The following is a 56,234-nucleotide window of genomic DNA, read 5'->3' as shown; positions in this document are numbered from 1 at the left end:
TGCCAGCCTTCTCCGCTTGGCCGGCTGCGCTCGCCCGACCAGCTCCGCCGGCCAAGCTACTCGTGGCGGAGCGGCCTACCGCGCACTAACTTTACCCTTGGACCACCTCGTGGGGGCCGACCAATACGCGTGGATGTTAGAGACCACATATACCGCTCATTTTCAACGGTTCATGGTTTGAGAGATTGCAACGAAGGACAACTATCATTGATGTGTAACGAGATCAATTTCAGAAGTGGATACAAGGCTCTGGTTTCGAGACGCGGCATGCAGGGAGGGTCCGAGTGATGCCACGTCCCGCATTTCTGACCAGAATGATGGCCGTAGTAGCGGCATCGCGACGGCCCCAGGATCCCGTCGATCATCTGCCCTCGCCGTGTCACGTCGTCCGGCTCCGGCCTGTCCTGACGCTTGAGGATCAGCGGAAAATGTGGGATCGGCCGCAGGCATGGTGCCGGTCCAACATCGATCATTTGGACGAACAGGCTTGGTCGTGTCGGATCGATCGTGGACCAGATCATCAGCAGATGGTCCCGGTGTTCACGTTCTCGCATCACAATTTTGCGAATGAGTTTCAACTCAATTTCGACGATGTAATCGAACTTTTCTAAATGCCAACATTGATAGTTGGTGACTTGGGTGAAGGCCGGCGTAGTCACTCATCATGCCGGCCTTGCCCCGAGGTTGACGCGAGGTTAACCATGATAGCGTAGCCGTGGAGGCTGTGCCCGCTCTCGCATGGGCCGGCTGAGGACGAAACCATGCGCGTGCTGCTAATCGAAGACGACGCGACCGTCGCCCAGAGCATCGAACTGATGCTCAAGTCCGAGAACTTCAACACCTAGACCACGGACTTCGGTGAGGAGGGTGTCGATCTCGGCAAGCTCTACGACTACGATATCATCCTGCTCGACCTGAACCTGCCCGACATGTCGGGCTACGAGGTTCTGCGCTCCCTGCGGGTCGCCAAGGTCAAGACCCCAATCCTGATCCTCTCCGGCATGGCTGGGATCGAAGACAAGGTGAAGGGCCTCGGCTTCGGCGCCGACGACTACCTGACCAAGCCCTTCCACAAGGACGAGCTCGTCGCCCGCATCCACGCGATCGTGCGCCGCTCGAAGGGCCATGCCCAGTCGGTGATCACCACCGGCGACCTCGTGGTCAACCTCGACCAGAAGACCGTGAGCATCGCCGGCAATCGCGTCAATCTGACAGGCAAGGAGTACCAGATGCTGGAACTCCTCTCGCTCCGGAAGGGCACCACGCTCACCAAGGAGATGTTCCTCAACCATCTCTACGGCGGCATGGACGAGCCGGAACTCAAGATCATCGACGTGTTCATCTGCAAGATGCGCCGGAAGCTGGCGAACGCCAGCCACGGTCGCAACTACATCGAGACCGTTTGGGGCCGCGGCTACGTGCTGCGCGAAGAGGCGCCCGCGATGCGGGCGCAGACGGGTTGAAGCCTGTCCGGATGCGGATCCCGTTCGAGCGGGACGCCTCGACTGGAATGGAGAAACTTTGCCGTTCGGATCCGGAGTGGCGTCACGCTGCGCGGAGAACCTCGATCTCCGCGATCGTCTCGGCAGCAAGCGCCCGCAGAGCGTCAAGCGCCGCATCATAGCTCCCGGCCGTCTGACAAATCGCCTCGACTTCGCTGCACACCCGAGCCAAGTCTGAGAACCCGATCATCCCCGCCGCCGACCTCATGGCATGCGCGTCCTGCGCGAGCCCGTGCCGATCGATGGGTCCGGCAGATCGGCCGAAGCGCTGCTCAAGCTCGGCGCCGAGCGTGGCGAGCAGGTCCTTCATCCGCTCGCGACCGACGATCGCACGCATCTGGTTGAACGCCGTCCGGTCCATGCTCCGGGGTAACGCGCTCGACGGAGGTTCGACGCTCGCCCAGCGGTCGATCATGTCGAGCAGAGCCGTTCGATTGAACGGCTTGCCGATGTGATCGTTCATGCCAGCAGCGTGGAACTCATCGACTTGTTCAGGCAGCACACTCGCCGTCAGTGCGATGATCGGCAGACGCGCCGCGGGATGATCGAGGGCGCGGATCCGACGCGTCGCAGCCATCCCGTCCATCACCGGCATCTGCGCATCCATCAGCACGAGATCGTACCGCTTCGCCTGAACCGCATCGACGGCCTCCAGGCCATTGCTCACGATATCGATGGTGTGGCCGACTGCCTCCAGTATGGCTCGGATGAGGTCCTGGTTGAGCGGCACATCCTCGGCGACGAGAAGACGACGACCAAGCCGATCCACCTTCGTCAGCGACTGTGCCTCAGCATGGCCTCCACTCGCGGCGAGTGAGAACGGCAGCGAGAACCAGAAGAGCGATCCCTGGCCGTCGACACTCTCGACACCGATGGTGCCCCCCATCAACTCTACGAGGCTCTTGCAGATTGCGAGCCCGAGGCCCGTACCGCCGTGCTGGCGCTGAGCCGAGCCGTCGAGTTGGCGGAAGCGCTGAAAGAGCAGATGCTGCCGGTTCTTCGGAATGCCAGGGCCGGTGTCGCGGACGCAGAAGCGCAGCCGTGCGCGGCCCGCGTCGGCGCCCTCCGCCTCGATGCCCAGGTCGACCCAGCCGACATGCGTGAACTTGATTGCGTTCCCGATCAGGTTCAGCAGGATCTGCCTCAGCCGGTCCTCATCCCCGATCACGCTGTCTGGCAGGGCGGGAGCGAGCGTCACGCCAAGACTGAGGCCCTTGGCCTCGGCCGAGCCGCGCATGATGTCGACGACACCATCGATGAGGACAGTGAGCGAGAAAGCACGCGGCTTGATCTCGAACTGCCCGGCCTCGATCTTCGAGTAGTCGAGCACGTCGTTGACGATCGTCAGAAGGGCGGTTCCGGCGGACCGGATGCGGAAACCATGCTGCCGTGCGGCGGGATCAAGGTTCGGCTCGCCAAGCAGAAGATCGGCGTATCCGATCACGCCGTGGAGCGGCGTGCGGATCTCGTGGCTCATCGTTGCCAGGAACTCGCCTTTGGCCTGCTCGCCGGCCTCGGCCCTGACCTGCGCCGCCTCTGCCCGATCGCGGGCCTCGGCCAGTTCAGTGGTGCGGTCCGCCACGCGCTGCTCAAGCTCCACATTCAGGGCAGCCAGGGCTTGATCCCGCTCGCCCAGGCGCCTCAGGAGAGCCGTCAGGGCGCCGGTCAGTTCTGAAATCTCGGTGTAGCCGCGCGGTGTGGGCAGCCGGGCATCCGTCGAGGAGTTGTCGACGCGATTGGCGCTGGCTGCCAGCGCGCGAAGTGGGCCAGCCAGCCGCTCGGCCGCAAGCCAACCGAATAGCGCCCACAGCACGGCGAAGGCAGCGCTCCCGGCAGCCAGCGACTGAATGAAGATGCGCGTGGGCATCAGGGCGACGGCGACCGGCTGGCGAACCACCACGGTCCAGGGCAGTGTCGGGTGATCGACTGATCGGGGTGACCGGCTTGTGCTAACGAAGTACTCGATCCCGTCGGGCCATGAATGACGGCCAGTGACCAGTTCCGCGTCGGTGGCCAGTCCAGGAAGCGCAGGCAGATCCTCCCGCAGACGCTTGCCCTCGCGATCACCTGGGCCCAGCACGACAGTGCCGTCACTGGCCAGGATCAGCACAGAAACGCTGGGATCCCGAGCCAAGGCAGGAGCGATGGCGGCCCGGCTCATCTCGCGCATCCAGGACAGGCTGAGATGGGCGCCGACAACACCCACAGCGCTGCCCGAGCCGTCGCGAAGAGGGGCAGCGACGTCCACGAAGCGCTTCGGTTCGCCGTAGGGCAGTTCCGGGAGCTTGCTGGCGAGCAGGGCTGCCTCGTGCACGTCGAGGATGGAGAGCCCTGCCTGTCCCTTCTGGAACCAGGGGCGGGCAGCAACGCTCACACCCTCCAGCATGCGACTCGTGCTGGCCGTGACAGTTCCGTCCCGGTCAGCGAAGCCGATCCAGGCGTAGGCTGGGTAGGTCGTACGCAGGGCCTCGATCCAGGTCCGCCGTGCTTCCGGACTTGTTGCAGTGGTGCTGGCAACACTTGTCAGCACCGCCATGTCGTTCAGACGCTCCGCGACGTTAGCGTCGATAAGTTGGCGCAACTGGCCGGCGAGATCGGCCATGCGCGCCTCGACCCGGATCTGGGCACGGGTTGCGGTGAAGTGGGACACCGCCACCGAGCCGATAAGCGTGGGCACGAGGGCGCTGCCTGCGAAAACGAGTGTGAGGAGTGTTCGCAGGCGCATGAGGTTTTCTGGATCCCGAGGTCGAACCGGGTTATAAACGATCTGCCTTTTCGGGCGTCCTTACGATCTCGTGTGCTACCAAGCGCTCCCTCGTGAACGACACACCATGGCCTGGAGCAGCGCGGCGGCGTCGCGCGCAACGTCGATCGGGACGGTGTGGAGGAAGTCTGGAGCGTCGAGCGGGTCCTCTCGCACCAGGAGATGGCGGAGGTTCTCGGCGCGGACATGGTGTTCGAACTCCGCTCGCTGCTGGCGGGTCGGGTCGGCCCGAACCTGCGCAACGTGATCGCGCACGGCCTTGCCGACAAGAACACGCTGAACTCCGAGGCAGGCTTCTATCTCTGGTGGGTGCTCGTCCGCCTCGTCGCTCTGACGACGGATGGAATGACGGCCTAGGTTGGCCGGCGCCGAGCCGCCGACGCGAGCGGCTGATATGGCGTCCGGGGTCGGGAGACGGCACGTCGGACCGGCGTCGGGGCCGCGCCGTGCAACGCGTCCATGCAGCAATGCTCGCCTCTCAAGATCAGGAGACGATCATCGCCGCAGCGTAACGACGATCTGGAGGATGAACTCCAGATCGTCGCCGATGTGGATCCCGCGAGGATCACTCCGCGTAGATCCGCGCCCCAAAATACAGGGGCGCAGCGATACCGCTCATGCGCATGGGCTGGGGGTGGGCCAGTTCGAACGTCTCGACAAAGCGCAGTGCGTCGTCCTTCTCCCGGAAGTGGAGGATCATCACATTTTCGCCCAGGCTCCGACCCCACGCATTAAGGGAATAGCCGGTGCACTGGAGTGCGTGGCTCACGATCGGATCATGAAGGAGCGTCGCAGCAGATCCGTCCAGGTCTTCAAAATGCACGTCGTACCAATAACTCATAATAATCGGGTCCAGCCGGCAAAATTGCCGATGAACTGACCCTACATGGCCGATGGGTCAGCCGCATTATTCTCGTGAGCATTCGTCGACGGTCCGAACATCATTCTCCGGATCGTCGCCGATGTTAAACCTGCTAAGATCAGTTCCACCAGCGCTTCGTGCGGCCAGATCTACCCGCCAGCGTTCCGCGGCGACCGAGGCTCTTGGGGATGTCCTTGATCTCGTTTCGGCGCTCGCGTGTGGAGTGGCCGTGGGCGGCTTACGTCCAGTCTGCCGCAACAGCGCGAAGTTTAGGGCTTCTGCGACCGTGACGGGCCTGCTGTAGAGGAAACCCTGCACCTCAGTGCAGCCCTCCTGCCGCACCTGATCCAGTTGCTCCTGCGTCTCGACACCTTCGGCCGTTATAGTCGCGCCTAACTGAACGCCGATGCCGACGATCGCGCGCACAATCGCGGCTGTATTGGGATCGGCGATGTCATGGACGAACGAGCGGTCGATCTTGATCTTGTCGAACGGGAACCGGCGCAGATAGCTCAGTGACGAGAAGCCGGTGCCGAAGTCGTCCAGCGCGATGCGAACGCCGAGGTTCTTCAGCCGGTGCAGGATGCCGATGGACGCCGCGCTGTCCTGCATCAGCACGCTCTCAGTGATCTCAAGCTCCAGGCGTTGCGGAGGCAACCCCGACGCGACCAGCGCTCCCAGGACGACCTGTTCCAAGCCCGGTTGCTGAAACTGCACGGCTGAGACGTTCACCGCGACGCGCAGGTCGTTCTGCCAGGACGCGGCCTCGTGACAGGCTTCTCGGATGGCCCATTCGCCGAGTGCGATGATCAGGCCGGTCTCTTCCGCGAGTGGAATGAACTCAGCCGGCGAGATCGCCCCCCGCGTAGGGTGCTGCCAGCGTAACAACGCCTCGAAGCCGCCGACTATCTCGTCCGCGATCCCAAGAACCGGCTGATAGTGCAGCACGAAGCCACCGCGTCGGACGGCGTCGCGGAGATCACGTTCGAGTTGGCTGCGCTTGGCCGCTTCCGCATCAAGGTTCGGATCGTAGAAGCTGTAGCCATTCCGGCCCACGGCCTTGGCGCGGTAGAGCGCGGTGTCGGCGTGCTTGAACAGGGTGTCGGCCTCAGGGCTGATCCCGGTTCCAAGCGCGATGCCGATGCTCACGCTGACTGTCGCTGCATGCCCATCGAGATCGACGGGACGCTCCACGGCCTCGATCACACGCTGCGCAAACAGGCTGATGTTCTGAGGCGTTTCAAGGCCCGCAACGATCATGGCGAACTCATCGCCGCCGAGGCGTGCGACCGTATCTCCGGCGCGACCAAGGACCTGAAGGCGATGGGCGATTATACGCAACAGCGCGTCTCCGGCCGGATGGCCGAGCGTGTCGTTCACGGCCTTGAAGCGATCGAGGTCGCAGGCGAGAAGCGCGAAGGAGGCGCCGGAGCGTTTCGCGCTCGCAAGCGCCTGTTCGAGCCTCTCGCGAAACAGCCTGCGGTTCGCCAGCCCGGTCAGACCGTCATGCATCGCCATGTAGGCGATCTGCTGCTCAGCCTCCTTGCGCCGAGTAATGTCGATGTGAGTGCCGACGATCCGCATCGCACGCCCGGTTCCGTCGCGGCTGACCACCTTGCCACGGGCAAGGGTCCAGACGTACCCGCCGGTCTTGCTGCGCATGCGGTACTCGCATTCGTAGGTCGGCGTCAGACCCTTGATGTGGTCGATCATGAGACGGCGGGCCCGCTCATCATCGTCCGGATGGATGAAGTCGTCCCAGACGCGGATGTGCGGCTCGATTTCCCCTGGCCCGAAGCCCAACATCGAGAACCAGTGGTCGGAGAACTGGATCGCGCCTGTGGTGAGATCCCAGTCCCACAATCCGTCGCTGCCGCTATTGAGCGCCAGAGACAGACGCTCCTCGCTGAGTCGTAGCCCTTCCTCGGCGGCCTTGCGGTCGGTCACGTTCCGCAACGCCGCCACGTAGCCACTCGGCTTGCCGCTCGGGTCGCGCGTGAGCTTGAACGATGCCTCGATCCATACCCAATGCCCGGACTTGGACCGATAGCGCTGCATCGTGACGACCTGATCGGTTCGACCCTCGGTCAGACCGGCCAGGACGGTCCGATATCGATCGACATCATCAGGATGGACGAAATCGATCGGGCGCGTGCCGACGAGTTCCTCCGGCTCGTAGCCGAAGACGCTTCGAACCGCGGGTGAGATGTAGCGGCGCGTTGTATCCAGGTCGCACCAGACGATCACGTCGGTGGTGTTCTCCGCCAGCAGACGGTAGCGCTCCTCGCTCTCCTGCACGGTGTGCTCGTTCGCGCGGCGCTGCGTGACATCGGTGTAGGTGCGCACCGCGCCGCCGTCCGGCAGCGGCACCGTTCTGATCTCTAGGATGGTGCCGTTCGGGCGTTCCCGCTCATAGGTATGGGCCCCGCACTCCAAGCCGCTATCGGCCACCCAGGCACGCATAGCCTGCGACGACTTGCCGAACTCCTCTTGAGCAAGCTGATACTGGCGCACAGCCTCGAAGGTCGGCCGCGCGCGCATCATCTGGAGCGGCAAGTCTAGGAGGGCGACGGCGCGCGCGTTGCAAACCTGCACGACGCCGTGCGCGTCGATCATCATCAGCCCCTGGTCCATCGTGTCGAGCACGGTGTCGAGCAGCGCCGACTTCACACGCAGCGCTTCCTCGCCAGAGCGTCGCCGGGTCACATCGGTGTAGGTGCGCACGACCCCACCGTCTGGTAGCGGAACGCCGCGCACTTCGAGCCATGCGCCATCCGGCCGCCTCCGCTCGTGGGTGATCGGCGCGCGCTCCAGTCCGCCGGTTTGGATCCAGCACCGCAGACGATCGGATGCTCCGTCGAATTCACCGCGTGCGAGTTGACGGCGGCGGATCGGATCGAAGGGGGCGCCGTCGTGGAGCAGATCGTCGGGCAGGTCGAGCAGATCGTGAGCGCGGCGGTTGTGGATGCGCACGCGCTCGTCGGGTCCAAGCATCAGTAGGCCCTGGTCCATCGCTTCCAGGGTCGTGCGCAGCAACTCGCCCGCGGTGCGAAGCTCGCGCTCTGAGCGGGCGAGATCGGTCACATCGAGACATATGCCGTGCAGCGACACGACGTGACCACCCTGGTCACGCTCGGCGAGACCATGCACACGCACATGCCGGAGATCGCCGTCCGGGCGCAGCACACGCGACCCGTGCTCGTAGCCACCACGCGGCAGGTCACTGCGACCGGCCATCGCAGCCTCGATGTGTGCCCTTACGATCGCCTGATCGTCTGGGTGGTAGTAACCGAGATGGGTCTCAAGTTCGAGCGGATCGAGACGGGCATTGCGGCCGAAGATCGTGGCGATCCCTGCCGACCACGCGATCGTGCGTTGGGCCACGTCTATGCGCCAATGGCCGAGGCAGGCCATTTCCTCGGCCAGCACCTGGAACTCCTGCGCCGCCCTCAGCCGCTCCTCAATGCTCAGGCGCTCGCCTCTCTCGAACTCGTAGCCGAGTTGCGACCCGTGCAAGCGTAGGTGGACCGTCGCCATGCGTGCGAGGTCGCATAGCTGGCGCTTCTGCCGCTCGTCGAAGCCAGAGCGCGGAACGGTGTCGAAGAGGCGGATGATGCCGACGATCTCACCGGAGCGGGATACTAATGGCACACCGGCATGGAAGCGGACGCGCGGTTCTTCTGTGACGAGTGACGCCGTTGCAAAGCGCGTATCGAGCATCAGGTTCGGCACGACGAGCGCCGCGTCCGCGCTCGCCTGCATTGCGTCATTGTGGAACGCGTCTGCACGGTCGATCTGGTCAGCGGACAGGCCGTGGCACGCCACTAGTTTGAACCGCTGGTCAGCGGCCGTCGAAATCATCACGATCGGTATGCCGAAGAGGTCGGCGGCGATGCGGCAAACCGGGTCGAGGTGCGCTTTGAGATCCGCTCCGAGGATGGCCAGACCGCCGAGATCGCTCTGGCGTGCCGCTCCGCCCATTCTCTGGAACATGCTCAGCCAACCTTGTCGCACACCTGCCGGATCACTTTGGAGGCTAACCGGAGCGTTAGAGATATCGCCGACGAGCCCTGCAAATTTCTTTAACAACGGATGGCCACCGCAGAGGGCGTTACGCTCCGACCCTGAGTGTGTTTGTAACGACAATCGAGATGATCGTTCCGGAGTGGCGCTTCAAGGACATGCTAACGCGCGGTCCTCAGCCCTGCGGAGGGAAGCTCGGCGGACATTGGGGCGTGGTTGACCTGACCGGCTGGCTTTGGACCGGTAGCGGGCGGACTGATGCGGGCGCTGGACGTGTGCAACGCGCGCTTCGGCCGGGGCAGCGTGGTTCCGGCGCGGGCAGGGGTGGTGCAGCGGCGCGCCTGGAACACGAAGTTCGACATACGTACCCCGCGCTACACGACGCAGGTCGCCGAACTGCCGGTGGCGCATGCGTGACGCGGCGCCTGCTATGATGGAGACATGTGCAACCTCTACAGCCTAGTGCGCCCGCAAGCCGAGATCCGGACCGTGTTCGGGGTCGAGCGCGATGAGGTCGGCAATCTGCCCGCTCTTCCCGCGATCTTCCCCGATCAGATGGCGCCGGTGGTGTTGGCTGCGGATGGACAGCGCAGGCTCACAATGATGCGCTGGGGGATCCCCGGCCCGAAGGCGTTCGGTGAACACCCCGTCACGAACGTCCGGAACGTCGCCAGCCCACACTGGCGCCCATGGCTGAAGCCGGAGTTCCGCTGCCTTGTCCCGGCAACCTCGTTCTCGGAGTACGCCGACACCAAGCCGCGCAAAACGCCGGTCTGGTTCGCACTCGATCAGGATCGGCCGCTGTTCGCGTTCGCGGGCATCTGGCGACCCTGGACCGGGGTGCGGGGGACGAAAGCCGAGAACCCGGAGCGAGCCGAGGCTGAGCACCGGCTGTTCTCGTTCCTTACGACGGAGGCGAACGGCGTTGTCGGATCCGTTCATCCAAAGGCGATGCCTGTTCTGCTGACCAACTCCGACGAGTGGTCGACGTGGCTCACGGCCTCGACCGCAGACGCACTGAACCTGCAACGGCCGCTACCAGACAATGGCCTTCGTGAGATCGCGCGCGGGGACAGGCGGGACGGCACCTGATGCACCGTCCCCACCCGGAATCGGGACTCAGGCAGCTTCGGCCAGAGGCGCCGGCGCATCCATGGCGCGCAGATACACGTCGAGCAGCGTCTCCTGCTCGTCGCGCTCGTCCTTGTCCTGCTTGCGGAGCTTCAGGATCTCCTTGAGCACCTTTACGTCGAGCCCCTCGCCCTTGGCCTCGGCGAAGACCTCCTTCTTGGTCTCCATCAGGTCCTTGATCTCCTGGTCGATGCGCTCGACCCGCTCGATGATGGAGCGGATGCGGTCGCCCGCGACGCCAACGGTGTCGGTGATTTCGGTCATGAGCGGATCCCTGGATTGAGCGGCGCGACCGTGCCGAGGCAGGGTAAGCGTGACGTTAAGCTTAGACGGCTTCTCAGGAGGTCCCCGCGCTCGGCGCGAACCGCCGCGCCACTTCGCGGCGCGCTCTTCTCAACTTCGAACCGGACGAGCTTTTCGAGGCATAACGACGAGGACCAACGGGACGAGTTGCTCGCTTCGCGCGGCGACGAGCGGGAGCAGCGCAGGTCCTGTGGTTCGATGTCACGAAGCACCACATGCATCCAGAACTTGAACGTCCGTTGCGTGCCTGGGCGGCGCCTGCGGCGCCCGACTCTAGGAAATCCGGGCCCTGAGAGGAGACGACGGAACCGGGGGCTAATGAGTCCGGCGTCCCTGAAGTACACATCTTGGGTTGAGACGTAGATCGCCAAGAAGACATCGTCCCGAGGTCGCCGCGAGCGCAGACCGAGCGGGGTGACAGCCCCGCTCGAAGCGGAGCGAAGTGGTGAGAGGTCCTGCCGCGGCGCAGTTCGCGCCGCCACAGGATTGATCCCGAAACGGTCGGCTACCTGTTCATCAGGGCGGGGTCGCGGGGCCGCACCCCGCCACTGTGCGCGCTCGTCCTCTTCGGGCACGGGCACTGCCCGCACCCAAAGGCAACGGCGCGCCTTCGGTTCAGAACTCGTCTGACAAGTCAATAATCTATAGATATGTCTTGCCTTGCTTTTCTGTGATAAGCCGTTCACTTCACCGCGGCGGACGACACATAATTCCGTCCACCTATTACACTAAAGAGACATGCAACGGACGGAAATTACTACGCTGCCCCAACAAGAGGTCGGCGGCGAAATCACCTGCGGCCTCCTCATCAGCCCACCCGGCGGGGGCAAATCGACCGAGTTCATCAACGAGATCGTTGGTACCGTCGCTCGGTACCTGCTCGTGGCTCCACGCATCGAACTGATCGAAGAGCACGTCGAACGACTTCAGGTGAAGGTAGCGGCCACTGGGTGCCAGACCCTGATGATCGTCGTGATCCACTCCGGTCAGTCCGGTACGGGCGGCTTCGTCGCTCGTCGTCTCCGTGATGCGCTCAACGACGTCGACGACGCCCATGTCGTGGTTGTGGCAACGCACTCGGCGGTCATGGATCAGGAGCCGGGTGTCGTTGATGGCTGGCACGTGCGCTGGGACGAGATCCCCGAGGCCGCTGTAACCTCGCACGAGATTGGGCTCGGTATGTCCTGGCGGTCTCTGGACGCCCAGTTTGGCTTGGTCTCGGGTAACGAAACCGGTTGGTCCCGGTTGGTCCTCCGCCGGGACGCGGAGCCGGTGAGCCTGGGAAAGGTTCTGCGGGATGTCGGCGCGCAACACCTCAGCGAGATGTGTCGCCTCGCTGCCTCTCCTGGGCGCGCCGTCGAGGTCGATCTCGCGAACTGGGAAGACGCCGCCCTGCGCCCGGTGACTTGGCGCTCGATCTGGTCGTTCGCGAACCTGTACGGGTGCGCGAGCTTGCGGGTCGCCGCGGCCGGGTTCGAGGGCAGTCTCGCCGACCATGCCGCCCGTCGCTCAGGCACGATCCGCATTCAGAAGATCCCGGTTGGCGGTCCGCGAACGGGTCAGCCCCAGATCACCATTTCCTACTTCACGAAGCACCCCGGCTCGACGACGTGGTGGCAACAGAAGGAGGGGCGCCGCTGCCTCGTGGCAATCTCGCGCTTCCTGGAGCGGACCGGGTTCGCGGGCTACTGGGCGGGGAACGAGGCGATCGTTCCGTACTTCGCCGGCCGCGTCGGGGGTGAGGAGGTCAAGCCCAAGCTGGCCGGGTCCAACCGTCTGCGGGACTTCACGAGTTGCGCGATGCTCTACTCGGCCAAGGCGGTGCCGGACGACGCAGCCATCATCCGCGCATTTGGGCTTAAGAGCACCGACATCCAGGCGGCTCGCGAAGGCGAGGATCTGCTTCAGTTCGCGACCCGTGGCGCGATCCGCGCGCGAGACTACGCCGGACCCTACAGTGTCTTCGTCTACGACGAGGCACAGGCGGCGTGTTTGGCCGTCCGGCTAATCAACGCGGGCTACACCGACGTGATCACCGCGCCGGTTCCCGAGGCTGGAATTCTGGACGTGGAGCGCCCGAAGCCGGCCAAGCCAGGGCCGAAGCCCGCCGCTACGCGCCTGACTGTGGAGCAGCAGCAGCAGGCCAAGCTCGATAAGGACGCCGAGCGCAAGCGCAAGAAGCGTGAGGCCGAACGTGACGCCAAGATCGCGGCCGGAATATACAAGTCCCGCGGGCGTCCGAAGCGTCGGGCATGAACGGGGCCATCACCGCCCACTGCTCATCTGAGAGCCAGAACAGATCCGCCATCGCCGCCTCCACGCTGTAAAAGGCGGCCCTGAATCACAAAAAAAGCACAAACCATGCAACGCCTTGGTTCGATTCACATCCTAGGATCGCGTGTGTACTCTTGCGATTCATCACCGAAGAACAGCACACGCGATGCGTCTCTTTTTTTGGGATCGTGCGCAATTTTTGCGCCGACTACGGATGTCTAGCTGAAACGGAGGACGGATAGGCATTCGGTGTAAGCAGTTTCTCAATCGGCCGATCTTTTTTAAAGGAAGGCTCAAGCTGAGGAGTCCAATCCGGTGGTTCACACCACATCTGACCAAGGGTCGGCTTAAGATAATCTCGCCACCGATCAGGGCTGCGAGAAATTTCTGTTGCGATATGTTTGATCCGTCGAGGACTGACATCCTTAACAAGATTCATTGTTTCCGTAAAATATTTGAGGGCGGCTTCCGACACCTTTCTTGAAAACCCATCTTTCATCAGGATCTTCTCGCAGATAACAAGATAGCACGTATAGTCAAATATCTGATGATGCGAGAACGACATAACGAAGGGGTTACATCTACTGTTAAACGCGTTCAGATGATGGCCAAATCTTGGATCGTCCAAAAGTTTCTCTGAATACAGATCAGTATTCATAAGAAATACGAAGGAGCAATTCACATTGAACGGTGGTATGCTCGTCTTTTCGAGCCGAGTCCTATGACTCAGTATCCGCTCTGTAGGTTTCGGATCTGTCGCAATCTTGAGAACGTTGAGCATGTTAACATTGCGCAACATATGATCGGACTCGTCGAATGCATTTACATCCGACGCCTTATTGTTTTCCTCAATGTGCTCGATGAGAGCCGCCGCCGATGCTACGCGTTCTGGCCGCCAAATTCTGCCGTGCCGCTCAAAGGCTGCCTCGAAAATGTAGTTCTTTCCAACTCCAGGCGGTCCAGAAACCACCGCGTGCTTACGCTTTCCGCTGGCGACTTGATCTGCAATGTCTCTCAGAACGTCCATACCTTGAAAAACATCGTTGTGCTTCATTCTTTCTCTGCAATCGTCGCTAATCTTACCCACGTGAGTTCTCCAAAAGAAATTAGTAAGCTTGAAAAGGAAGCGGGGCGCCCCGCGATCGTCACACTTGGCGTATCGCCAAGTCCGCTAACTGTCTTCCCCGTTTGGGAGACGACAGGATACCGCTCAATCACCTTGATGACTGAGGTCGACCTTGTGGGCAAAGTGCCCGAGATCCCTCGCTAGCCTTAGCCAGTACGAGGTTCTTGTGGGTCTCGTGAAACCCGGGATGGCGCGAGCATGCCTTGGCGATGCCGGCGTCCGCGTCTGGCCAGACCACATCCTTGCACCCTTATGACCGGCGTTAGCCAGACTGTCAACAGGGCTTACAATGTTAGCCGATCGGTGCTACCTAGATCCAATCGGACGGCACCGTGGGAGAACCGCCGTGGAAAACGAACGAGCACATGCCCGCACGACCATCGGTGGGTTGCGAAGGGCAAACGAGGTAATGCGACAGGCTCTTGGATCCACTGATCTACCCGCATCCTGGATACAGGTGATGCTCAGCGTGGCTGAAGAGCCAGGGCAGCAGCTTTCGCAGATCGAACAGGAAAGCGGACTCGTCACGTCAAGCGCCCAAAGAATTTTGATGGCACTGGGTAAAAAGGACCGATCAGGCAAGCCAGGACTTGGATTGGTAGAAGACGTTCCAGATCCCGGGCATGCCACTCGCAAATTATATTTCTTATCAGTTAGCGGTCGAGAATTGATGACAAAAGTTTTGACTGAACTTACGGGTTTTACTCAGAACGCCTATCCGGTGCAAACCGGCAGCGAGTTCCTACGGCGTGTCGAAGCTAAAGAAGCATCGCGCCGGCAGGTCGTAGACTTGAAATGTTATACGCCGCAGCAAATTGCGACTGGAAAAAGATCTCTAAAACGAAAGCATATCAATGTCGGCTCGCATATTGTCGCCTTTCCAATGCGGCCGACACTTCCGTTTTTGGACGAAATTGTTGAGTGGGTGGACATGAATGAAGGGCAGATATACAAGTTGCCGGGCACTTGTAAACCGCAGGGCATGGTGATCGTCGAATTTGCAGATCACCGGGGTCCATTCGCCTTTAAGCTTCGATGGGTATAATTGATATCGCGTCTCGTAAAGTTGCAATTATCGGCCTTGTAGTTTCAGGATCTGAGCGCATCCGGAAAATCGGACCCCCGTTTACTGCCTAATTTTCTATCTGGTTTCGTTTTTTTGTTCTAAGAAGCTCGTTTCTTCAATGAAGCGAGGTAGCTCGACCGTGACAAAGAAACCTCTTCACCGCTCAAATCAGGGTTGTGGGATCAACTCGACGTTGAGCAAGGTCGGTTATACCCCTACGGTCCGAGAAAGTCCGGGATCTGTGAACGACGGCGATGGGCAGCACTGCCAATTTTGGGTTCCTAGAGGTGTACGTGACCCTGACCCACCGAACTGGTCCGCGCTGAGCACAAGTTTTTCGGGCATCCTGAACCCTGAAGGAGGGTGGATGCCATGCCTCGCAAACGCTTCACGAACGAACAGATCGCCTTCGCCCTGCGGCAGGCAGAGAACGGCGCGACGGTGGACGAGGTCTGCCGGAAGATGGGCGTCACTGAGCCGACGTTTTACCGCTGGAAGAAGCAGTTCGCCGGCATGGGCGTGCCGGAGATCCGACGGCTCAAGCAGTTGGAGGACGAGAATAGCAAGTTGAAGCGGCTGGTCGCCGATCTGACGCTGGACCGCTCCATGCTGCAGGACGTCCTCAAGCGAAAGTGGTGAGGCCTGCCGCTCGCCGCGAGGTCGCTGGTCACCTGCAGGTGGCTTACGACATCAGCGAGCGTCGGGCCTGTCAGGCTACCGGCTTCGGCCGTTCGTCCCAGCGCTACAAGAAGCGCTCAGACCCTCAGGTCGCGCTGCGGATGCGGTTGAAGGAACTGGCCGCCGCACGTGTGCGCTACGGCTATCGGCGGTTGCACATCCTGCTGCGACGGGAGGGCTGGGATGTGAACCATAAGCGCACCTGCCGGATCTACCGGGACGAAGGGCTGTCGATCCGGTCCAAGCTGCCCAAACGCAAGCGGGCGTGGCGCTATCGTCAGGGGCGACCGGCGATCGGCGGACCCAACGAGGTCTGGGCCATGGATTTCATGTCCGACCGCCTCTTCGATGGTCGTCCGTTCCGGATCCTGACGGTCGTCGATTGCCATACGCGAGAGGCGCTCTCACTCACGCCGTGAGCCAACTTCCGCGCCTTCCAGGTGACCGAGGCTCTGGACGCTTTGGTCCGGCTGCGAGGTCGGCCCAAGAGCCTGCGGGTCGACAATGGACCGGAGTTCGCCGGGCGCATGCTCGACCAGTGGGCCTATCTGAACGGGGTCGAGATCGACTTCTCACGACCGGGCAAGCCGACCGACAACGCCTATATCGAGTCGTTCAATGGCCGCCTACGGGCGGAGTGCTTGAACGCCTCGTGGTTCCTGTCGCTGGCTGATGCCCGTGATCGCATCGAGGACTGGAGGTGCCACTACAACGATGACCGACCTCATACGGCCCTGGGCGGCTTGACGCCCCGAGCCTTTGCCAAACAAGCTGTCACTGCCCGAGAACTTGCATAGGCCGTGGACCACAAACGGGGTCAACTCCAGCCAACCGTGCACTAACTTTACCCGCGGACCACCTCGTGGGGGCCGATCATCCGATTCCTTCGGTCCTGGCTGATCCTCTCAATCAGCCCGGTCCAAAGCCAGCCGGTCAGGTCATCTACTGCGCAGGCCAAACTCTGATACACAAGCTAGCTATCGCAGTTTCTCAGCGACCACCTCCGGCTTCAGGTGAGTGTACCTCATAAGCATCTTAGTATCCCGGTGGCCACTGATCAGCGCTACCTCGGGCATGCTCAGGCCCATCTCAAAGAACCTGCTGACAGCCTCATGTCTAAGATCGTGGTAGCGGAAGTCAGGAAGGCCAGCTCGGCCCATAATCCGCCGCCAAGCCATCTTCACGGCATCCTCGGTCGTGGGGAATACCACGTCCTGAACCATCCCCTCCTCCGGCCTTCGCCCTTGAAGGATCGCGATTGCCCTGGGAGTGAGCGGGATAGTCCTCGGATGACCGTTTTTGGTGTCAGGGATGTGCAGAGTGCGAGTGGCCTCATTTAGGTGGGCCCAGCGCATCCTTAGGACCTCTCCGCGGCGCATGGCGGTCTCGAGGCCCAGCTCGATCATATCGGCCACATGAGGATTCCTAGAGCGCTTAGAGGCTTGCCTGAGCTTCTCCCACTCGCCCGCTCTGAGGCGCCTTGACCGTGCATCAGACACCCTTGGTTTCTCCACTAGAGAGAATGGGTTCTGAGGCAGTGGGATGTCCCAGGAGCGCCGGGCCACCTCCAAGGCATGCCGATAGATTGCGAACTCCCGGTTCACGCTGGCAGGCTTCAAGGTCCCGAGGCGGTAGTCCCTATGCTGGCCTACCCTAGCCAGCGTCAGACCGCTGAGCGCGACCTTGGCTATGGGGTGCTTCAGGAGGGTCCGAATCGCCCAGGTCTCGCGGACAGCCCCACGCTTCTTTGGTGTCACCTCATTCATGTACCGCGTCAGGACGTCTCCCACGGTAATCGTGTCAAGGACCTTCAGGCCTACCGGCAGACCCCGGCGGTCAGCCTCGGCTTCGACCTGACGGATCCAGGCCTGAGCGTCAGTTTTGATTTTGAAGGATCGGTAGAGGGCAGGGAAGCCCTTACGACGAACTTGGACGTGCCAGCGGTCGTTGCGCTTCCTGATCGATGCCATCGGTCTCAGCCTCGCTGTGGCAGGCGTGTGGCAGCGAGTTCCACGAGGCGACTTCTTACGACTTCAGGATGGCCACGGCATGATCCGGCGAATCGCCCTAAGTCATTCAATATGATGACTAAAGCGGTCGTGGCGATGAACCTCGAGAGCACCGAGGAAGAGCTGATGCACACGGTCTTCCCGCACCCGACGCTCTCCGAGATGATGCACGAGAGCGTGCTCGACGCGTACGGGAAGGTGATCCACACCTGACGCGGGCCGAGCCGCCGCATCGAGCTATCGCGAGGCCGCGACCCTGAACGGGTCCGGCCTCGCGCGCTTCGGATCAGCGCGTTGGCGCCGCCGTGCCCTTGCCGGCAGCGCCGGGGGTGGAGCCCGCGCCGGCATCGTTGGCGCCCGTGCTGTTCGTCGTGCCGGAGCGACTCTTGTCCCCCGTCGAGGGGCCGCTGCCGGCCGCACCGGGGGACGAGCCGGCGCCGGCATCGTTGGCGCCCGTGCTGTTCGTGGTGCCGGACCGGGTGGTGCCCGAGCCGCCTTCCGCCGCGACGGCGACGGATCCGAGGGCGAGGATGCTGGCGAGAGCGAGTGCGGTGGCCTTCATGGGGCGTATTCTCCCTGAACGATGTCGTGATCGACGCTCAGGCTAACGCCACGTCGAGATGCGACGTTCCGGCACAGCGTGCGGGCGCGGCGTCGTCGATCCGCTCTCGACCGGCGCGCGGTCCGTGACGAGCCGCGGGGTGAGGCGCGATCCGGCGGCGGGGGAAGCGCGACGGGCCGCTCAGGACTGCGCAGAGGGGGCGGCACTCATCCGCAGGTAGCGCTTCCGGAACTCGGGGATGGTGTAGGCGCGCCCGCCCGGATCCGTGAGCCTCACCTGCGTATAGCCCTGCTCGTCCCACCGCATCGCGAGCACGACGGCGCTGCCGGGATGGCAGCGGGCGGCCGATGCGGAACCGGCGGGTCCGATGGCCGTGATGGCGAATCGTTCGGTCATGGTGCGTGCCCCTTTTCGCGTCAGGTGCACGGCAAACAACGCGGACGTCGTCGTTCCGGATCGCGGGCCGCCGCCGCTTCGGCGAACATCTGGCCCGCATCGTCTCGCGGAAATGGCAGAAGGCCCGCCAGCCGCTGGGCTGACGGGCCTCCGAAAGCAGGGTCCACACATCTCGGTCCGCTTGGGGAGCTGACGGCCCGCCTGGACTCGGACCAGTCGGGGCGCTCGACCGCATGCGGCCCGCGATGCCACTATCCCTGCGGGTGGTGATCCGGTGGCGTGTCCTGGTCCGCGTCGGCGGCACGAGACGGTGATGTGCTGTTGCCGTGTCGGCTCATCGCTCAACCTCCTCTCTCACGCCAGCGCCCGTGGGCGTCGGTCGGACCATGCTAGGCCCGGGCGGCCGGAGCTGGCAAGGGGCTCCGCACCGAAAGGCGTTTCCGCGGAAGGGGCCTGCCCGCGCGCCCGTGTCAGGCCCGGCCCGTCGGGGCGCGGAACAGATAATAGCCCGGCGCCCGCATCGCCGCGTCGGCTTCCTCGGGCCGGAACCCGGGCGGGGGCCGCTCGCACATCACGGTGCCGCCGAACTCCCAGATCGCGCCGTCGATGAAGGCGGGGACCGGCCGGTCCTGGCGGACGGCGCAGCGCAGGGCGGGGCGCCGGCGGCGGCGGAAGACGTTGAAATCGGAATAGGCTGCGGGCCAGTGCATCGCTCTCCGGTCCTCGTGCGGGACGCAGATCTAGCGCAAGCCCCAGGCCGGCCCGCAATCACCTTTGGTTGAGAGATCGCCGGTCCGGCGGCGTCAGGCGGCCGCGCCGTAGATCCGGTCGGCCCGGCCCTCGAAGGCGTCGGTGAACTTGCGGAAGGCGCGATCGAACATCGTGCCCATCAGGAGGCCGAGAGTCCGGCTCTTGAACTCGTAGGTGATGAAGAAGTCCACGTCGCAGCCGCCGGTCGCGCTCTCGCGGAAGGTCCAGCGGTTCTCGAGGTGCCGGAACGGCCCGTCGATATACTCGGCCACGATCTTCAGCGCCGGCCGGTCGAGGCTGACCCGCGTGGTGAAGCGCTCGCGGATCGCCTTGTAGCCGACGCCCATCTCGGCCACGAGCACCTCGCGGCCGTCGCCGTCGGGCTGGCGCCGGATCACCCGCAGGGTTTCGCAGAGCGGCAGGAAATGCGGGTACTGCTCCACGTCGGCGACGAGGTCGTACATCTGCTGCGGCGTGTGGCGCACCGCGCGGGTCACCCGGAATGAGGGCATGTGTCAGGCCGTGAGCGTCTGAGCCGGGGCGTGGCGGGCGTTGCGGGCGGCCTGGAGCCGGGCGAAATCCTCGCCGGCATGGTGCGACGAGCGGGTCAGCGGCGTCGCCGAGACCAGCAGGAAGCCCTTGGCGTAGGCGGTGGTTTCGAAGGTCTTGAACTCGTCGGGCGGGACGAAGCGTACGACCTCGTGGTGCTTCTTGGTCGGCTGCAGATACTGGCCGATGGTGAGGAAATCGACGTCGGCCGAGCGCAGGTCGTCCATCAGCTGCACCACCTCGTTCCGGTCCTCGCCGAGGCCGACCATGATGCCGGACTTGGTGAAGATCGTCGGATCGAGCTCCTTCACCCGCTGGAGCAGGCGCACGGAATGGAAGTAGCGCGCGCCCGGGCGGACGGTGAGGTACTTGCCCGGCACCGTCTCGAGGTTGTGGTTGAACACGTCGGGCTTGGCCGCCACCACGACCTCGAGCGCCCCGTCCTTGCGCAGGAAGTCGGGCGTCAGGATCTCGATCGTGGTGGAGGGGCTCGCCGTCCGGATCTCCGCGATGGTGCGGGCGAAGTGCTCGGCGCCGCCGTCCCTCAGGTCGTCGCGGTCGACCGAGGTGATCACCACGTGCTGCAGGCCGAGCTTGGCCACAGAATCGGCGATCTTGGCCGGCTCGTCGCCGTCGAGGGCCTGGGGCAGCCCGGTGCGCACGTTGCAGAAGGCGCAGGCGCGCGTGCAGGTGTCGCCCATGATCATGAAAGTGGCGTGCCGCTTCTCCCAGCACTCGCCGATATTCGGGCAGCCGGCCTCCTCGCAGACCGTGACGAGGCCGTGCTCGCGCACGATCGCCCGCGTCTCCGCCCAGGCAGCCGAGCCCGGAGCCTTCACGCGGATCCAGTCGGGCTTGCGCGCCTGCACGGGCTGATCCGGCCGGTGCGCCTTCTCGGGATGGCGCGGACGCGGGGCGGTCGCGGGGCGGGGATCGTTCCGGAGGATGTCGAGGACGACGGCCATGCCTTGATAACGGTCCTCACCGCGCGGGGACGCCCGCGGAGGGCGGGACTGTCAGGAGAAGCCCTGACTTAAGGCCTCCGCCGGGCCTCCGCAAATCGACGCGACCCCCCGCCGCGCCCCCGGCGTGGACATCCCGGCGCGGACGTCACGCGCGGTCGCCTCTGGCGATCCCTCTTACGCTCCCCCGGCGATCTCATCGGGCGATCGCGGGACCGGACGCCCTGTCACGTCGGCCGGCCTATGATAGACCGGCCCACCCGATCCGAGGCCCGCGACCGGTGCCGGCCCCGGCCGGCGAACCCGTTTCCTCTCACCCGTGTGCCCATGCGTTTCGAGATCGAGCGGAAATTCCTGGTGTCAGGCGAGGGCTGGCGCGCCGCGGCGACCGGCCGGCGCCTCCTGCGGGACGGCCTCGTCGGCCAGTTCGGCCGCGGCAAGGTGCGGGTCCGGCTGGAGGAGCGGCGTGCCTGGATCACCGTGAAGGGCGCCCGCGACGGCATCGCCCGGCCGGAATTCGAGTACGAGATCCCGGGCCCGGACGGCGAGGCGATGCTGCGGCACGTCTGCGTCGGCTGCATCATCGAGAAGACGCGCCATTGCGTGCCGTTCGGCGGCCTGACCTGGGAAGTCGACGTCTTCGGCGGCGTGCTCGCGGGCGTGATCATCGCCGAGATCGAGCTGTCGGATCCGGACCAGGATTTCGCGCGGCCGGACTGGCTCGGCCCGGAAGTGACGGGCGACGTGCGCTTCCGCCAATCGACGCTGCTCCACCTCTGCAACCAGGCCGGCGGCGCCGTGACGATGGCCGATATCCTGGCGCTCCCGGAGGGCCTGCCGCTCCCGGAGGGCCTGCCGCTCCCGGAGGCCCCGACGGATCCCGCGGCGCTCGCCATGCGCGCCGGGCCTGCCGCCGGTTCCCGCGGCGGGCTGAGCGCCGGTTAGGGCGCGACACACCACCTTCAAGAATGGTCGATACGGCCAAGCTTCGGTAGGGTTAAGGCATCCCGAGAGACCGAAGCTGGAGCGATGATGGTTGCGGCGCTGAGACGAGCGGTGCGATTGCGGCGGACGATGCGTGAGCGCGATCTGCGTGTGGAGAGCAGCGGCAGCGCCCGGGCGGTGCCGCCAGCGCCCGCACGCACCCCATCTCTGCCGGAGCGCGGCCTGACGGCCCGCGAGCTGATCCGAATGGCCCAGGCGGCCCGACGCAGCCGGCAGGAGTGACGGAATACGGGGCGGGGCTGCCCCCCGGCCGCAGAGATCCGGCACCCGCCCGGCACACGCCCTCATCCGCGGACGGCCCATCCGGATCTCCGAAGCGGCCGGGCGCCGAGACGGTCGGGCCGGCATCCGAGCCTGCTGCGCCGACTGGTCTCCCGCAGGACCGTCTGATCCGAGAGTGCCGCATTGCTCCCTTCGGGGAAGGCCTTCTGCTCTGTGTCACCGCACGATGCGGTGGATGGGCGCATCCGCAGGCGTCTCACCGGATCGGTCCTGCACCCCTCGGCTGCCGCCCGGCGCGAAATGCGGGCCGGGTGGTCGGTCGCATCAAGGGGAAGGGCGTGCCGCTCAGCCGTGCCGCTGCTGCGAGCCGAGCGCGGCGACGGTGCAGATGTCAGTGGCGGGACCGTCGGGCAGCACCTCGGCGGGCGGGGTCACGGGGATTCCGGTCGCGGCGACCGCGATCGGGGCGGCGGCGTAAGCGCTGGCCGTCGGCGGGAGTGCCGCGGCGGGCCGCGCGTCCGCGTACATCTCGGGTGCCGGGTCCGGCGCGCCGCGCTTGCGCTTCTCGTAGAAGGCGTTGCCGCCGGCCACCGCCACGTAGTGCATGTTGTCGTAGGGATACTTGCGCCCGGCCGTGTGGAAGTACATCGCCCGGCCGACCTTCGGATGGCGCTCGCCCGCCAGCACCGCGTCCGTCACCTCGGCGACCTTCTCCAGATCCTTGTCGCGCATCGGCTTCGTCAGGACGCCGGCGGCGAACTGATTCGGCTGGCCGACCACGGAGCAGATCCCGCCCGGGAAGGCCGCGGCCTCCAGGCGGTTCATCACCACGGTGCCGACGGCGAGGAGGCCCTCGGAATCGCTGCGGTTCGATTCGAAGTACATGGCACGGCCGAGACAGTCGCGCTCGGCGTCGCTGACCACCATCGGGGGCTTGCGGCCGGGGATCGAGCCCGTGACGGTCGGCGAGGTGGTGTTGCAGGCGCCGAGGCCGCCGCAGGCGAGGATCAGTCCCAGACGGGATACGGTCGTCGTCGCTGTGCGCACCGGCATGCGGCCTGCTCCCTCTCGTCCCCAGGCCCTCGCCGCCGCCTCGCCGCGCGGGGCGGATCGGTGCGAGGGCGCGCGCCACTGTTGCGGCGTCGTTTCCACGAAAGCTTGAGCGGAAATGAGGCGGCGATGAGGCGCCAACGGCCCAGGTTCGTCCGCGCGCCGCCTGCGCCCCCCTGACCACGCCGGGCTCGGCGCTCGGCCGGCGCGGGCTCCCGGCTGCGCGGACGCGGCTCGCCACCGCGTGCGCCCCGAAGCGCCCCCGGCTCCGGGCACCACGCGAGGCAGGGCCCGGAGCGTCACCCGGCGCGCCGGCGGCGCGTCTCGACAGCTTGGGCCGCCACGAGGACGAGCCGCGGCCCGATCAGGGCGGCGCTGCGGACGGGCGTGCGATGGGTGCCGAGTACGCCGTCGCGCTTGCCGACGGCGGTGCAGGGCCGGGCCCCCGCAGCGACGGCGGCATCCTCTGCGCCGGCCGGGGCCCGAGGACAAGGAGCGCCGCCGCGGGGGCGCGCCGGCTCACGGGGCGATCAGGCGGGCGAAGGTCGCCAGGTCGATGTTGCCGCCGCTGATCACGATGCCGACGCGCTTGTCCCGGACGTCCACGAGGCCGTGCAGGATGGCCGCCGCCGCGAGGCAGCCGGTCGGCTCGGCCACGAGCTTCATGCGCTCGGCCAGGAACCGCATGGTTTCGACGAGCTGCGCGTCGGACACCGTGAGCACGTCGGCGACGCGCTCGCGGATGATCGGGAAGGTGTGGGCGCCGAGATGGGTGGTCTGCGCCCCGTCCGCGATGGTCTGGGGCACCGGGATCCGCACGATCCGCCCCTCGCGGAAGGAGCGCTGGCCGTCGTTGCCGGCCTCGGGCTCGACGCCGATCACCCGGCAGCCCGGCGCCAGCTCCGCGGCGGCCAGCGCGCAGCCCGCGAGCTGGCCGCCGCCGCCGAGGCAGGCGACGAGGAGGTCGAGCGGGCCGCTCTCCTCGAACAGCTCGAGGGCGAGCGTGCCCTGGCCGGCGATCACGTCCGGATGATCGTAGGGCGGGATCAGGCTCAGGCCGCGCTCGGCGGCGATCCCGCGCCCGAGGGCCTCACGGTCCTCGCTGTAGCGGTCGTATGTGACGACCTCCGCACCGTAGCCCTGCGTCGCCGCGACCTTCATGGCCGGGGCGTCACGGGGCATCACGATGGTGGCCGGGACGCCGAGGATCCGGCTCGCCAGCGCCATCGCCTGGGCGTGGTTGCCCGAGGAATAGCACAGCACGCCGCGCGCGCGGGCCGGCTCGGGCAGGGCCGCGATGGCGTTGTAGGCGCCGCGGAACTTGAACGCGCCCGCCCGCTGCAGGTTCTCGCATTTGAAGAACAGGCGCCCGCCCGTGCGCGCGTCGGCGGTGCGCGCGGTGAGCACCGGCGTGCGGTGGGCGACGCCGCGGATGCGTTCGGCCGCGCGCGCCACGTCGGCATAGCTCGGAAGGCGCGGGGCCGGCTCCGGCGCTGTCTCGCTCATCGGGCTCTCCTCCGGCGGTCGCTGCCGCCTCGTTGGCCGGCCTCATACACCGATTCCGGTCGGCCGGCCCACCGCGCGGGCGAGGCCACCTCAGGTGACATTGTATGGATAGCTCCGTCCGATTGCATGACAATGTCTTGTCCGGAGGCAGATCCCGGACGGGACGTCTAAATTTTCCGCATGTCTTGTCGCGCGCCGCGGCGAAATCAGATGCCGGCGCCCAGTAGCGCGGAAGTACAGTCCTGCGCGAGGGGGCGCGCTGATCTGGCACGCGCCGTGCTCCTGTCCGTGCTCGACCCTCCAAGGTTGAGCGGAGGGTCCGTTGGACGGGACGCTCGTGAGCGGCGAAGACCTGACGCAGCCGGCGATGCTGACGGTGTGGCCGAACCTGATCGACGCCAAGGCCGTCGAGCCGCGCGAGCTCGCGAGCCTCGGAGAGGCGCTCGCCCTGGCGCGCAAGGCCCTGCGCGACGGCTCGGGGACGCCCTGGATCCTGACGGAGAGCGGCACCATCCTGACCCCGGCCTATCTCCGGGCGGTGCTGGCCGGGGAGGGGATCGGCTGAGCGGCCCCGCGCGCTAGCTGAGGGGGCAACCGCCAGAGCCGGAGCCGCCATGACGCAGATCCCCGACGACAACCTCGACCATTACGCCCTCGGCTTCTACGCCCCCGGCAAGGGGCTCGCCCGGGAGGATTGCCCCTACGGCGCGGGCACGGAGGCGCGGGCGCGCTGGCTCGCCGGCTACGACGCCGCCCTGTCCGGCGAGGCCCCCGAGCCCGCGCCCGCCCAGGGCGCCTGAGCCGCCGCGATCCGCTCCCGCCGGAACCCGAGCCCGACGATCCGGGCCGGCAGGCGCTGGAGCGGGGGCAGGGCGTCGAGCAGGCGGAGCAGCGGCGGCGGGGCGAGGGGCGGACCCGACGCGTCGAGCACCCGGGCGATCACCCGGTCCTGCACCAGCCGCTGCAGGCCCTGCGTCAGCCGCACCGCGAGCTGGCGCCGGCCCTGGACCCGGGCGAGGTCGGCCTCGTCCACCAGCCCGGCCCGCAGGCGCGGCGCCAGGATGTTGGCGGCGGCGACCGCGTCCTGGATCGCGAGGTTGATGCCGACGCCCCCGATCGGCGACATCGCGTGGGCCGCATCCCCGATGCAGAGGAGGCCCGGCCGGTGCCAGCGCGGCAGCCGGTCGACCGCGACGGTGAGCACCTTCACGGCGTCCCAATCCGCGATCTCGCCGGTCCGGTCGGCGAGGAAGGGGGCGAGGTCCGCCACATGGGCCCGGAAGGCCGGCAGCCCCTGCGCGCGCAGGGCCGCGTCGCCGCCTTTCGGCACCACGTAGGCGCATTGCCAGTGCGAGCCCCGGTCGATGGTGACGAGGATGCGCCCGCGTCCGAAGCGCCCGGCGGTCTCCTCGATCTCCTCCGGGCGGCGCGAGAGCCGGAACCAGAGCACGTCCATCGGCGCGCCGTAGCGGGTCGGCGTGAAGCCCGCCTCGGCGCGCATCGCCGAGTGGCGGCCGTCCGCGCAGAGGACGAGGTCGGCGGGGATCTCCGCCGTGCCGTCCGGGCCGCGCACGCGCACCCCGGCGACCCGGTCGCCCCGCTCGACGAGGCTGAGCCCCTCCGTCCGCATCAGCAGGCGGAAGCCCGGATACCGGCGCGCCTCGCGGGCGAGGAAGTCGAGGAAATCCCATTGCGGCATCAGGGCGATGAAGCGGTTCCGGGTCGGCAGCCGGCGGAAGTCGGCGATGCGGAAGGCCCGTCCGGCGACCACGCCCGAGAGGGTCTCGACGCGGCGCTGGGGCAGGGCGCGGAACGCCGCGCCGAGGCCGAGCTGGTCCATCAGGTCGAGGGTCGAGGGATGGATCGTGTCGCCGCGAAAGTCCCGCAGGAAATCGGCGTGCTTCTCCAGCACGGTGACCGCGAGGCCGGCGCGGGCGAAGAGCAGCCCCGCCATCATCCCGGCCGGCCCGCCGCCGACGATGCAGAGCGTCGCGGATCGTTCCATCCTGGCACCTCCCTGGGTGCCCGCAGCCTACGCCGGCCGGCGCTTCCGGCAAGGCGGCGGGAGACGGGGCCTCAGCGCCCGCCCTTGCGCGGGGCGAGGAGCAGGCTCGTCTCGGAATTGGCGATGCCGTCGATCTGGCGGATCGTCCGGAGCAGGGCGTCGAAGGCGCCGAGCGTCGGGGCCTCGATCTCCGCGACGATGTCCCAGCGGCCGTTGGTGGTGTGGAGCGCGCGGATCTCCGGCAGCCCGGCGAGCCGCCGGATCACGGCTTCCGCGTGGCGTCCGTCCACCTCGATGAGGGTGATCGCCCGGATCGCCTCGGCGACCGCCGGGCTGCGGAGCGCCACGGTGAAGCCCTGGATCACGCCGGTCTCGACGAGGCGGTCGATCCGGGCGCGGACCGTCGCCCGCGTCACTCCGAGCTCGGCCGCGAGCTTGGCGACGGGCCGGCGGGAATCGGTGCGCAGGAGCGCGATCAGGCGTCGGTCGAGATCGTCCAGCATCGCCGTCACTTTGACCGCTCAAGCTTATCAGATTGCGCAGTCGCCTGCACGGTCCGCGCGATTCGTCGGCTGGCGCGGATCCGTCCGGCGCGGGCAAGCTCTTCGGGTCTGCAAGGGCAAGCTCTTCGGGTCCGCAGGGATGGATCGTGGGGCCGGGGCGATCCCGTGCCCGGTCGGACGGACCCGAGCCGGCACGGGCTTCGAGTCCGGGCGGGACGTGAGGAGAGCTGGACGTGGCGCGCTACATCGGAGTCGAGGAGATGACGGATCTGGTCCGGCGCCTGGGGCCGGACGCGATCCTGCGCCGGCTCGTCGACACCCTGCGCGCCGATTTCCTGCGCTGGGAGAGCTTCACCCTCGAGTCCCGGCTCGCCAACCATACGGCCCAGGGCGTGATCGAGCTGATGCCGGCGAGCGACGGGCAGGCCTACGCCTTCAAGTTCGTGAACGGGCATCCGGGCAACACCCGCGCGGGCAAGCTCACGGTGGCGGCGTTCGGCGTGCTCGCCGACATGGCGACGGGCTACCCGCTGCTGGTGGCCGAGATGACGATCCTCACCGCCCTGCGCACCGCCGCCACCTCGGCGCTCGCCGCCGCCGCGCTGGCGCGGCCGGGCAGTCGCAGCCTCGCGCTGATCGGCACCGGGGCGCAGGCGGAGTTCCAGGTGCTCGCCATGAAGGCGGTCCTCGGGATCTCCGAGGTCCGGCTGTTCGACATCGACCCGGACGCGATGGCCAAGGCCTGGGCCAACCTCGAAGGGCGGGGGCTCGCGGTGACCTGCGCGGGCAGCGTCGCCGAGGCGGTGGCGGGGGCCGACATCGTCACCACGGCGACCGCGGACAAGGCCCGCGCCCGCATCCTGACGCCGGACCTCGTCGAGCCGGGGCAGCATCTCAACGCGATCGGGGGCGATTGCCCGGGCAAGACCGAGCTCCATCCCGCGGTGGTCGCGGCGGCGCGGACGGTGGTCGAATACGGGCCGCAGGCCAGGATCGAGGGCGAGATCCAGCAGATGCCGCCCGACCATCCGGTGACCGAACTCTGGCAGGTGCTCTCCGGCCGGGCGCCCGGCCGCACCGGCCCGGACGAGATCACGCTCTTCGATTCGGTGGGCTTCGCCCTCGAGGATTTCGCGGCCCTGCGCTGCATCCACGATCTGGCCGGGATCGGGCCCGACCTCGACCTCGTCCCGGCGGTGGCCGATCCCAAGGATCTGTTCGGCCACGTGATGGGGATGCGCCGTCCCGCCCTCGGGCGGGCGGCCTGACGCGGCCTGGCGCGGCGCGATCCGGGCGGTCGCGCCCGCGATCGCGGTCCGGCCTCGGTCGGCCTCGGTCAGGTTCGGTCGGATCCCACGCCCGGCGCGTCGAGGGCGCAAGCGAGCAGGTCGAGCGCCTCGGCCACGGCGAGGCGGCGGATCTCGCCCCGCTCCTTGTCGCCGTAGCGGCGCTCCCGGTGGACCACCGGACGCCCCGTCGCCGCGAGTCCGAAATGCACGAGCCCGACCGGCTTCTCCGCGCTGCCGCCCCCCGGGCCGGCGACGCCCGTGATCGCCACCGCCACGTCGGCGCGGGAGGCCTGCAGCGCCCCCTCGGCCATCGCCCGGGCGACGGGCTCGCTCACCGCGCCGTGCGCGGCGATGAGATGGGCGGGCACGCCGATCGCTTCCGCCTTGGCCGCGTTCGAGTAGGTGACGTAGCCGCGCTCGAGCACGGCCGAGGAGCCCGGCACCGCGGTGAGCAGCCCGGCGACGAGGCCGCCGGTGCAGGATTCGGCGGTGGCGACGCGCTGGCCGGCGGCGGCGTAGGCCGCGACCAGCGCGTCGGCGCGGGCGAGGAGGGCAGGATCGTCGATCATCGCGGGTCAACCCGGCAGGAGGGGGCCAGCTCGCGGGTGAGCCGGCCGAGGCAGGCCTCAGCCCTGCCGCATCGCGGTCTCGGCCTGGGCGTCGACCGGGTCGCACTCCGCCTCCTCCGGCAGGCGCACGGTGGCGGCGGCCTGGGCGGCGAGACCCTCGGCGCGGCCGACGAAGCCGAGCTTCTCGGTGGTGGTCGCCTTGATCGAGACGCGGCCGAGCGGCACGCCGGCGATCTCGGCGATGCGGGCGCGGATCGCCTCGCGGTGACGGCCGATCCGGGGCTCCTCGGCCAGAACCGTGATGTCGAGGTGATCGATGCGGCCGCCCCGCGCCCGCACCAGCGAGACCGCGTGCGCCAGGAACTGGTCCGAGGCCGCGCCGCGCCAGCGCTCGTCCGAGGGCGGGAAATGCGTGCCAATATCGCCGTCCGCGATGGCGCCGAGCAGGGCATCGGTCAGCGCGTGCAGGGCGACGTCGCCGTCCGAATGGGCGAGCACGCCGCGGTCGGCCGGGATCTTCACCCCGCCGAGCCAGACGTGGTCGCCCTCCGTGAAGGCGTGCACGTCGAACCCGGTGCCCAGGCGCGTCACGTAGGTGGTCATGGCGGAACTCCTGTCCGGGTTGGATCCGGCCGTTCCGAAGGCGCGGTCCGCCTCGATCAGGTCGGCCGGCTGGGTGATCTTGCGGTTGCGCAGATCGCCCGCGAAGACGACGACGGGCAGGCCGGCCCATTCGGCGAGCGCGCCGTCGTCGGTGAAGCCGTGGAGGTCGGCGCCCGCGGCCGCGCGGTGCGCGTCGAGGAGGGCCGCGAAGGCGAAGGATTGCGGCGTCTGCACGGCGCGCAGGGCCTCGCGGGCCGGGGTCTCGTGCACCCGGCCGATCCCGGGCTCGATCTCCTCCACCCGCTTGATCGTGTCGGTGACGGCGATGCCCGGCACGGCGGCGCGGTGCGCCCGTCCGGCCGCGACCGCGCGGTCGATCAGGGCCGGGTCCACGAAGGGCCGGGCCGCGTCGTGCACCAGAACGATCTCGGGCGCCCCGGACCGGGCCAGGGCCTCGAGGCCGGCCCGGACGGATTGCTGGCGGGTGGCGCCGCCCTCCACCGGCGGCAGCAGCCGCGCCCGCAGGTCCGGATCGAGGTCGGCGCGGCACTCCTCGTAGAAGCCGGCGGCGTCCGCGGCGATCACCACCTGGAGCCGGTCGATGCCCGGATGGGCGCCCAAAGCCGCGAGCGTCCGGGTGAGCACGGCCCGGCCGCCGACCCGGCGATACTGCTTCGGCATGCCGCCGCCGATGCGGATGCCGCGGCCCGCCGCGACGATCACCGCCGCGACGCTCGAACCGGTGCTGGACATGCTACGCTCTCGCCGCCCCCGGCACCTGCGCGCCGCGCGCGCGCACCCTCGCGCCGGGGAGGCTACCGGCCGGATTGCATCGCGTTTAAGCGGGAGACCCCGTGAAATCAAATCGGATGGCGCTTGCGTCGCCCGCGGTTTTGTCTATTTGTTGTGCAGAATGATCCATGACCATTATTTGAGCGCTCTGAAGGACGGGCCGGCCTCGCGGCCGCCGCTCGCCCTGCTGGCGCCGCTCTCGGGCATCACCGACCTGCACATGCGCCGGATCGCCCGGCGCCTGGGTGCGAGCGCGGTCGTCTCCGAAATGGTGGCCGCGGCCGAGTTCGCCCGCGGGGCCGGCGAGGCGCAGCTGCGTGCCGAGGGCACCGGGGTCGACGTCCACGTGGTCCAGCTCGCGGGCTGTGCGCCGGCGCCGATGGCCGAGGCCGCCCGGCGCGCGGTCGGCCTGGGCGCGCACGTCATCGACGTCAACATGGGCTGTCCGGCCAAGGTGGTGACGGGCATCGCCTCGGGCTCGGCCCTGATGCGCGACCTCGACCATGCCTGCCGGCTGCTGGAGGCCGTGCGGGGCGCGGTCGCGGTGCCGGTGACGGTGAAGATGCGGCTGGGCTGGGACCATGCCAGCCTCAACGCGCCCGAACTCGCGCGGCGCGCCGAGTCGCTCGGCCTCAACGCCGTGACCGTGCACGGCCGCACCCGGCAGCAATTCTACAAGGGCCGGGCCGATTGGGCGGCGATCCGCGCGGTGGTCCGGGCGGTCTCCGTGCCGGTCTTCGCCAACGGGGACATCGCCGATCTCGCCGACGCGCGCGCCTGCCTCGCGGCCTCCGGGGCGGCCGGAATCATGGTCGGGCGTGCGGCCGTCGGCCGGCCCTGGCTGGTGGGGATGCTGGCCCGGGAGCTGGCGGGACAGCCGGCCGCGGCGCCGTCGCGACCGGAGCAGGCGGCGATCGCCGTGGAGCATTACGACGGGCTGATCGCGCTCTACGGAGCGGCGATGGGCGTGCGCCACGCGCGCAAGCACCTCGCGGCCTACGCGGAGTGCGGTGCCGCGCTGAGCGCCGCGGAGCGGACCCGGCTTCTCACCACGACCGATCCGTCCACGGCGCGCGCGCTGCTGCGGGCCGCGTTCGGGGATCCGTCGCAGGCGGTCTCGGAGGCGGCATGACCGGGCCGGAGGCATCATGAAGGGGCCGGAGGGGGCATGAGCGAGACGGCGCAGGACGGGGGCGACCTGCTGGGCGGCTCCGAGGCGGCCGGCCTCGGGCTGACGGGCGCAGCGGTGCTCAACGCGCTGCCGCTGCCGGTGCTGACGCTCGGCCCGGACGAGCGCATCGTCCATTGCAACCACGCGGCCGAGAGCTTCTTCGATTCCTCGGCCCGCCTGATGCAGCGGCGCCACCTGCGCGACATCCTGCCCTTCGCCTCGCCGATCGTCGCGCTGGTGGCCGAGGTGCGCCGCCGCCGCTCCAGCGTCAGCGAGTACCGGGTCGAGCTGGTTCAGCCGCGCAGCGGCCAGGAGCGCAGCGTCGACGTCTTCGCCACCGCGCTCGGCGACACCGGCGAGGCCGTCGTGCTGATGTTGCAGGAACGCACCATCGCGGACAAGATGAACCGCCAGCTCACCCACCGGGGCGCGGCCCGCTCGATGGTGGCGCTCGGCGCCATGCTCGCCCACGAGATCAAGAACCCGCTCGCCGGCATCCGCGGCGCCGCCCAGCTGCTCGAACAATCGGGCGCCGAGGAGGACCGGGTGCTGACCCGGCTGATCTGCGACGAGTCGGACCGGATCGTGCGCATCGTCGAGCGCATGGAGCTGTTCGGCGACGAGCGCCCGGTGGAGCGCGGCGCCGTCAACGTGCACGGCGTCCTCGACCAGGTGAAGCGCTCGGCCCAGTCGGGCTTCGCCCGGCACATCCGCTTCATCGAGACCTACGATCCGTCGCTGCCCCCGGTGCTCGGCAACCGCGACCAGCTGATCCAGGTGATCCTCAACCTCGTGAAGAACGCCGCCGAGGCCATCGGCGCGGACACGGTGGACGGCGAGATCACCCTGTCCACCGCCTTCCGAACCGGCCTGCGGCTGCAGGTGCCGGGTTCGCGGGAGCGGGTCAGCCTGCCGATCGAGGTGGCGGTGCGCGACAACGGCCCCGGCATCACGGGCGAGCTGCTGCCGGACCTGTTCGATCCCTTCGTCACCACCAAGGCGCAGGGCTCCGGCCTCGGTCTTGCATTGGTGGCCAAGATCGTCGGCGACCACGGGGGCATCGTCGAGTGCGATCCCGTGCCGCGCCGCACCACCTTCCGCCTTCTCCTCCCCATGTCGAGCGCTCGCGACGGGCGCGAGTCGGTCGTGGAGCCCGAGTAGAGTCATGCCGAACGGCCACATCATCGTCGCGGACGACGACGCCGCGATCCGCACCGTCCTCAACCAGGCGCTGTCGCGCGCGGGCTACGAGGTCCGCTCCACCGGCAATTGCGCGACCCTGTGGCGCTGGGTGGCGCAAGGGGAGGGCGATCTCGTCATCACCGACGTGGTGATGCCCGACGAGAACGTGTTCGACCTGCTGCCGCGCATCAAGCGGGTGCGGCCGGAGCTGCCCGTCATCGTGATGAGCGCGCAGAACACCTTCATGACGGCCATCCGCGCTTCGGAACGCGGGGCCTATGAGTACCTGCCTAAGCCCTTCGACCTGAAGGAGCTCACCGCAATCGTGGGCCGCGCTCTCTCGCGCCCCCGCGGAGCCCCCCCACCCGGCGCCGGCCCGGAGAACGAGGACATTCCCCTCGTCGGCCGCTCGCCGGCCATGCAGGAGATCTATCGTGCACTCGCCCGGCTGATGCCCACGGACCTCACGGTGATGATCACCGGCGAGTCGGGCACCGGCAAGGAGTTGGTTGCGCGCGCGCTCCACGATTATGGGCGCCGCCGCACCGGGCCGTTCGTGCCCGTCAACATGGCGGCGATCCCGCGCGACCTCATAGAATCCGAGCTGTTCGGCCACGAGAAGGGCGCCTTCACTGGCGCGCTTCAGCGCTCGGCCGGCCGCTTTGAGCAGGCCGAGGGCGGCACGCTGTTCCTCGACGAGATCGGCGATATGCCGATGGAGGCGCAGACCCGGCTGCTGCGCGTGCTTCAGCAGGGTGAATACACCACCGTCGGAGGCCGGGTACCGATCAAGACGAACGTGCGGATTATCGCGGCGACCAACAAGGACCTGCGGATCTCGATCCAGCAGGGCATCTTCCGAGAGGATCTGTTCTTCCGCCTCAACGTGGTGCCGCTGCGGCTACCAGCCCTGCGCGAGCGCTCCGAGGACGTGCCCGACCTGATCCGGCATTTCTTTGTGCTGGTCGAGCGCGAAGGATTGACGCGCAAGACTCTAGACGGCGATGCGATGGAGCGGCTCAAGCGTTACCGCTGGCCCGGCAATGTGAGGGAACTGGAGAACCTCGTTCGTAGGCTTGCCGCCCTTTACCCACAGGAAACGATTACCGGTCCGGTAATCGAAGCGGAGCTGGACACTCTCCCACTCGCTCCGCCGCCCTCGAGCAACGGAGCTAACGGGATCCGCAAGAGCGGCGAGTCGGAGAGTTTGTCGAGTGCGGTCGAGCGGCATCTATCTGATTATTTCTCGGGCTATCGCGATACCCTGCCGCCACCTGGCCTCTATCACCGCATCCTACGCGAAATCGAAGGACCACTGATCGGCGCGGCGTTGGCGGCGACCCGCGGCAACCAGATTCGGGCAGCCGAACTTCTCGGCGTCAATCGCAACACGCTCCGTAAAAAAGTTCGGGATCTAGACCTTCAGGTTCTGCGCACCTCACGCTGACACTGGCGATGGTGCTCGGTGGCGAGGGCCGAAAAAGAGTCTGCCACGCATGATGGCAATTTTGCCATAAACCCGGCTAGGCTCTGTACCTCTGCAACCCTCTGGACGCAGGACAGTGCGTGCGCGTCGCGCTGCGCCCAAGCTGGAGTGGTGCGAGCCCCAGCAGGATCTCCATGTTCTTCCGCAGACGCAAGACGTTCGAGACGACGCCGATCGCCCGCGATGAAGCTCCACTCCCAAATAGGCTGTCCCCTCGCTCACCGAATGAGGCCATTAAGCCGACGGCAGCCCCGCAGCCGCCAGAACTGCCGGCGCGGGAGAGAGGTGGCTTTTTAGCTACAATCAGCGGTCTCCTGACTTTTTTAGTTGTTGTCGCCATGGGTGCGATGCTTGGTTTCACTCTTATCCAACGTCAAGTTCGCGAAGCCGGCCCATTGGCAAGCGACAGGGTGGTGGTAATCCCGAGCCGCATTGGTGTTGGCGAAATCGCCGATATTCTGCACCGCGAAGGCGTAATTGACCATACAGGACTGTTCGAACTGGCTGCCCGCTTCGGCGGCAAGCCACCGCTGAAAGCAGGCGAATACACATTTAAGGCGCATGCTAGCGTCAATGATGTGCTCGATACAGTAACGACTGGCCGCCAAGTCCAGCACGCAATTACGTTTCCAGAAGGGCTGACTAGCGAACAGATAGTCGCGCGTCTCAATGACAACGAAATTCTTACGGGAGATGTCAGCGAAATTCCGTCTGAAGGTTCACTTTTGCCGGACACCTATAAATTCGAGCGCGGCGCGACCCGTCAGCAAATTGTGAACCTGATGCGGGCCAAGCAAAAAGAGGTGCTGAATCAGATCTGGATGCGTCGGAGTGCTGACGTACCGGTTCGCACCCCAGCAGAAATGGTCACGCTAGCCTCAATCGTCGAAAAAGAAACCGGCCGGGCCGATGAACGACCGCGCGTGGCGGGAGTATTCGTTAATCGGCTCAACAAGCGCATGAAGCTGCAATCAGACCCGACGATCGTTTACGGACTAGTGGGCGGCCGTGGTACGCTTGGTCGTGGGATTCAGCGCTCGGAAATCGACCGAGCAACTCCATACAACACTTATGTTATAGAAGGTCTTCCGCCGGGGCCTATCGCCAATCCGGGGCGGGCGGCGCTGGAGGCCGTCGCCAACCCGTCACGTACCAAGGATCTCTACTTCGTAGCCGATGGAACAGGGGGTCATGTCTTCGCAGACAGCCTCGAGGGCCACCAACGAAACGTCGCCCGCTGGCGCGCCGTCGAGCGCAGCCGACAGAGCCCTGCGCCGGACGCGAGCACGGTCGACAAGGTCGATCCGCCGACCGATCCGAACGCGCCGGGCCGGGCCTCCGCCTACGCGCCTCCCGGACCCGCCTTCGCCGCCGACACCGCGCCGGGCGGCGCCCGCCCGAGGGCGTTCGACGCCTCGGAGGGGACCAAGCTCGACCCCTTGAAGAACAGGACCTTCGACCTGAATTCCCCGAAGACCGTGCCGGTGCTGAAGCAGCCCTGAAGGCGGGCCGCGATGCGCCCGGAGCCGGCCGCGGGTCCTGACGGGGGCCCGGGGCGCGACGGCGATCGATCCCCATAGACCGCAGGGAGCCCCGAGCCGATGATCGCCAGCATGACCGGGTTCGCACGGGCGGCGGGGACGACCGGCCCGGTTCAGTGGGCTTGGGAGGTTCGCAGCGTGAACGGCCGCGGGCTCGACGTCCGTGTGCGGGTTCCGAACGGACTCGAAGCGACCGGCGAGGTCGCCCGCACCGCCCTGCAGAAGACTCTCGCCCGCGGGCAATGCCAGCTCGTCCTCGCGCTGACGAGATCCGCGACGGCGACGCGAGTCCGCATCAACGAAGCCCTGCTCGCGGATCTTGCCGCATCCGTCGCCAGGGTTCCGCTGCCCGAGGGCGTTGCGCCCGCAACGCTCGACGGGCTGCTCGGCATCCGTGGAGTGATCGAGGTCGAGGATGACGCGTCTGCCGAGACCGAATCCTTGACGCGGGACCTCGCGGAGGGCGTCGTGCGGCTGGTAACGGAACTCGTCGAGACGCGCCGTGCGGAGGGCCGTCAGCTCGAGGGGATCCTGTCGGGGCAGCTCGACCGGATCACGGCTCTGACCGCCGAAGCGGAGGCGTGCCCGGCGCGTCGGCCGGAGGCGGTGAGGGCCCGCCTTGCCGCCAGCGTCGGCGCGCTTCTCCAAGGCGGCGGTCTCGATCCCGATCGGCTGCATCAGGAGGCCGTGCTGCTCGCCGCCAAGGCCGACGTGCGCGAGGAGCTCGACCGTTTGCGCGCCCATGCGGAGGCGGTGCGCGAGTTGCTGGCGCAGGGCGGTGCGATCGGGCGGCGCCTCGATTTCCTGGCGCAGGAGCTCGGGCGAGAGGCGAATACGCTGTGCGCAAAGGCCAATGACATCAGCCTGTCGCGGATCGGACTCGACTTGAAGGCCGTGGTGGAGCAATTCCGCGAGCAGGTGCAGAACGTCGAGTGAGCGCTCGCGGGATGCCGACGGTCTGACCGGAAGCTCGTCCCGATCGCGACGCGACGGGGACGGCTTCGGGCTTGTGATATGATGTGCTTCTCCGCCGATCCGGCACTCAATGCGGCAGGAAGCACCGGAGTTCAGCGGGGCGAGAGGATGACCGAGCCGGTACGCCACAGGCCCGACGCGATCGCGCGGCGCGGTCTCATCCTGATCCTGTCGTCGCCCTCCGGGGCGGGCAAGACGACGCTGACCCGGGCGATCGCGGAGGATGGGGGCTGGGGGCTCGATCTTTCGATCTCGGTGACGACGCGGCCGCGTCGGCCTTCCGAGATCGACGGCCGCCACTACCATTTCATCGACCGCGAAGCCTTTGACGACCTGCGCGCCCGCGACGATCTGCTCGAATGGGCCGAAGTGCACGGCAACTTCTATGGGACCCCACGCCGTCCGGTCGAGCGGGTGCTTCAGGCCGGCCGGGATATGATCTTCGATATCGACTACCAGGGCACCCGGCAGGTGCGCGCGAAGATCGCCGACGATGTCGTCACGGTCTTCATCTTGCCGCCGAGCCTGGCGGAGCTGCGCCAGCGCCTGGAAAGGCGCGCCGAGGACTCGCCCACCGTGATCGAGAAACGGCTTCAGAACGCCCGCACCGAGATCCAGCGCTGGAGCGAATACGACTACGTGATCGTCAACGACGATCTACAGAACGCCTTCACTGCGCTTCAGGGGATCCTCACCGCCGAGCGCCTGAAACGGTCGCGCCGCTACGGCCTGGAAAGCTTCGTCGAGGGATTGCTGGCGCCAGCCGAGACCGGCTGACCGTGCGCTCGGCCTGGGCGCTCTTGCGCCCGGACGGCGTTCACGCCGCGTCCCGACTCTGCCGCCCCACGTCGCAGAGCCAAACCCGCATCGCCGAGAAGGTAGCGACCGCAGCCGCCACCACAGACGCCTCAGCAGCCGGATCGCCCGCATGAGAATCCAGGCGGGCGCGGAAGTCCGCCCACATGGCTCCGGTCCGTGCGCCACGCCCGGCATAGTACAGGAGACCCTCCGGCCCGAGCCCGTGCAGACCCGCGATATGCCGCCCGATCACCTGGCCGCCGAGGGTCGAGCCCTCCAGCACGTAGAGCGCGCCGAGACCCGTAAGCGCGTCACCGAGAGGGATGGGCTCCGGACGCGGCAGGGTAGAGGCTTGGGCCAGCCCCAGGTAGAGCAGGTCGGCGTCCAGCCGATCCAGCCGGCGGCGAGGGCCGAAGAAGGCCTCGTCCCCCAGAGCGCATCCGATCGCCGGCTCGTAGGCGGCATGGAATCCGCGCAGGCGGCCAAGCAATCCGCGATAGCCGTCGAGCGAGGCCACGCGCACCTTCCAATCGAGCGCCGTCTCGAGGTCCGTATGCGCCTGCGCCGTCTCGGCACGAAGGCGCAGGCGCAGCGCGTCGCGAGCCGTCACAGCCTGGGCGCTCATGCGGTGATGGTGAAGCAGGCGCCGGGACTGTTGGCGACTTCGAGGCGCGCGTTGATCTGCTCGAGCATGGCGCGGATCAGCTTCATACCCAATCCGGTGCCCCGCGGCTTGGTCTCCCATCCCTCCGGAAGGCCCACGCCATCGTCGCAGATCTGGAGCGTGACCGTATCCGGCCCGGCCGCGGACACGCTGACGGCGACGCGTCCTTCGCCCGGGCTGCGCGACCCGTATTTGAACGCGTTCGTGACGAGTTCCGTCGCGATCAGCGAGAGAGCAACCGCCTTGCGGTAGGGAACCATCAGCCCACTCTCGGCGGTCAGATCGACCGCATGGCCCGCGCCCGCGAGACCCGCGAGATCGGCGCACAAGTTCTCGATGGTTTGCCCGAGATCGACCTCCTCGATCGTCTCGGCCTGATAGAGGCTGTCATGCACCCGGGCTACGCTCATCACCCGCGCTGAGGTGTCGGCGAAGGCCTGCCGCGCATCGGCATCCACGATCTGTCGACGCTGCATCTGGAGAAACGCCGAGACGATCTGCAGCGAATTCTTGACCCGGTGATCGATCTCACGCGTCAGAAGGTCCTTTTGCGCGAGCAGACGCTCCTTCTCGGCAAGCAGGCCCGTCAACTCGTCGATCTTGCGGCGCTGGCGCAGAACGACGCCCTCGACCGCGTGCGCCAGGGATCCGGCCAGCGAAACCTGCCACTCGGCCCAGGGCGCGGCGAATCCGGTGCGTTCCTCGATCCAGCGCTCAAACGACCGTCGCGGCAGCACGGCCACCGGGCCACTCCCGGCGAGCACCGGCTTGCGCGGGTCTCCGCCCCAGGTGACGGTGCTCGGAACTTCTGGTCGGAACCAGAGGATCAAGTTGACCCGAGGCTCGTCGACGAACGCAGCGAGGAGCCCGCTCGCGACCTCGCGATAGGGTGCCGCAACGGCACAATCGCCGGTGAAGGCATGGCTGGCAAAGGTCGTCTCGCCGCTGGCGAGGCGGTGCCTCAGCCATCCGGCGATCGCGCGGACGGCGTGATCGGGCGGCGTGCGTCCGATCAAGGTCACCTGATCCTCCGAGACGATTCCGGCACCGGTGGCGCCGAACAGATCGAGAAGGGTCGGCGAACCGCCCGTGAGGGCTGCAACGAAATCCTCGGATCGGGTCAACTCGCGCACCAGGCGCCCTTCGGTGTCGAGATGGGCCTGCCGCTCGGCCCAAAGGCTGCGCGCCTCGATCTCCTGCACCCGCATGGCGAACGCATCCGTCAGCACCGTAGCCGCCGCCCGCGTCTCCGGCGGGACGTAATGCGGCTGACGATGGTGCCCGATCATCAGGCCCCAGAGGCGGTTCTCGACCATGATGGAGATCGACATCGAGCCGTTGACGCCGAGATTGCGCTGATACTCGAGATGGATCGGCGAGAGCGTCCGGTGTTGCGCGAAGGTGAGGTCGATGGGCGCGTTGCCGGCCGCGGGCGCGGCCACGAGCGGAACCGGCACGCAGTCGCGATCGACCACGAAACGGCTTTTCGCCTTAGCGTAGAGCGACCGCGCCTGGGCTGGGATGTCGGAGGCTGGAAACCGCAGACCGTAGAGCGAGCGCGACCAGTCCGCGACCTTGTCCTCGGCGATCGCCTCGCCGTTCCAATCGGGATCGAACCGGTACACGAGGATGCACTCGAATCCGGTGAGGGCCCGTATCTCGAGCGCGGCGATGCGGGCTGCGCCGCCGAGTGTCTCGGCTGCGCGCAGGCGGGTGACGGCGAGTTCGGTGTCGGTCTGCCGCGCATCGCCGAAATCGTCAGGATTGTCGGGTGCACGTTCGAGTTCGACGATGATGCGGCCCGCATGGGCGTGAGCGACGGCGTTGTAGGCCGCCTGCGGCGATTGGCCGAGATGGAGGGTGCGCCGCACGGAGCGCCCATCCGTCAGCGTTCCACTCGCAAGTCTGGCGCGGATCAGGTCGACAAATCCGGACGGGAGCAGTGCCGCGAGGGGCTGCCCGTCGATGTGGGCCCCATCGGCTGGCAGGATCTCCGTGGCGTTCGTGCTGAAGGCCAGGATCTGCAGCGTGTCGAGATCGGCGGCCAACATGACGGCATTCGGCTGGATGGAGCCGGGAATGTGGATCGGTTCGCGTTCGCACAGGCTCGGATCGACGGGCTCGGCGCGGACGCGGCTGCCGATCGCCGCCAGCACCGCTTCACGGGACTGCCCGACGCCCGGGTTTTCCAGAGCCTGGATGGTCAGCCAGTCGTGACGAAGACCCGTGACCATACGGATCCGCGCGCGCAAGGGCTGCGAAGCGCGGCCGAACACGAACTCGAAGGTCTCATCCAGGCGCCCGCGCCGTCGGCCCGCGAGGAAGCGGCCCAGGAAGCCCGGAACGTTCGTGCTGGGCACGACCTCGCGAAAATAGTTGCGTCCGAGGACGGCGTCGCGCGACAAGCCGGACAGAGCGCTGGCGCCGTCGTTGAACACGACGATTTGCCCCGTCGGATCGAGCCCGATCACCCCGGCATCGAGGCGATCGAGTTCGTCGGGTGTCAGAGCATCGAGGTCGACGGGGCCGCTCGGCGGCATCGCCGGCGGCATCAGGTTTGGGACCGCTTCATCTGCGCTCAGGTATGCCGGTCCAGCGGGGCGAGCGCAATATTCTCGTCCGACCGGCGTCGACGCTCGGCACGACCGGACACGACCAAATCATCGTGCGTTGTTCCTGTGTGCGATACTGGACAAAGCGGTCACGATGCCTTCCTCGACAGTCGGATGATACACGGGCCTGTCGAGCATCGCCTGAACCGACAGGCCGTCGCGAATCGCATTGGCGAATAGGTGAGCCAGATGCTCCACGGCCGGGCCGATCATCTCGGCTCCGAGCAGACGCCCGTCAGGAGACGCCCAGATGCGAACGCCGCCCTGATGTGTCCCTTCGATGCGTGCGCGGCCCTGATCGCCGAAGCTCATGGCGCCGATGAGACGGCTGCAATCGTCCGGATCGTGGGGGGCGCCGATCCGTGCGGTCTGGGGATGTGTGAAGACCATCGCCAAGGCGGGCCACGGCTCGGGCACGCAAAGGGGAGCACCCCGCGCCAGAGCCGCGGCATTGCCGCCCGCGATCGATCCCTGCCGGCTCGCCTCGTGCAGGACCGGCCGGTCGCCATTGGCATCCCCGGCAATCAACACCCTGGACTCCCCGCAACGCAGGCTGCGGGGATCATGCACCGGGATGCCGTCCTGGCCGATCCGCAATCCGGCCCGCTCCAGGTCGAGGGCGCCGATATTCGGCGCGCGGCCGGCGGCCGCGAGCACCCGCGCGAAGCGGCCGATACCCCGTTGTCCGTCAGGGCCGCACCACGTGAGGCGGACGGCATCGCCCTCCGCCTCGGCACCGACGAGTTCGGTGCGTGGATGCAGGATAAGTTCGCACGCGTAGGTGTCGGCGGCGATGGAGACGAGCTCCGGATGCGTGAGGCCGGCCAGCGTCGATCCGGCGTCGAAGACGGTCACGGCCACGCCGAGACGCGCCATCGCCTGTGCGATCTCGATCCCAACGGGTCCGCCGCCCAGGACGGCGAGCGAGACCGGAAGGTCCACCATCTCGAAGATCGTGTCGGTCGTCAGGACACGGGATCCGAGGTCGCGCAGCAGCTCCGGGACGATCGGGCTCGATCCTGTCGCGATCACGGCGGCGCGGAAGCCGATCCGGCCCATCGCGGCGATCTCGAGATGCGCGTCGTCCGAGAATCGCGCCTCGCCGACGATGCGGCGGTCGGCCGGTATTGCGCGGACGCTCTCGTCGACGCTGGCGACGAAGCGATCCCGCTCGCGCCGGACCCTCGCCATCACGGCGGCCCCGTCCACGCGCACATCCCCGACGGTGATGCCGAACGGGCCGGTCGAGCGGGCCGCATGGGCCGCCGCTCCGGCCGCGGCGAGGAGCTTCGACGGCATGCAGCCGACCCGCGCGCAGGTGGTGCCGCCCGGTCCGCGCTCGATCAGAACCGCGTCGAGGCCGGCATCGGTCGCTGCCCGGTAGGCAGCGAGCCCCGCGGTGCCAGCCCCGATCACGGCAACGTCGCAGGCCCGTTCGCGCATCGTCTTCCCCCGGGCGCGCTCTCCGCGCCGCGAGGCCAACAGGCACTCGGATCGATCGTTCCGGGCTCAGGCTGGGCGGTTGGCCGCAGTGCCGCCGAGATGAAAGACCCGGTGGGGCACCAGCTCGCCGCGCTCCACGTCACCCACCGCGACCAGGATCCCGCCGCAGGTGGCGAAGACCTTGCCCTCGACCGGTGCATCGCGCCCGCGCAGGATCACGGACTGGCCGCGCATCAGGCGCAGGGCCATGTCCCGCGACACGGCGGTGGAGGCCACCCCGTCGAGGGCGGTCTCGACCGGGTGGAGATGGGCCACCACGCCGTCGGCGCCCGCGGCATCGAGAGTCTGGACCGCGCAGGCCTCGGCCTCGGCGAAGGGCCCGACCCGGGTGCGGCGCAGGGCCGAGACGTGTCCGTTGCATCCCAGCATGCGGCCGAGGTCGCGGGCGAGTGCCCGCACATAGGTCCCCTTGCCGCACTCGGCCTCGATGACCGTATGGTCGCCCGTGTGCTCGACCACCGCGAGACGATCGATCTGCACCGGACGCGCGGCGAGTTCCACCACCTCGCCGTCGCGGGCGAGATCGTAGGCGCGCTCGCCCTGGATCTTGATCGCCGAGTAGCGCGGCGGCACCTGCTCGATCGCCCCGACGAAGTTCGGCAACGCGGCCTCCACGGCCTCCCGCGTCGGACGGGCATCGCTCGTCGCGACCGGCCGGCCCTCGCCGTCGTCGGTATCGGTCTCGGTGCCCCAGGCGACGGTGAAGCGGTACGACTTGCGGCCGTCCATCACGAACGGGACCGTCTTGGTCGCCTCGCCGAGCGCGATCGGCAGGATGCCGGAGGCCAGCGGATCGAGGGTCCCGGCATGGCCCGCCTTCTTGGCGTTGAAGGCGCGCTTCACCACCGCGACGGCATGGGTCGAGGTCATTCCGACGCCCTTGTCGAGGATGACCCAGCCGGAGACGTCGCGCTTTTTGGGCCGATCCGGCCGCGGGCCGCCACGCTGGGGACGGCGCTCGCCCGCGGTGTGACGCTCACGGGCGGGCATCTCGGCGGCCGGGCGCTCCGGGGGCGTGATGTCGTTGATCAAGACCTTACATGTCCTCTCGCGCGGCGGCGGGCTGCGCACCCGCGGCCGAAATCACTGGGCTGCTGGGCTCAATGCCCGGCATCGGCGTCCGGTTCTGATTCGGGCCGGTCGAGATCGCGCGCGACCCGTTCGTCGCGGAGCAGGCGGTCGATGCGCGCGGCCTCGTCGAAGGTCTCGTCGCGCCGGAACCTCAGCTCGGGCGCGTATTTCAGATTGACGCGCCGGGCCACCTCCTGGCGCAGCACCTTCCGGTTGCGGTCGAGGGCAGCCAGGACCGGAGCCTCGTCCTGGCCGCCGAGCGGCATGATGTAGGCCGTGGCGAGCTTCAGGTCAGGCGACATCCGGACCTCCGGCACGGTCACGACGTGGGAGGCGAGGACCGGGTCCTGGACGTCGCCGCGCTGCAGCACCTCGGCGAGGGCGTGGCGCACGAGTTCGGCGACGCGCTGCTGACGCTGCGACGGGCCGGCTGGGGAAGGTTTCTGGGCCATACCTTGACTGCTCTGCGCCCATCGCGGCGAGCGCCGTGACGGAGCGTCGGAAAGAGAACGGCGGCCGCAGCCTCAGGCTGCAGCCGCCGTGCCCGGCCGGAACCGGTCGCTTCAGAGGGTGCGGCGGATCTCTTCGACCCGGTAGCACTCGATCACGTCGCCCGCGCGCATGTTCTCGAAATTCTCGAAGGCCATGCCGCAATCCTGACCGGACGTGACTTCCTTGGCATCGTCCTTGAAGCGCTTGAGCGTCTTCAGCTTGCCCTCGTGGATGACCACGCTGTCGCGGATCAGGCGGACATGGGCGCCGCGCTCGACGATGCCGTCCTGGACGCGGCAACCCGCGACCTTGCCGACCTTCGAGACCTCGAATACCTCCTGGACGACCGCCTCGCCGAGACGCTCCTCGCGCAGCGTCGGCGGCAGCATCCCCGACAGCGTCGACTTAATATCGTCCACGAGGTCGTAGATGATGTTGTAGTAGCGGATCTCGACGCCGTTGCGCTCGGCCGATTCCCGCGCCTCCTTGTGGGCGCGGACGTTGAAGCCGATGACGACGGCCTTCGAGGCCTGCGCCAGGGTGATGTCCGACTCGGTGATGCCGCCGACGCCGGCGAGCAGGATACGCGCGCCGACCTCGTCGTTGCCGAGCTTGTCCAACGCACCCGAGATCGCCTCGACCGAGCCCTGCACATCGGCCTTGATGACGATCGGCAGCTCCTTGCGGCCGGCGCCTTCCTTCATCTCGCGCATCATGTCGACGAGCGAGCGGTTCGCGCCGCCCGTGCGGGCGTTCTGGCGCTCGCGCTTCTGCCGGGCGCGGTACTCGGTGACCTCGCGGGCCCTTGCCTCGTTCGGCACCACGATGACGCGGTCGCCCGCATCCGGGGTGCCGTTGAAGCCCAGGATCTCCACGGGGACCGAAGGACCCGCATACTGGACGTTCTCGCCCTGGTCGTCGATCAGGGCGCGCACGCGGCCCCACTCGGCACCGGCAACCACGATGTCGCCGGTGAAGAGGGTGCCGCGCTGGACGAGCACCGTGGCGACGGGGCCCCGGCCGCGGTCGAGCTGGGCCTCGATGACCGTGCCCTCGCCGTCGCGCTTCTCGTTCGCGCGCAGGTTCATGATCTCGGCCTGGAGCTGCAGGCCGTCGAGCAGCTCCGGAAGGCCGTCGCCGGTCTTGGCAGACACCTCGAACTCAAGAGTCTCGCCGCCCATCGACTCCACCTGGATGTCGTGCTGCAGCAGCTCGGTACGGACGCGTTGCGGATTCGCGTCCGGCTTGTCGATCTTGTTGATGGCGATGATCATCGGGACGCCGGCCGCCTTGGCGTGCTGAATCGCCTCGATGGTCTGGGGCATGACGCCGTCGTCGGCGGCCACCACGATCACCACGATGTCCGTCACCTTGGCACCGCGGGCGCGCATGGAGGTGAAGGCCGCGTGGCCGGGCGTATCGATGAAGGTGATCAGATCGCCCGACGGCGCCGAGACCTGATAGGCGCCGATATGCTGGGTGATGCCGCCGGCCTCGCCCTCGACCACGTTCGCCTTTCGGATGGCGTCGAGGAGCGATGTTTTGCCGTGATCGACGTGGCCCATGATCGTGACGACCGGCGGACGGGGATCGAGATCCTCCTCCAGATCCGGCTCGTCCGAGGTCAGGCCTTCCTCGACGTCGGATTCCGCGACCCGGCGCACGGTGTGGCCGAGTTCCTCGGCGATCAGCTGCGCGGTGTCCGAGTCGATGACGTCGGTAATCTTGTGGATCTGCCCCTGCTTCATCAGCAGCCGGATCACGTCGACGGCCCGCTCCGACATGCGGTTGGCGAGTTCCTGGATCGTGATCGTCTCGGGGATCGTCACCTCGCGGGACAGCTTCTCCTTCTGCTCCGCTTGGCGATGACCGCTCATGCGCTGCTGGCGACGCCGGAACGAGGCGACGGAGCGCGTCCGTTCGTCCTCACCGGACGTGGCGGTGGCGATGGTCAGGCGGCCGCGGTTACGGTCCCCACCCGGCGATTTCGGCGCCTTGGGAGCCGCGATGATCTTGAGCGGCATGCCGGGCCGACGGATCACCCGCTTCGTGTCGCTCTCGTCGTCGGCCGGGACAGCGGCGCGGCCGGCGGCGGGGCGCGCAGCGGCAGCGCCGGCAGGACGGGCGGCGGTCGCCGGGGTTGGCGCCTTCTCGGGTTCCGGCGCGGGGGCCGGACGAGCCATGAAGTTCAGATCGCGCGGCTTGCGCACATCCGCCGTGATGGTCTTGCGCGGCTCGGACGAGGCCGGGCGCGGCGCGCGCGGGGCGATCGCGCCGGGCGCTGCCGCCGTGGAACGGGCAACGGGGGAGCCAGCGCGCGGCGCCGCGGTCGCAACACGCGGTGCGGCCCCAGCAGGACGCGCGGCCACGCTCGGCGCAGCCGTCGGCTTGGCGGCCGGTGCTGGGGCAGGCGTGGGCGCCGCAGCGACGGGAACGGTCGCGACCGGCTCGGTCGCCGGGGCGGCGATAGCGGGCTCCGGCGCGGCAGGTGCCGGCGCAGCGGCCTTGGCCGCAGCCTCGGCAGCAGCGGCAGCGGCGCGCTGGCGCTCTTCCTCCTGCTGCCGACGGGCTTCCGCCTCCGCCTCGCGTTTACGGGCCTCGGCGGCCTCACGCTCACGCTGGGCGGCGAGCTCCGCTTCCCGACGGGCGGAGGCCTCTGCCTCGGCCCGCTGCCGGGCCTCCTGCTCACGGCGCTGTGCATCGGCCAGAGCGGCGGCGCGCGCATCGCGCTCCTGCTCGCTCAAGGTCCGGAGGACGACGCCTGACGCCGCGCGCTGCGCCGGGCGCGGCGCGGGTGCGGGCGCCGCGGGCGCGGGCCTCGGCGGAGGCGGCGCTTCGCGGGCAGGGGCCTGGGCGCCGGGTGCAGCACCGATCACACGGCGCTTCACCTCCACCACGACCTGCTTGGAGCGGCCGTGGGAGAAGCTCTGCCGCACGGTCCCCGACTCGACCGGCCGCTTGAGAGACAGCGGCTTCGCGGGTGCCTTGCTCAGAGTCTTGTCGCCCGGATTGTTCGTATCGCTCATTCAGTTTGAACCCTTGAGGGTTTCCATCATCCCGTGAACCGGTCGCCCACAGGGCGCCGACCTGATCCGTTCTGAGCAGGACGCTGTGGGCAACCCCACGGATCCGGCCGAGAAATCCTTTAGATGTCGCGCCCTGCTCGCCCGCGGACCGAGGCCCGTGCGCGACAGGAAGCCATCCACCGCCTAAGACGGTGGCGCGCCCCTGTCGTCGCGGGCAGAACCCGGCTCCTCGATCGCCGTACCGGCGCTCTCGAAGGAGCGAAGCCGACGCCAACGCGCCAGGCAGCCGGCGGCTCCGACTCCTGCGACGAGCGCAGCGTGTATCACATGATCCCGACCCAAGGCCATGTCCAATTCGTCCTCGGACAGGTCGTCCACGATCGGGATCCTCGATATGGCATCGCCATGCCGGCGGTGCAATGCTCCGGCGAGTTTGCGCCGGCCGTCGGGGCTCGCCTCAGCAGCGTGGAAGAGGGCCGCCACGCCCGGCTCGCCGCCAATGGCGGACTCGACCTTACCGAACCCTGCCACCACGCAGCCCGCCTTGTTGGCCAGCGCGAGGGCCTGGCGCAAATCCTCGCGCAGATGTGCGGCGATCCGGTCGGCGAGATCGGCCGGCACGGCGCCGGCCTTGCCCCGGAAGGCGCGCTGGAACTGCCGCCGCCGCACCGCGTCGGCGATGAGGTCGCGTCGGGCGGTGACCCAGGCGCCGCGGCCGGGCAGGCGGGCCCGCAGGTCGGGCACCACCGCGCCCTCGGGGCCGAGCACGAAGCGGATCATCGCATCCGGCCCCTGCACCGTCCGGGTGACGATGCAGGTGCGCTTCGGCGGACGCCGGCCGGGGCCGGCATCGAGTTCGGGGAGGTCGCCCCCCTGATCCTGCGCCTCGCTCATGATTGGTCCCGTGTCCGTCAGGCCTCCTCGACCTCGCCCTCGGCACCTGCGGCATTCTCGGCCTCCGGCTCCTCGGCGACAGCCTCGATCCAGCCGGCGTGTCGGCGGGCGGCCATGATCATGGCTTCGGCCTCCGCGCGGGAGACCTCGAAGCCGTCGAGGAAGCCTGCGTGGCGCACCGCCTCGGGGCCGCGGCCCTCGGTGTAGCCGACGAGGTCGTCGGTCGCGCAGCCTGCGAGGTCCTCGATCGACTTCACGTCGTTCTCGCCGAGCGCCACCATCATCGGCGTGGTGATGCCCTCGATCTCGCGCAGCTCGTCGGCGACGCCGAGCTCGGTACGGCGCTCGTCGTGCTCCTGCTCGATCCGCGCGAGGTGGTCCTGCGCGCGGGCCTGGATCTCGGCGCCGGTCTCCTCGTCGAGGCCTTGGATGCCGGAAAGCTCCTGGGTGTCGACGTAGGCGATCTCCTCGACGGTGCGGAAGCCTTCCGCGGCGAGCAGCTGCCCGACCGTCTCGTCCACGTCGAGGGCCTCCATGAAGGTCTGAGTCCGCTCGGCGAATTCCTTCTGGCGCCGCTCGGATTCCTCCGCCTCGGTCAGGATGTCGATGTCCCAGCCGGTGAGCTGGGAAGCGAGGCGTACGTTCTGGCCGCGGCGGCCGATCGCCAACGAGAGCTGGTCGTCGGGCACCACCACCTCGATGCGGTCGGCCTCCTCGTCGAGCACCACTTTGACCACCTCGGCCGGCTGCAGCGCGTTGACGATGAAGGTGGCCTGATCTTCCGACCACGGGATGATGTCGATCTTCTCGCCCTGAAGCTCGCCCACCACCGCCTGGACGCGCGAGCCGCGCATGCCGACGCAGGCGCCCACGGGATCGATCGAGCCGTCGCGCGAGATCACCGCGATCTTGGCGCGCGAGCCCGGGTCGCGGGCCACCGCCTTCACCTCGACGATGCCGTCGTAGATCTCCGGCACTTCCTGGCCGAAGAGCTTGGCCATGAATTGCGGGTGCGAGCGCGAGAGGAAAATCTGCGGCCCGCGCACCTCGCGACGCACATCGAACAGGTAGGAGCGGATGCGGTCGCCGGGGCGGAAGGTCTCGCGCGGGATCATCTCGTCGCGGCGCACGATGCCCTCGCCGCGGCCGAGATCGACGATGACGTTGCCGTACTCGACGCGCTTGACGAGGCCGTTGACCACCTCGCCGATGCGGTCCTTGTATTCCTCGAACTGACGGTCGCGCTCGGCGTCGCGCACCTTCTGCACGATCACCTGCTTGGCCGATTGGGCGGCGACGCGCCCAAAATCGAAGGGCGGCAGAGTGTCGGAGATCACGTCGCCGACGAGCGCGCCCGGATTGTAGCGACGGGCCTGATCGAGGGTGATCTCGCGGGCGTCGTTCTCGACCTGATCGACGACGAGCAGGTGGCGGGACAGCCGCAATGCCCCGGTCTTCGGGTCGATCTCGGCGTGCACGTCGGTCTCCGCGCCGTAGCGGGAGCGGGCAGCCTTGGCGATCGCCTCCTCCATCGCGTCGATGACGATGGAACGGTCGATCACCTTCTCGCGGGCGACCGCGTCGGCGATCTGGAGGAGTTCGAGCCTGTTGGCGCTGACGACGGCCATCGGTGTCGGTTCCTTCTCGTACGAACTCTGAACATCGCGCCGGCTGAACGGGCGCGAAACGGGCGAACGGGACTCAGTGCAGCGAATCGCGATCCTTCAGGCGGTTCGCCTTGGTGATCACGGGCTTCTTCGGGCCGGTCCTGGCCGGCGCCGCCTTCGCCTTCACCGGCTTGTCGGCCTTCGGCTTCGGGCGCTTAGGCGCCGGGATCACCCGCACCTGCAACGGCGCTGCGTCCTCCGGCGCATCATCCTCCGCCTCCTCGTCCGAGTCGTCGAAGGCCTCGTCGTCCTCGCCCGGAGGACCACCGCGGCGCAGCGATTCGCGGATCAGTTCGTCGGTGAGGACGAGATGGGCCTCGCCGAGATCGGCGAGCGGCAGGACGATCCGGCTCGGCAGGCCCTCCTTCACGTCGGGCAGGTCGATCGGCACGGTCAGCGCCGCCGGATCCGGCACGCCGAGCAGCCCCCGGAAGCGCTTGCGCCCGTCGAGGGGGCGGGCCAGCTCAACCTTGGCCTCGTAGCCTGCCCAGCGCGCGAAATCCGAGACCCGCACCAGCGGTCGGTCGATGCCCGGCGAGGAGATCTCGAGGTTGTAGGCGCCGCCCACCGGGTCGTCGAGGTCGAGGAGCGGCGAGATCGTGCGGCTCACGGCCTCGCAATCCGTGATCGTGCAGGTGCCGTCCGGCCGCTCGACCATGATCTGCAGCACGGTGTCGCCGTTCACCGCTAGGACCTTCACCCGCACGATGCGGTAGCCCAGCCCCTCGACAGCTCCTTCGATCACCTGCACCACGCGCGCGGCGGGGCCGGTCTCGCCGACGAGGCGTTTCTCGGGGGCTTGGGCCGTCTCTGCCATGCCGGTCGATCTCCGGCGCCTCAAGGGCGCGCGATGCGGGCAGAGGCAGGCTGCGGCAATAAAAAAGAGCGGGCCCCGGGGGACCCACTCCGAACCGCAGCCTATCGACTGCCATCAGAACTGTTGAGCGCTAGATAGACCCGGATCGAGGCCAGTGCAAGGTGGTCGGCCGCAGGTCTTCGCATTTCGCCCGACCGGCACGGCACCGGTCCGGTAGCGACCGGCCGGACGCGAGCTCGGCCTGACGCACGGCATCGCGCGCCGGGATTGGAACACGGCAAGGCTCACGCCTCACCGGCGCGCGATTGCTGACGGCAGCGTCACGCTGCTGGAGGCCGTCGCCTCAGCGTGAGGTCGTGGAATAGGGCACCACCGGCGGCGTCAGCGGCTGCGCGTGTTCCGTCCAGAGCACGGCCGCGACCCAGAGGACGAGGAGGGCAACAACCAGGGCGCCAGGTATACGGCGACACGGGGGACTTGAATCGGGCACGGGCAGCGGGTGTGCGGGACGAATAGGCGCGCTGTAGCCGGCGGATGTTTCTCAATGATGTGGGAATTATGCCCACTAACTACGAAATCGCTTGCTCGATCGGGAGGGGAGCCGGCTCCCAGTATCGCTCGTAGCTCTGACCCCGCACCATTTCGGCCTCCCAGCCGCGGATGATCGCCGCGAGGGCGGCGCGGTCGCCGATCCGAAGCGGTTCGATGAGATCCAGGATACGGCGGCGTATCCGGCGATACTCGAAGCAGAGCACCGCCTTCTCGAAGGCGGCCATCGCACGCCGCGTGCGCTGGCCGCGCTCCGGATAGAGGAGCGGTTCGGGGATCACGTAGTCGCCAAAGCTGTCGGGCTCGTATCTCCACATGACGCGCGCGAGGATCGCGCGTGCGTCGTCCAGTTCACCGGCGGCGAGCGCGATGGCGAGGTGCTCCTCCTCGTGAAGGTCGCCGCGGCGGACGATGTAGCTTCGATAGAAGTCGAGATACGCCCAGTGGTCCTGCGCCATTGGACGAAGAAGCGGCAGCACTTGCGTCTCGACGGCGCGCGTGAAGATGGAGGCGACCTCAGGATCGGACCACTTCCAACATCCCAATGTCTCGCGCCATTTTGCGAGTTCGGGAAACTCGGGGCGCCGTTGGTATCCTGGCTGCAGGAAGTACTCCCTGGTGAATGGGGCCGGGTGAGGCTCCTTATAAATGTACTCGGTGACATTTCCGATATCATCGACAGCTCGATACCCAGCCCAGTACAGAGGCGCCACACTCCATTGTGGAGTGAAGATATTTGGATTGCTACATCCTTCGATGTAAATCTGAGCGGATACATGCTGGATCGGCTTGATCCAGATCGAAGACCCGTCGATCTGTACGAGGTCGGGATTGCGCGCAAGCACTTCCCGAAAGAGCCACTTCTTCTGCTTGATGTTGGTCATGAGCGCGGTCGCATCTGAGTGAGGATGATCCGGAGGACTTCGGGGAATTTCTTCTTCGCGGCAGTCGCGTAGCGAATCGCGTCGGACCACTCGATGCCAACCGCACCCGTCTTGTGATCGTAGATGCACGCGACCGTGGGTTCGGCCCGATGAAAGAGGTCGAGCCGGCTGGCCTTGACCGCACCCGGTTCGCCGCGCTTGCGAGGCTTGCCGATGAGGAGTTCCGACTGGAAATTGGTGTCATCCTTGCTCTTCACCCAGTCATCCATCCTGCGATGAACGGCGTTGCCGATCTCGATCGGCGTGCGGTACTGGCCGCTTTGCCGAACAGCGGTGTTCGTCGCGTCCAATTCGGCCTGAATCTCGCCCGTCTTCGGACAGGCGGCATCGAGCTGCGCCTGATCGAGCTGGCCGACCCAGATCGCCGGTTGGGTCTTGAAATCCTCGGCCCCACGGAACTCGTGCGCCGTCATGCCCAGGACGGTGCCGTAGCCGTCACGATGCGCCGAGAGGACCGAGAACAGGGTGCCGGCGAGTTCCAGGGTCCGCAGCACCTGAACGGCCGCCACGGCTGGGGGGACGAATTGCAGGAACGCGGGCTGCACCGTGGCGTCCGCTTCGACGCCGCCCTCCGTGAAGGTGCTGCGGGACAGGACCTCGCCGGAGACGCCGTCCCGAATGGTCTGCGTCGCGCCGGAGGTCTCGAAGACCCGGCTCTCGCCGTCCGGCGCGGTGACGAGGTGCTGCGCGTCGAAATCGCGCCGCCTTGCCCGGATGCGGAGCGACAGCACGCGCGTGCCGTCCTCAAGGCGCGTTTCGTCTCGGGTCTGCGCGGGCTCGGCCCCGGGCATCGCTGCCCATTGCGGCCTGATCAGCCGCTGCACGTCCTCGGCGCCGAGCGTCCGCTGCCCGACACCGACCCATCGGCCGCCGTCCGGCTGTCCGGCCGGGGCGCGCGGCTGGTCGGACCAGTCCTTGCGCAGGGCCTGCTCCAGGCGGAGCAGCTTCGTGTCGAGGGACAGACCGGCCAGCAGGCCCTTCAGGCTCTCGACCTCGTCACCGAACCGCGGCTGTCTGGCCATCGCACCGATCCGAATCACCCGGGATTAGGATCTTAAACCAGAACAAAGCAGGAATATATGTCTTTATTTCCTACTCTGGTGCCAACGTCGAACGCCGCCCCGCGAGCGGGACGGCGTCAGGATCGGTGGTCCGGCGCGGTCCGGCTCGCGCCGGAGCGTCGGGTCAGGCGGCGCTCTTGGCCTTGTTCAGGAGCTTGCGGTTGATCAGCACCTCGGCGATCTGCACCGTGTTGAGGGCCGCGCCCTTGCGCAGGTTGTCCGAGACGCACCAGAAGTTCAGCCCGTTCTCCACCGTCGCGTCCTCGCGGATGCGGGAGATGTAGGTGGCGTCCTCGCCCGCCGCCTCGTGCGGGGTCATGTAGCCGCCGTTCTCCCGCTTATCGATCACGAGCACGCCCGGCGCCGCGCGCAGGATCTCGGTGGCCTGCTCGGGGCTGATCGGGCGCTCGAACTCGACGTTCACGGCCTCGGCGTGGCCGATGAAGACCGGCACCCGGACCGCGGTCGCCGTGAGCTTGATCTTGGGATCGAGCATCTTCTTGGTCTCGGCGACCATCTTCCACTCCTCCTTCGTGTAGCCGTCCTCCATGAACACATCGATGTGCGGGATGACGTTGAAGGCGATGCGCTTGGTGAACTTGGTGCTCGTCACCTCGCCCGCGGTGAAGACCGCGCGGGTCTGGTTGAACAGCTCGTCCATCGCGTCCTTGCCGGCGCCGGAGACCGACTGGTAGGTCGAGACCACGACGCGCTTGATGGTGGCCGCCTCGTGCAGGGGCTTTAATGCAACGACAAGTTGCGCCGTGGAGCAGTTCGGGTTTGCGATGATGTTGCGCTTCGTGAAGCCCGTGATCGCGTCGGCGTTTACCTCGGGAACGATGAGCGGAACGTCCGCGTCGTAGCGGAACGCCGACGAGTTATCGATGACCACGCAGCCCTGCTGTCCGATGCGGGGCGACCACTCCTTGGAGGTCTCGCCGCCCGCCGACATCAGGCAGATGTCGGTGTCGGAGAAATCGTAGGTGTCGAGGGCTTTGACCTTGAGGATCTTGTCGCCGAAGGAGACCTCCTGGCCCTGGCTGCGGCGCGAGGCGAGCGCCACGACCTCGTCGGCGGGGAAGGCCCGCTCGGCCAAAATATCCAGCATCTCGCGGCCCACGTTGCCCGTGGCGCCGACGACGGCGACCTTGTAGCCCATTGTTCTCTCCGCGTGTCCCGGCGATCCGTGCGCCGCAGCGCTCCCGGACCCGGCGGCGTACCAGCGTCCCGCGCGCGGCGGGCTGTCCGACCGAACCGATGCCCCAAACGAGGCACGGCCGAACCACCCCGCCTGCGCAACAGGTAGGGTGGACGACTGGCGCGAGAAAGACGCCCGCACGCCGCTCCTGTCAAGCGGCGGAGGTTCCGGCGCGGCGACGGCAACGCCCGATTCACCCTGGGACGAGAAAGCCGGCGGCCGCGCGCCCCGCGGAAACCCGGCGCTGGCGGGCGCCGCCGCATGATCGGGCCTTGCCGGCACGGGATCCGGCGCGGAGGGTCGAGCGGACGATGCAGGGTCAGGACCATCTCGCGCGGGCGCTGCCCGACAGAGCCCCCGGGCGCCGGCCGGCCGTGCTGCGGCTCGGCCTGCGGCTGGCGCTGGCGGCCGGCGCGATCGCGATCCTCAGCCTGCTCGCCGCTCCCCGCGCCGCGCGTTCGCCCGACGCGGCCCTGATGTCCGCGCGGGCTGGCGCGGACGACCTCGTGCCCGCCTCGGCCTTCGTCCCCGCCACCGCGGCGGCGCCCGCCCGGGCCGCCGCGCCGCCGCCGCCCGGTCGTCTCGGGCTCGACGATGCGGACGCGATCGATCCGGTGCGGCTGGAGCCGGCACGCATCAACCCGACGACGGCCGCCCGCGAGGAGACACTGACGCGCGGCAGCTTCGCGGATTACGAGGCCAACGCGCTGCGGCTGACCCTCACCCGCATGGCCGGCCCCGAGCCGGCGCCCAGCCTGTTCGTGACGCTGGCCCGCCGCGGCGCCGAGGGTCCCGGGCTCGCCGTGATCCGCACCGGCGGCCGCGATCGGATCGCCACCAAGTTCGGGGCGGTCGAGACCCTGGAGGCCACGCTGGCCGGAGCGACGCGCCGGATCTGCACGGGATTCGCGACGCTCGAGACCGCGCCGACCCGCATCGACGGCTGGCTCTGCGCCCCCCTCGGCCAGCCGCCGGAACCCCGCGCCGTCGCCTGCCTCCTCGACGCCTTGATTCTGGAGGGCGCCGACGAGCCGGCCGCGAGCCTGTTCCGGGCAGCCGCGCGCCGCCGCGATCCCACCTGTCGCCCGGCGGCGCTCCGCGAGGCGGCGGAGCCCGCCACCGGCCGGACCGGCTCGATCCGCGGCCGGCGCAGCCCCGCGCCCAACGGCTGAGGCCGGAAACGTCCGGACACCAAAAAATGAGGCGATTGTGCGGCGAAAATGGGTAAGCTCGGCCGTGCAGGCGGAACAACGGCAACGCTGAGGCGTCTACTCCCCAACAAGCGGGCGCGGATTGTTAAGCTTTCCCCGCCACGATCACTCCCGTTCTCATCAAGGTGCGTCATGCGCTCGTTCAAGTTCGCCCTTCTGGGCGCCCTCGCGGTGACCGGCCTCGGGCTCGGCGCTCCCGCCCAGGCCCAGGACGGCTTCGGCCGCCCCACGGGTTTCTACCGCGTCAGCCGCCCGCTGCCGATCCGGATCCGCCCGCGCAGCTGGCTCGATGCCGGCAACGTCGTCGAGCCCGGCAACGGCTCGGTGAGCAACCCGGCGACCAACCCGGTCCTGATCGCGCAGTCGAACGCCCTGACCCCGGTCTACGGTCGCAACGACCGCTTCGGCACCGGCATCCTGCCCGATCCGATCACCAACGGGCCGTTCATCGGCGCCCGGTCGAGCGCGATCCGCAACGTCGACTTCTCCGCCGTCGACGCGATCGACCCCACCTCCTACGTGTCGCGCTACGGCAACCCGTACTGATCCCAACCGGATCGTTCTCGAAAGAGGAGGGCGCGCAGCCAGGCTGCGCGCCCTTCCTGCGTTCAGGGCTGGCGTCGCCGCGGATGCCGGCCTGGCGATCGCGCCGCCGACACCGCGCGGATCAGGGGCTGACAGCGCGCGGCACGACCGTCGAGCGACCGATTTCGACCGGCGTAGGGCGTCCCGCAAGCGGTCACGACCGGAGTGCCTGGATGACGGCAGCCTCCAGCGACGTCCGCGGCACATCGCCGAGGAGTTCGGTCAAGCGTCGTCCGTCGAGGTGGATGGGCCGCTTCCAGAACGGGCGAACCTCCATGACCTCGCG

General features: G+C 67.7%; 48 protein-coding genes and 4 pseudogenes (1 of these 52 running past the window's edge). 21 read left to right on the top strand and 31 right to left on the bottom strand.

Going from position 1 to position 56,234, the window contains the following annotated elements; all coding sequences use genetic code 11:
- Positions 1-170: 170 nt before the first annotated feature.
- A complete protein-coding gene (locus tag ACS5RC_RS11180; protein ID WP_478343914.1) occupies positions 171-659 on the bottom strand; it encodes a hypothetical protein in 489 nt (162 codons plus the stop codon).
- A 102-nt stretch (positions 660-761) separates the two neighbouring features.
- On the opposite strand from ACS5RC_RS11180, the pseudogene ctrA reads away from it, so the two are divergent.
- A pseudogene (gene ctrA / locus ACS5RC_RS11175) lies at positions 762-1,463 on the top strand (response regulator transcription factor CtrA).
- A gap of 82 nt (positions 1,464-1,545) precedes the next feature.
- Here the strand turns inward: ctrA and ACS5RC_RS11170 are convergent.
- A complete protein-coding gene (locus tag ACS5RC_RS11170; protein WP_478343913.1) occupies positions 1,546-4,227 on the bottom strand; it encodes a hybrid sensor histidine kinase/response regulator in 2,682 nt (893 codons plus the stop codon).
- A 156-nt stretch (positions 4,228-4,383) separates the two neighbouring features.
- Here ACS5RC_RS11170 and ACS5RC_RS11165 point away from each other — a divergent pair, with 156 nt between their 5' ends.
- On the top strand, positions 4,384-4,623 hold the full coding sequence (locus ACS5RC_RS11165; RefSeq protein WP_478343912.1) for a DUF4209 domain-containing protein: 240 nt from the start codon (positions 4,384-4,386) through the stop codon (positions 4,621-4,623).
- Positions 4,624-4,831: 208 nt separating this feature from the next.
- On the opposite strand, the gene ACS5RC_RS11160 is transcribed toward ACS5RC_RS11165, so the two are convergent.
- Both ACS5RC_RS11160 and ACS5RC_RS11155 read right to left on the bottom strand, forming a co-directional pair.
- Complete coding sequence (locus ACS5RC_RS11160) at positions 4,832-5,107, bottom strand: hypothetical protein (protein WP_478343911.1); 276 nt, start codon at positions 5,105-5,107, stop codon at positions 4,832-4,834.
- Between the two features lie 66 nt (positions 5,108-5,173).
- Positions 5,174-9,121, bottom strand: a complete 3,948-nt coding sequence (locus tag ACS5RC_RS11155) for an EAL domain-containing protein (protein ID WP_478343910.1) — start codon at positions 9,119-9,121, stop codon at positions 5,174-5,176.
- A gap of 276 nt (positions 9,122-9,397) precedes the next feature.
- On the opposite strand from ACS5RC_RS11155, the pseudogene ACS5RC_RS11150 reads away from it, so the two are divergent.
- Both ACS5RC_RS11150 and ACS5RC_RS11145 read left to right on the top strand, forming a co-directional pair.
- Positions 9,398-9,568: pseudogene (locus ACS5RC_RS11150) on the top strand (DUF4113 domain-containing protein); the annotation flags it as partial.
- Positions 9,569-9,592: 24 nt separating this feature from the next.
- On the top strand, positions 9,593-10,243 hold the full coding sequence (locus ACS5RC_RS11145; protein WP_478343909.1) for an SOS response-associated peptidase: 651 nt from the start codon (positions 9,593-9,595) through the stop codon (positions 10,241-10,243).
- 27 nt (positions 10,244-10,270) lie between these two features.
- On the opposite strand, the gene ACS5RC_RS11140 is transcribed toward ACS5RC_RS11145, so the two are convergent.
- Entirely contained in the window at positions 10,271-10,546 is a 276-nt protein-coding gene (locus ACS5RC_RS11140; protein WP_478343908.1) for a DUF2312 domain-containing protein, read from the bottom strand.
- 777 nt (positions 10,547-11,323) lie between these two features.
- On the opposite strand from ACS5RC_RS11140, the gene ACS5RC_RS11135 reads away from it, so the two are divergent.
- Positions 11,324-12,841, top strand: coding sequence for a hypothetical protein (locus tag ACS5RC_RS11135; RefSeq protein WP_478343907.1), 1,518 nt, complete (start codon positions 11,324-11,326; stop codon positions 12,839-12,841).
- A 226-nt stretch (positions 12,842-13,067) separates the two neighbouring features.
- On the opposite strand, the gene ACS5RC_RS11130 is transcribed toward ACS5RC_RS11135, so the two are convergent.
- On the bottom strand, positions 13,068-13,913 hold the full coding sequence (locus ACS5RC_RS11130; RefSeq protein WP_478343906.1) for a hypothetical protein: 846 nt from the start codon (positions 13,911-13,913) through the stop codon (positions 13,068-13,070).
- Positions 13,914-14,331: 418 nt separating this feature from the next.
- Between ACS5RC_RS11130 and ACS5RC_RS11125 the strand changes: the two genes are divergently transcribed.
- Together ACS5RC_RS11125 and ACS5RC_RS11120 are read left to right on the top strand one after the other, a co-directional pair.
- The gene (locus tag ACS5RC_RS11125; protein WP_478343905.1) at positions 14,332-15,030 is read left to right on the top strand and encodes a hypothetical protein; all 699 of its coding nucleotides are present in this window, start codon (positions 14,332-14,334) and stop codon (positions 15,028-15,030) included.
- A 393-nt stretch (positions 15,031-15,423) separates the two neighbouring features.
- Positions 15,424-16,526 (top strand): annotated as a pseudogene (locus ACS5RC_RS11120) (IS3 family transposase).
- Between the two features lie 180 nt (positions 16,527-16,706).
- On the opposite strand, the gene ACS5RC_RS11115 reads toward ACS5RC_RS11120, so the two are convergent.
- Positions 16,707-17,699: a tyrosine-type recombinase/integrase gene (locus ACS5RC_RS11115; RefSeq protein ID WP_478343904.1), complete on the bottom strand. Its 993-nt coding sequence runs from the start codon at positions 17,697-17,699 to the stop codon at positions 16,707-16,709.
- 111 nt (positions 17,700-17,810) lie between these two features.
- Between ACS5RC_RS11115 and ACS5RC_RS11110 the strand changes: the two genes are divergently transcribed.
- The gene (locus ACS5RC_RS11110) at positions 17,811-17,951 is read left to right on the top strand and encodes a hypothetical protein (protein ID WP_478343941.1); all 141 of its coding nucleotides are present in this window, start codon (positions 17,811-17,813) and stop codon (positions 17,949-17,951) included.
- Positions 17,952-18,024: 73 nt separating this feature from the next.
- Here ACS5RC_RS11110 and ACS5RC_RS11105 read toward each other — a convergent pair whose 3' ends face one another.
- The 5 genes from ACS5RC_RS11105 to lipA form a co-directional block, all read right to left on the bottom strand.
- Positions 18,025-18,300 (bottom strand): hypothetical protein, encoded by a 276-nt coding sequence (locus ACS5RC_RS11105; RefSeq protein ID WP_478343903.1) that lies wholly within the window; start codon positions 18,298-18,300, stop codon positions 18,025-18,027.
- Between the two features lie 180 nt (positions 18,301-18,480).
- Positions 18,481-18,696 (bottom strand): hypothetical protein, encoded by a 216-nt coding sequence (locus ACS5RC_RS11100; RefSeq protein ID WP_478343902.1) that lies wholly within the window; start codon positions 18,694-18,696, stop codon positions 18,481-18,483.
- 470 nt (positions 18,697-19,166) lie between these two features.
- On the bottom strand, positions 19,167-19,406 hold the full coding sequence (locus ACS5RC_RS11095) for a hypothetical protein (RefSeq protein ID WP_478343901.1): 240 nt from the start codon (positions 19,404-19,406) through the stop codon (positions 19,167-19,169).
- Positions 19,407-19,499: 93 nt separating this feature from the next.
- The gene (locus ACS5RC_RS11090; RefSeq protein WP_478343900.1) at positions 19,500-19,958 is read right to left on the bottom strand and encodes a type II toxin-antitoxin system RatA family toxin; all 459 of its coding nucleotides are present in this window, start codon (positions 19,956-19,958) and stop codon (positions 19,500-19,502) included.
- A 3-nt stretch (positions 19,959-19,961) separates the two neighbouring features.
- On the bottom strand, positions 19,962-20,960 hold the full coding sequence (gene lipA, locus ACS5RC_RS11085) for a lipoyl synthase (RefSeq protein ID WP_478343899.1): 999 nt from the start codon (positions 20,958-20,960) through the stop codon (positions 19,962-19,964).
- 324 nt (positions 20,961-21,284) lie between these two features.
- Here lipA and ACS5RC_RS11080 point away from each other — a divergent pair.
- Positions 21,285-21,785, top strand: a pseudogene (locus ACS5RC_RS11080) (CYTH domain-containing protein); the annotation flags it as partial.
- Positions 21,786-22,031: 246 nt separating this feature from the next.
- Positions 22,032-22,184 (top strand): hypothetical protein, encoded by a 153-nt coding sequence (locus ACS5RC_RS11075; protein WP_478343898.1) that lies wholly within the window; start codon positions 22,032-22,034, stop codon positions 22,182-22,184.
- Positions 22,185-22,529: 345 nt separating this feature from the next.
- Here the strand turns inward: ACS5RC_RS11075 and ACS5RC_RS11070 are convergent, their stop codons facing one another.
- Together ACS5RC_RS11070 and ACS5RC_RS11065 are read right to left on the bottom strand one after the other, a co-directional pair.
- The gene (locus ACS5RC_RS11070) at positions 22,530-23,237 is read right to left on the bottom strand and encodes a cell wall hydrolase (protein WP_478343897.1); all 708 of its coding nucleotides are present in this window, start codon (positions 23,235-23,237) and stop codon (positions 22,530-22,532) included.
- Positions 23,238-23,753: 516 nt separating this feature from the next.
- Positions 23,754-24,740: a threo-3-hydroxy-L-aspartate ammonia-lyase gene (locus ACS5RC_RS11065; RefSeq protein ID WP_478343896.1), complete on the bottom strand. Its 987-nt coding sequence runs from the start codon at positions 24,738-24,740 to the stop codon at positions 23,754-23,756.
- Positions 24,741-25,062: 322 nt separating this feature from the next.
- Between ACS5RC_RS11065 and ACS5RC_RS11060 the strand changes: the two genes are divergently transcribed.
- Positions 25,063-25,305 (top strand): hypothetical protein, encoded by a 243-nt coding sequence (locus ACS5RC_RS11060; RefSeq protein WP_478343895.1) that lies wholly within the window; start codon positions 25,063-25,065, stop codon positions 25,303-25,305.
- A 49-nt stretch (positions 25,306-25,354) separates the two neighbouring features.
- Positions 25,355-25,540 (top strand): ribosome modulation factor, encoded by a 186-nt coding sequence (locus tag ACS5RC_RS11055; RefSeq protein ID WP_478343894.1) that lies wholly within the window; start codon positions 25,355-25,357, stop codon positions 25,538-25,540.
- Here ACS5RC_RS11055 and ACS5RC_RS11050 read toward each other — a convergent pair.
- Together ACS5RC_RS11050 and ACS5RC_RS11045 are read right to left on the bottom strand one after the other, a co-directional pair.
- Positions 25,483-26,745 (bottom strand): FAD-dependent oxidoreductase, encoded by a 1,263-nt coding sequence (locus tag ACS5RC_RS11050; RefSeq protein WP_478343893.1) that lies wholly within the window; start codon positions 26,743-26,745, stop codon positions 25,483-25,485. The genes ACS5RC_RS11055 and ACS5RC_RS11050 overlap by 58 nt on opposite strands.
- Positions 26,746-26,816: 71 nt before the next feature.
- On the bottom strand, positions 26,817-27,248 hold the full coding sequence (locus tag ACS5RC_RS11045) for an Lrp/AsnC family transcriptional regulator (protein WP_478343892.1): 432 nt from the start codon (positions 27,246-27,248) through the stop codon (positions 26,817-26,819).
- A 233-nt stretch (positions 27,249-27,481) separates the two neighbouring features.
- Here ACS5RC_RS11045 and ACS5RC_RS11040 point away from each other — a divergent pair, with 233 nt between their 5' ends.
- Entirely contained in the window at positions 27,482-28,516 is a 1,035-nt protein-coding gene (locus ACS5RC_RS11040; protein ID WP_478343891.1) for an ornithine cyclodeaminase, read from the top strand.
- 68 nt (positions 28,517-28,584) lie between these two features.
- Here ACS5RC_RS11040 and ACS5RC_RS11035 read toward each other — a convergent pair whose 3' ends face one another.
- Positions 28,585-29,106, bottom strand: a complete 522-nt coding sequence (locus ACS5RC_RS11035; RefSeq protein ID WP_478343890.1) for a CinA family protein — start codon at positions 29,104-29,106, stop codon at positions 28,585-28,587.
- A gap of 57 nt (positions 29,107-29,163) precedes the next feature.
- Positions 29,164-30,462, bottom strand: a complete 1,299-nt coding sequence (locus tag ACS5RC_RS11030; protein WP_478343889.1) for a bifunctional 2-C-methyl-D-erythritol 4-phosphate cytidylyltransferase/2-C-methyl-D-erythritol 2,4-cyclodiphosphate synthase — start codon at positions 30,460-30,462, stop codon at positions 29,164-29,166.
- Between the two features lie 160 nt (positions 30,463-30,622).
- On the opposite strand from ACS5RC_RS11030, the gene dusB reads away from it, so the two are divergent.
- The 6 genes from dusB (at position 30,623) to gmk (ending at position 37,633) form a co-directional block, all read left to right on the top strand.
- Positions 30,623-31,633, top strand: a complete 1,011-nt coding sequence (gene dusB / locus ACS5RC_RS11025; protein ID WP_478343888.1) for a tRNA dihydrouridine synthase DusB — start codon at positions 30,623-30,625, stop codon at positions 31,631-31,633.
- Positions 31,634-31,669: 36 nt separating this feature from the next.
- A complete protein-coding gene (locus tag ACS5RC_RS11020) occupies positions 31,670-32,833 on the top strand; it encodes a two-component system sensor histidine kinase NtrB (RefSeq protein WP_478343887.1) in 1,164 nt (387 codons plus the stop codon).
- A gap of 4 nt (positions 32,834-32,837) precedes the next feature.
- A complete protein-coding gene (gene ntrC / locus ACS5RC_RS11015; protein WP_478343886.1) occupies positions 32,838-34,301 on the top strand; it encodes a nitrogen regulation protein NR(I) in 1,464 nt (487 codons plus the stop codon).
- A 173-nt stretch (positions 34,302-34,474) separates the two neighbouring features.
- On the top strand, positions 34,475-35,842 hold the full coding sequence (gene mltG / locus ACS5RC_RS11010) for an endolytic transglycosylase MltG (protein ID WP_478343885.1): 1,368 nt from the start codon (positions 34,475-34,477) through the stop codon (positions 35,840-35,842).
- A gap of 111 nt (positions 35,843-35,953) precedes the next feature.
- Positions 35,954-36,817: a YicC/YloC family endoribonuclease gene (locus ACS5RC_RS11005; protein WP_478343884.1), complete on the top strand. Its 864-nt coding sequence runs from the start codon at positions 35,954-35,956 to the stop codon at positions 36,815-36,817.
- A 147-nt stretch (positions 36,818-36,964) separates the two neighbouring features.
- Positions 36,965-37,633 carry a guanylate kinase gene (gene gmk, locus ACS5RC_RS11000; protein ID WP_478343883.1) on the top strand — a complete coding sequence of 223 codons (669 nt, stop codon included), beginning with the start codon at positions 36,965-36,967 and terminating at the stop codon, positions 37,631-37,633.
- Positions 37,634-37,673: 40 nt separating this feature from the next.
- On the opposite strand, the gene ACS5RC_RS10995 is transcribed toward gmk, so the two are convergent.
- The 12 genes from ACS5RC_RS10995 to ACS5RC_RS10940 all read right to left on the bottom strand — a co-directional run bounded on the left by ACS5RC_RS10995 (position 37,674) and on the right by ACS5RC_RS10940 (position 54,113).
- Entirely contained in the window at positions 37,674-38,279 is a 606-nt protein-coding gene (locus ACS5RC_RS10995; RefSeq protein ID WP_478343882.1) for a biliverdin-producing heme oxygenase, read from the bottom strand.
- Positions 38,276-40,870 carry a histidine kinase dimerization/phosphoacceptor domain -containing protein gene (locus ACS5RC_RS10990; protein ID WP_478343881.1) on the bottom strand — a complete coding sequence of 865 codons (2,595 nt, stop codon included), beginning with the start codon at positions 40,868-40,870 and terminating at the stop codon, positions 38,276-38,278. Before ACS5RC_RS10990 ends, ACS5RC_RS10995 begins: the two co-directional genes overlap by 4 nt.
- Positions 40,871-40,978: 108 nt before the next feature.
- A complete protein-coding gene (locus tag ACS5RC_RS10985) occupies positions 40,979-42,373 on the bottom strand; it encodes a dihydrolipoyl dehydrogenase (protein ID WP_478343880.1) in 1,395 nt (464 codons plus the stop codon).
- A gap of 66 nt (positions 42,374-42,439) precedes the next feature.
- A complete protein-coding gene (truB, locus tag ACS5RC_RS10980) occupies positions 42,440-43,423 on the bottom strand; it encodes a tRNA pseudouridine(55) synthase TruB (protein WP_478343940.1) in 984 nt (327 codons plus the stop codon).
- Positions 43,424-43,533: 110 nt separating this feature from the next.
- Positions 43,534-43,956 carry a 30S ribosome-binding factor RbfA gene (rbfA, locus tag ACS5RC_RS10975; protein WP_478343879.1) on the bottom strand — a complete coding sequence of 141 codons (423 nt, stop codon included), beginning with the start codon at positions 43,954-43,956 and terminating at the stop codon, positions 43,534-43,536.
- A gap of 111 nt (positions 43,957-44,067) precedes the next feature.
- Positions 44,068-47,022, bottom strand: a complete 2,955-nt coding sequence (gene infB, locus ACS5RC_RS10970; protein ID WP_478343878.1) for a translation initiation factor IF-2 — start codon at positions 47,020-47,022, stop codon at positions 44,068-44,070.
- Between the two features lie 183 nt (positions 47,023-47,205).
- Positions 47,206-47,916, bottom strand: coding sequence for an RNA-binding protein (locus ACS5RC_RS10965; protein ID WP_478343877.1), 711 nt, complete (start codon positions 47,914-47,916; stop codon positions 47,206-47,208).
- Between the two features lie 17 nt (positions 47,917-47,933).
- Positions 47,934-49,544: a transcription termination factor NusA gene (gene nusA / locus ACS5RC_RS10960; protein WP_478343876.1), complete on the bottom strand. Its 1,611-nt coding sequence runs from the start codon at positions 49,542-49,544 to the stop codon at positions 47,934-47,936.
- Between the two features lie 73 nt (positions 49,545-49,617).
- Positions 49,618-50,400: a ribosome maturation factor RimP gene (gene rimP, locus ACS5RC_RS10955; RefSeq protein WP_478343875.1), complete on the bottom strand. Its 783-nt coding sequence runs from the start codon at positions 50,398-50,400 to the stop codon at positions 49,618-49,620.
- 569 nt (positions 50,401-50,969) lie between these two features.
- Positions 50,970-51,833: a hypothetical protein gene (locus ACS5RC_RS10950; RefSeq protein WP_478343874.1), complete on the bottom strand. Its 864-nt coding sequence runs from the start codon at positions 51,831-51,833 to the stop codon at positions 50,970-50,972.
- Complete coding sequence (locus ACS5RC_RS10945) at positions 51,830-52,915, bottom strand: hypothetical protein (protein ID WP_478343873.1); 1,086 nt, start codon at positions 52,913-52,915, stop codon at positions 51,830-51,832. The genes ACS5RC_RS10950 and ACS5RC_RS10945 overlap by 4 nt, the downstream gene beginning before the upstream one ends.
- A 163-nt stretch (positions 52,916-53,078) precedes the next feature.
- Complete coding sequence (locus tag ACS5RC_RS10940) at positions 53,079-54,113, bottom strand: aspartate-semialdehyde dehydrogenase (RefSeq protein WP_478343872.1); 1,035 nt, start codon at positions 54,111-54,113, stop codon at positions 53,079-53,081.
- Positions 54,114-54,463: 350 nt separating this feature from the next.
- On the opposite strand from ACS5RC_RS10940, the gene ACS5RC_RS10935 reads away from it, so the two are divergent.
- Positions 54,464-55,324 (top strand): hypothetical protein, encoded by an 861-nt coding sequence (locus tag ACS5RC_RS10935; protein ID WP_478343871.1) that lies wholly within the window; start codon positions 54,464-54,466, stop codon positions 55,322-55,324.
- Positions 55,325-55,495: 171 nt separating this feature from the next.
- Positions 55,496-55,909, top strand: a complete 414-nt coding sequence (locus ACS5RC_RS10930; protein ID WP_478343870.1) for a hypothetical protein — start codon at positions 55,496-55,498, stop codon at positions 55,907-55,909.
- A 193-nt stretch (positions 55,910-56,102) separates the two neighbouring features.
- Here ACS5RC_RS10930 and ACS5RC_RS10925 read toward each other — a convergent pair whose 3' ends face one another.
- Positions 56,103-56,234 carry the final stretch of an NAD(P)H-binding protein gene (locus ACS5RC_RS10925; RefSeq protein ID WP_478343869.1) on the bottom strand. Its footprint extends 810 nt past the window's final position, so the window shows 132 of its 942 coding nt (coding positions 811-942); its start codon lies off the right edge, out of view; the stop codon is at positions 56,103-56,105.

It is taken from the genome of Methylobacterium sp. HJ2, from assembly GCF_056431005.1.
The sequence above is the reverse complement of the archived record's forward strand: the minus strand, read 5'-3'. Positions and strand labels throughout refer to the sequence as shown.

Excerpts from the sequence above, each read along its gene's own strand:
- ACS5RC_RS11065 (WP_478343896.1), bottom strand. The coding sequence starts at position 24,740 with ATGAGCGAGACAGCGCCGGAGCCGGCCCCGCGCCTTCCGAGCTATGCC.
- ACS5RC_RS11100 (WP_478343902.1), bottom strand. The coding sequence starts at position 18,696 with ATGACCGAACGATTCGCCATCACGGCCATCGGACCCGCCGGTTCCGCA.
- ACS5RC_RS11050 (WP_478343893.1), bottom strand. The coding sequence starts at position 26,745 with ATGGAACGATCCGCGACGCTCTGCATCGTCGGCGGCGGGCCGGCCGGG.
- ACS5RC_RS11030 (WP_478343889.1), bottom strand. The coding sequence starts at position 30,462 with ATGTCCAGCACCGGTTCGAGCGTCGCGGCGGTGATCGTCGCGGCGGGC.
- ACS5RC_RS11095 (WP_478343901.1), bottom strand. The coding sequence starts at position 19,406 with ATGCACTGGCCCGCAGCCTATTCCGATTTCAACGTCTTCCGCCGCCGC.
- mltG (WP_478343885.1), top strand. The coding sequence starts at position 34,475 with ATGTTCTTCCGCAGACGCAAGACGTTCGAGACGACGCCGATCGCCCGC.
- ACS5RC_RS10935 (WP_478343871.1), top strand. The coding sequence starts at position 54,464 with ATGCAGGGTCAGGACCATCTCGCGCGGGCGCTGCCCGACAGAGCCCCC.
- ACS5RC_RS11005 (WP_478343884.1), top strand. The coding sequence starts at position 35,954 with ATGACCGGGTTCGCACGGGCGGCGGGGACGACCGGCCCGGTTCAGTGG.
- rbfA (WP_478343879.1), bottom strand. The coding sequence starts at position 43,956 with ATGGCCCAGAAACCTTCCCCAGCCGGCCCGTCGCAGCGTCAGCAGCGC.
- ACS5RC_RS10995 (WP_478343882.1), bottom strand. The coding sequence starts at position 38,279 with ATGAGCGCCCAGGCTGTGACGGCTCGCGACGCGCTGCGCCTGCGCCTT.
- ACS5RC_RS11160 (WP_478343911.1), bottom strand. The coding sequence starts at position 5,107 with ATGAGTTATTGGTACGACGTGCATTTTGAAGACCTGGACGGATCTGCT.
- ACS5RC_RS10990 (WP_478343881.1), bottom strand. The coding sequence starts at position 40,870 with ATGCCGCCGGCGATGCCGCCGAGCGGCCCCGTCGACCTCGATGCTCTG.
- ACS5RC_RS11135 (WP_478343907.1), top strand. The coding sequence starts at position 11,324 with ATGCAACGGACGGAAATTACTACGCTGCCCCAACAAGAGGTCGGCGGC.
- gmk (WP_478343883.1), top strand. The coding sequence starts at position 36,965 with ATGACCGAGCCGGTACGCCACAGGCCCGACGCGATCGCGCGGCGCGGT.
- ACS5RC_RS11145 (WP_478343909.1), top strand. The coding sequence starts at position 9,593 with ATGTGCAACCTCTACAGCCTAGTGCGCCCGCAAGCCGAGATCCGGACC.
- ACS5RC_RS10930 (WP_478343870.1), top strand. The coding sequence starts at position 55,496 with ATGCGCTCGTTCAAGTTCGCCCTTCTGGGCGCCCTCGCGGTGACCGGC.
- ACS5RC_RS11105 (WP_478343903.1), bottom strand. The coding sequence starts at position 18,300 with ATGAAGGCCACCGCACTCGCTCTCGCCAGCATCCTCGCCCTCGGATCC.
- ACS5RC_RS10965 (WP_478343877.1), bottom strand. The coding sequence starts at position 47,916 with ATGAGCGAGGCGCAGGATCAGGGGGGCGACCTCCCCGAACTCGATGCC.
- ACS5RC_RS11110 (WP_478343941.1), top strand. The coding sequence starts at position 17,811 with ATGATGACTAAAGCGGTCGTGGCGATGAACCTCGAGAGCACCGAGGAA.
- ACS5RC_RS11055 (WP_478343894.1), top strand. The coding sequence starts at position 25,355 with ATGACGCAGATCCCCGACGACAACCTCGACCATTACGCCCTCGGCTTC.
- lipA (WP_478343899.1), bottom strand. The coding sequence starts at position 20,960 with ATGGCCGTCGTCCTCGACATCCTCCGGAACGATCCCCGCCCCGCGACC.
- ACS5RC_RS11035 (WP_478343890.1), bottom strand. The coding sequence starts at position 29,106 with ATGATCGACGATCCTGCCCTCCTCGCCCGCGCCGACGCGCTGGTCGCG.
- dusB (WP_478343888.1), top strand. The coding sequence starts at position 30,623 with ATGATCCATGACCATTATTTGAGCGCTCTGAAGGACGGGCCGGCCTCG.
- ACS5RC_RS10940 (WP_478343872.1), bottom strand. The coding sequence starts at position 54,113 with ATGGGCTACAAGGTCGCCGTCGTCGGCGCCACGGGCAACGTGGGCCGC.
- ACS5RC_RS10945 (WP_478343873.1), bottom strand. The coding sequence starts at position 52,915 with ATGGCCAGACAGCCGCGGTTCGGTGACGAGGTCGAGAGCCTGAAGGGC.
- ACS5RC_RS11115 (WP_478343904.1), bottom strand. The coding sequence starts at position 17,699 with ATGGCATCGATCAGGAAGCGCAACGACCGCTGGCACGTCCAAGTTCGT.
- ACS5RC_RS11070 (WP_478343897.1), bottom strand. The coding sequence starts at position 23,237 with ATGCCGGTGCGCACAGCGACGACGACCGTATCCCGTCTGGGACTGATC.
- ACS5RC_RS11140 (WP_478343908.1), bottom strand. The coding sequence starts at position 10,546 with ATGACCGAAATCACCGACACCGTTGGCGTCGCGGGCGACCGCATCCGC.
- infB (WP_478343878.1), bottom strand. The coding sequence starts at position 47,022 with ATGAGCGATACGAACAATCCGGGCGACAAGACTCTGAGCAAGGCACCC.
- ACS5RC_RS11020 (WP_478343887.1), top strand. The coding sequence starts at position 31,670 with ATGAGCGAGACGGCGCAGGACGGGGGCGACCTGCTGGGCGGCTCCGAG.
- ACS5RC_RS10985 (WP_478343880.1), bottom strand. The coding sequence starts at position 42,373 with ATGCGCGAACGGGCCTGCGACGTTGCCGTGATCGGGGCTGGCACCGCG.
- ACS5RC_RS11045 (WP_478343892.1), bottom strand. The coding sequence starts at position 27,248 with ATGCTGGACGATCTCGACCGACGCCTGATCGCGCTCCTGCGCACCGAT.
- rimP (WP_478343875.1), bottom strand. The coding sequence starts at position 50,400 with ATGGCAGAGACGGCCCAAGCCCCCGAGAAACGCCTCGTCGGCGAGACC.
- ntrC (WP_478343886.1), top strand. The coding sequence starts at position 32,838 with ATGCCGAACGGCCACATCATCGTCGCGGACGACGACGCCGCGATCCGC.
- ACS5RC_RS11090 (WP_478343900.1), bottom strand. The coding sequence starts at position 19,958 with ATGCCCTCATTCCGGGTGACCCGCGCGGTGCGCCACACGCCGCAGCAG.
- ACS5RC_RS10950 (WP_478343874.1), bottom strand. The coding sequence starts at position 51,833 with ATGACCAACATCAAGCAGAAGAAGTGGCTCTTTCGGGAAGTGCTTGCG.
- truB (WP_478343940.1), bottom strand. The coding sequence starts at position 43,423 with ATGCCCGCCCGTGAGCGTCACACCGCGGGCGAGCGCCGTCCCCAGCGT.
- ACS5RC_RS11075 (WP_478343898.1), top strand. The coding sequence starts at position 22,032 with ATGCGTGAGCGCGATCTGCGTGTGGAGAGCAGCGGCAGCGCCCGGGCG.
- nusA (WP_478343876.1), bottom strand. The coding sequence starts at position 49,544 with ATGGCCGTCGTCAGCGCCAACAGGCTCGAACTCCTCCAGATCGCCGAC.
- ACS5RC_RS11130 (WP_478343906.1), bottom strand. The coding sequence starts at position 13,913 with ATGAAGCACAACGATGTTTTTCAAGGTATGGACGTTCTGAGAGACATT.
- ACS5RC_RS11170 (WP_478343913.1), bottom strand. The coding sequence starts at position 4,227 with ATGCGCCTGCGAACACTCCTCACACTCGTTTTCGCAGGCAGCGCCCTC.
- ACS5RC_RS11155 (WP_478343910.1), bottom strand. The coding sequence starts at position 9,121 with ATGTTCCAGAGAATGGGCGGAGCGGCACGCCAGAGCGATCTCGGCGGT.